This window comes from Cupriavidus sp. GW823-FHT07B10 (genome assembly GCF_058794355.1).
This window is the reverse complement of the sequence record NZ_JBXAGS010000008.1, coordinates 213,510-270,632: the sequence shown is the minus strand read 5'-3', so window position 1 is coordinate 270,632 and position 57,123 is coordinate 213,510. Positions and strand designations below refer to the sequence as shown.

The 57,123-nt window shown below is 67.6% G+C and carries 47 protein-coding genes (1 of these 47 cut by a window edge); 18 read left to right on the top strand and 29 right to left on the bottom strand.

Going from position 1 to position 57,123, the window contains the following annotated elements; all coding sequences use genetic code 11:
- From AC1Q6V_RS19170 to AC1Q6V_RS19120, 11 genes are all read right to left on the bottom strand, one after another.
- Positions 1-462 carry the 5' portion of a VOC family protein gene (locus AC1Q6V_RS19170; protein WP_011616780.1) on the bottom strand. It extends 513 nt beyond the left edge of the window, so 462 of the gene's 975 nt are visible here — the first part of the coding sequence; the start codon lies at positions 460-462; its stop codon lies beyond the left edge, outside the window.
- A 23-nt stretch (positions 463-485) separates the two neighbouring features.
- Complete coding sequence (locus tag AC1Q6V_RS19165) at positions 486-1,964, bottom strand: aldehyde dehydrogenase (protein WP_010811681.1); 1,479 nt, start codon at positions 1,962-1,964, stop codon at positions 486-488.
- Between the two features lie 41 nt (positions 1,965-2,005).
- Positions 2,006-2,806, bottom strand: a complete 801-nt coding sequence (locus AC1Q6V_RS19160; protein WP_454749278.1) for an aspartate dehydrogenase — start codon at positions 2,804-2,806, stop codon at positions 2,006-2,008.
- 12 nt (positions 2,807-2,818) lie between these two features.
- Complete coding sequence (locus AC1Q6V_RS19155) at positions 2,819-4,534, bottom strand: thiamine pyrophosphate-binding protein (protein ID WP_454749279.1); 1,716 nt, start codon at positions 4,532-4,534, stop codon at positions 2,819-2,821.
- Positions 4,527-5,330 (bottom strand): SDR family oxidoreductase, encoded by an 804-nt coding sequence (locus AC1Q6V_RS19150; RefSeq protein ID WP_454749280.1) that lies wholly within the window; start codon positions 5,328-5,330, stop codon positions 4,527-4,529. Before AC1Q6V_RS19150 ends, AC1Q6V_RS19155 begins: the two co-directional genes overlap by 8 nt.
- Before the next feature lie 5 nt (positions 5,331-5,335).
- Positions 5,336-6,190 (bottom strand): IclR family transcriptional regulator, encoded by an 855-nt coding sequence (locus AC1Q6V_RS19145; protein WP_058697875.1) that lies wholly within the window; start codon positions 6,188-6,190, stop codon positions 5,336-5,338.
- A gap of 38 nt (positions 6,191-6,228) precedes the next feature.
- Positions 6,229-6,765: a cupin domain-containing protein gene (locus AC1Q6V_RS19140; protein ID WP_454749281.1), complete on the bottom strand. Its 537-nt coding sequence runs from the start codon at positions 6,763-6,765 to the stop codon at positions 6,229-6,231.
- 34 nt (positions 6,766-6,799) lie between these two features.
- Positions 6,800-7,573 carry an SDR family oxidoreductase gene (locus tag AC1Q6V_RS19135; protein WP_454749282.1) on the bottom strand — a complete coding sequence of 258 codons (774 nt, stop codon included), beginning with the start codon at positions 7,571-7,573 and terminating at the stop codon, positions 6,800-6,802.
- On the bottom strand, positions 7,566-8,627 hold the full coding sequence (locus AC1Q6V_RS19130; protein ID WP_011616776.1) for an aromatic ring-hydroxylating dioxygenase subunit alpha: 1,062 nt from the start codon (positions 8,625-8,627) through the stop codon (positions 7,566-7,568). Before AC1Q6V_RS19130 ends, AC1Q6V_RS19135 begins: the two co-directional genes overlap by 8 nt.
- Positions 8,628-8,667: 40 nt before the next feature.
- Positions 8,668-8,973, bottom strand: coding sequence for a recombinase-like helix-turn-helix domain-containing protein (locus AC1Q6V_RS19125; protein ID WP_010811689.1), 306 nt, complete (start codon positions 8,971-8,973; stop codon positions 8,668-8,670).
- Between the two features lie 250 nt (positions 8,974-9,223).
- On the bottom strand, positions 9,224-10,108 hold the full coding sequence (locus AC1Q6V_RS19120) for an alpha/beta fold hydrolase (protein ID WP_010811690.1): 885 nt from the start codon (positions 10,106-10,108) through the stop codon (positions 9,224-9,226).
- Between the two features lie 314 nt (positions 10,109-10,422).
- On the opposite strand from AC1Q6V_RS19120, the gene AC1Q6V_RS19115 reads away from it, so the two are divergent.
- The 3 genes from AC1Q6V_RS19115 (at position 10,423) to AC1Q6V_RS19105 (ending at position 13,275) form a co-directional block, all read left to right on the top strand.
- Positions 10,423-11,517, top strand: coding sequence for a porin (locus AC1Q6V_RS19115; protein ID WP_010811691.1), 1,095 nt, complete (start codon positions 10,423-10,425; stop codon positions 11,515-11,517).
- A gap of 112 nt (positions 11,518-11,629) precedes the next feature.
- Positions 11,630-12,622 (top strand): Bug family tripartite tricarboxylate transporter substrate binding protein, encoded by a 993-nt coding sequence (locus tag AC1Q6V_RS19110; protein WP_454749283.1) that lies wholly within the window; start codon positions 11,630-11,632, stop codon positions 12,620-12,622.
- 161 nt (positions 12,623-12,783) lie between these two features.
- A complete protein-coding gene (locus tag AC1Q6V_RS19105) occupies positions 12,784-13,275 on the top strand; it encodes a DUF421 domain-containing protein (RefSeq protein WP_454749284.1) in 492 nt (163 codons plus the stop codon).
- A gap of 49 nt (positions 13,276-13,324) precedes the next feature.
- Here AC1Q6V_RS19105 and AC1Q6V_RS19100 read toward each other — a convergent pair whose 3' ends face one another.
- Positions 13,325-15,403, bottom strand: a complete 2,079-nt coding sequence (locus AC1Q6V_RS19100; RefSeq protein WP_454749285.1) for a 3-hydroxyacyl-CoA dehydrogenase NAD-binding domain-containing protein — start codon at positions 15,401-15,403, stop codon at positions 13,325-13,327.
- Positions 15,400-16,785, bottom strand: coding sequence for an MFS transporter (locus AC1Q6V_RS19095; protein ID WP_454749286.1), 1,386 nt, complete (start codon positions 16,783-16,785; stop codon positions 15,400-15,402). The genes AC1Q6V_RS19100 and AC1Q6V_RS19095 overlap by 4 nt, the downstream gene beginning before the upstream one ends.
- A gap of 533 nt (positions 16,786-17,318) precedes the next feature.
- On the opposite strand from AC1Q6V_RS19095, the gene AC1Q6V_RS19090 reads away from it, so the two are divergent.
- From AC1Q6V_RS19090 to AC1Q6V_RS19060, 7 genes are all read left to right on the top strand, one after another.
- Positions 17,319-18,503 (top strand): acyl-CoA dehydrogenase family protein, encoded by a 1,185-nt coding sequence (locus tag AC1Q6V_RS19090; protein ID WP_011616773.1) that lies wholly within the window; start codon positions 17,319-17,321, stop codon positions 18,501-18,503.
- A 54-nt stretch (positions 18,504-18,557) separates the two neighbouring features.
- Entirely contained in the window at positions 18,558-19,697 is a 1,140-nt protein-coding gene (locus AC1Q6V_RS19085; RefSeq protein WP_010811697.1) for an acyl-CoA dehydrogenase family protein, read from the top strand.
- A gap of 297 nt (positions 19,698-19,994) precedes the next feature.
- Positions 19,995-20,951 carry an ABC transporter permease gene (locus AC1Q6V_RS19080; RefSeq protein WP_011616772.1) on the top strand — a complete coding sequence of 319 codons (957 nt, stop codon included), beginning with the start codon at positions 19,995-19,997 and terminating at the stop codon, positions 20,949-20,951.
- On the top strand, positions 20,951-21,868 hold the full coding sequence (locus AC1Q6V_RS19075) for an ABC transporter permease (protein ID WP_010811699.1): 918 nt from the start codon (positions 20,951-20,953) through the stop codon (positions 21,866-21,868). The genes AC1Q6V_RS19080 and AC1Q6V_RS19075 overlap by 1 nt, the downstream gene beginning before the upstream one ends.
- Positions 21,869-21,994: 126 nt before the next feature.
- Positions 21,995-23,662: an ABC transporter substrate-binding protein gene (locus AC1Q6V_RS19070; RefSeq protein WP_454749297.1), complete on the top strand. Its 1,668-nt coding sequence runs from the start codon at positions 21,995-21,997 to the stop codon at positions 23,660-23,662.
- Positions 23,663-23,686: 24 nt separating this feature from the next.
- Positions 23,687-24,688: an ABC transporter ATP-binding protein gene (locus tag AC1Q6V_RS19065; RefSeq protein ID WP_454749287.1), complete on the top strand. Its 1,002-nt coding sequence runs from the start codon at positions 23,687-23,689 to the stop codon at positions 24,686-24,688.
- Between the two features lie 46 nt (positions 24,689-24,734).
- On the top strand, positions 24,735-25,745 hold the full coding sequence (locus AC1Q6V_RS19060; RefSeq protein WP_439670009.1) for an ABC transporter ATP-binding protein: 1,011 nt from the start codon (positions 24,735-24,737) through the stop codon (positions 25,743-25,745).
- Positions 25,746-25,759: 14 nt separating this feature from the next.
- On the opposite strand, the gene AC1Q6V_RS19055 is transcribed toward AC1Q6V_RS19060, so the two are convergent.
- The 3 genes from AC1Q6V_RS19055 to AC1Q6V_RS19045 form a co-directional block, all read right to left on the bottom strand.
- A complete protein-coding gene (locus tag AC1Q6V_RS19055; RefSeq protein ID WP_454749288.1) occupies positions 25,760-26,998 on the bottom strand; it encodes a TetR/AcrR family transcriptional regulator in 1,239 nt (412 codons plus the stop codon).
- A 147-nt stretch (positions 26,999-27,145) separates the two neighbouring features.
- Positions 27,146-28,729: a fatty acid--CoA ligase gene (locus tag AC1Q6V_RS19050; RefSeq protein WP_454749289.1), complete on the bottom strand. Its 1,584-nt coding sequence runs from the start codon at positions 28,727-28,729 to the stop codon at positions 27,146-27,148.
- Between the two features lie 76 nt (positions 28,730-28,805).
- Positions 28,806-29,588 (bottom strand): SDR family NAD(P)-dependent oxidoreductase, encoded by a 783-nt coding sequence (locus AC1Q6V_RS19045; protein ID WP_011616767.1) that lies wholly within the window; start codon positions 29,586-29,588, stop codon positions 28,806-28,808.
- Between the two features lie 264 nt (positions 29,589-29,852).
- Between AC1Q6V_RS19045 and AC1Q6V_RS19040 the strand changes: the two genes are divergently transcribed.
- Complete coding sequence (locus AC1Q6V_RS19040) at positions 29,853-32,222, top strand: mechanosensitive ion channel family protein (RefSeq protein WP_454749290.1); 2,370 nt, start codon at positions 29,853-29,855, stop codon at positions 32,220-32,222.
- Positions 32,223-32,249: 27 nt separating this feature from the next.
- Here the strand turns inward: AC1Q6V_RS19040 and AC1Q6V_RS19035 are convergent, their stop codons facing one another.
- Both AC1Q6V_RS19035 and AC1Q6V_RS19030 read right to left on the bottom strand, forming a co-directional pair.
- On the bottom strand, positions 32,250-32,678 hold the full coding sequence (locus tag AC1Q6V_RS19035; RefSeq protein ID WP_454749291.1) for a type II toxin-antitoxin system VapC family toxin: 429 nt from the start codon (positions 32,676-32,678) through the stop codon (positions 32,250-32,252).
- Entirely contained in the window at positions 32,675-32,929 is a 255-nt protein-coding gene (locus AC1Q6V_RS19030) for a FitA-like ribbon-helix-helix domain-containing protein (protein ID WP_010811708.1), read from the bottom strand. The genes AC1Q6V_RS19035 and AC1Q6V_RS19030 overlap by 4 nt, the downstream gene beginning before the upstream one ends.
- A 447-nt stretch (positions 32,930-33,376) precedes the next feature.
- Between AC1Q6V_RS19030 and AC1Q6V_RS19025 the strand changes: the two genes are divergently transcribed.
- Positions 33,377-34,573 (top strand): helix-turn-helix transcriptional regulator, encoded by a 1,197-nt coding sequence (locus tag AC1Q6V_RS19025; RefSeq protein WP_010811709.1) that lies wholly within the window; start codon positions 33,377-33,379, stop codon positions 34,571-34,573.
- 19 nt (positions 34,574-34,592) lie between these two features.
- Here the strand turns inward: AC1Q6V_RS19025 and AC1Q6V_RS19020 are convergent, their stop codons facing one another.
- Positions 34,593-35,483: a LysR family transcriptional regulator gene (locus AC1Q6V_RS19020; protein WP_454749292.1), complete on the bottom strand. Its 891-nt coding sequence runs from the start codon at positions 35,481-35,483 to the stop codon at positions 34,593-34,595.
- A 106-nt stretch (positions 35,484-35,589) separates the two neighbouring features.
- Between AC1Q6V_RS19020 and AC1Q6V_RS19015 the strand changes: the two genes are divergently transcribed.
- Genes AC1Q6V_RS19015 through AC1Q6V_RS18995 form a run of 5 tightly spaced genes read left to right on the top strand, consistent with a single transcriptional unit; the run spans position 35,590 to position 40,550 of the window.
- Positions 35,590-36,813 (top strand): CaiB/BaiF CoA transferase family protein, encoded by a 1,224-nt coding sequence (locus AC1Q6V_RS19015; protein ID WP_454749293.1) that lies wholly within the window; start codon positions 35,590-35,592, stop codon positions 36,811-36,813.
- On the top strand, positions 36,810-37,271 hold the full coding sequence (locus AC1Q6V_RS19010; protein ID WP_010811712.1) for a MaoC family dehydratase: 462 nt from the start codon (positions 36,810-36,812) through the stop codon (positions 37,269-37,271). Before AC1Q6V_RS19015 ends, AC1Q6V_RS19010 begins: the two co-directional genes overlap by 4 nt.
- A 50-nt stretch (positions 37,272-37,321) precedes the next feature.
- Positions 37,322-38,311: a tripartite tricarboxylate transporter substrate binding protein gene (locus tag AC1Q6V_RS19005; RefSeq protein ID WP_010811713.1), complete on the top strand. Its 990-nt coding sequence runs from the start codon at positions 37,322-37,324 to the stop codon at positions 38,309-38,311.
- 40 nt (positions 38,312-38,351) lie between these two features.
- Positions 38,352-39,512 (top strand): acyl-CoA dehydrogenase family protein, encoded by a 1,161-nt coding sequence (locus AC1Q6V_RS19000; protein WP_010811714.1) that lies wholly within the window; start codon positions 38,352-38,354, stop codon positions 39,510-39,512.
- Positions 39,513-39,551: 39 nt separating this feature from the next.
- Complete coding sequence (locus AC1Q6V_RS18995; protein WP_011616761.1) at positions 39,552-40,550, top strand: acyl-CoA dehydrogenase family protein; 999 nt, start codon at positions 39,552-39,554, stop codon at positions 40,548-40,550.
- Between the two features lie 31 nt (positions 40,551-40,581).
- On the opposite strand, the gene AC1Q6V_RS18990 is transcribed toward AC1Q6V_RS18995, so the two are convergent.
- The 8 genes from AC1Q6V_RS18990 to AC1Q6V_RS18955 form a co-directional block, all read right to left on the bottom strand.
- The gene (locus tag AC1Q6V_RS18990; RefSeq protein WP_010811716.1) at positions 40,582-42,135 is read right to left on the bottom strand and encodes a SpoVR family protein; all 1,554 of its coding nucleotides are present in this window, start codon (positions 42,133-42,135) and stop codon (positions 40,582-40,584) included.
- A gap of 135 nt (positions 42,136-42,270) precedes the next feature.
- A complete protein-coding gene (locus AC1Q6V_RS18985) occupies positions 42,271-43,533 on the bottom strand; it encodes a YeaH/YhbH family protein (protein WP_010811717.1) in 1,263 nt (420 codons plus the stop codon).
- Positions 43,534-43,570: 37 nt separating this feature from the next.
- Positions 43,571-45,493, bottom strand: a complete 1,923-nt coding sequence (locus tag AC1Q6V_RS18980) for a PrkA family serine protein kinase (protein WP_010811718.1) — start codon at positions 45,491-45,493, stop codon at positions 43,571-43,573.
- A gap of 426 nt (positions 45,494-45,919) precedes the next feature.
- The gene (locus tag AC1Q6V_RS18975) at positions 45,920-47,107 is read right to left on the bottom strand and encodes an acyl-CoA dehydrogenase family protein (protein ID WP_037024190.1); all 1,188 of its coding nucleotides are present in this window, start codon (positions 47,105-47,107) and stop codon (positions 45,920-45,922) included.
- A gap of 136 nt (positions 47,108-47,243) precedes the next feature.
- A complete protein-coding gene (locus AC1Q6V_RS18970; RefSeq protein WP_454749294.1) occupies positions 47,244-48,023 on the bottom strand; it encodes an enoyl-CoA hydratase/isomerase family protein in 780 nt (259 codons plus the stop codon).
- Between the two features lie 23 nt (positions 48,024-48,046).
- On the bottom strand, positions 48,047-49,030 hold the full coding sequence (locus AC1Q6V_RS18965; protein WP_011616760.1) for a Bug family tripartite tricarboxylate transporter substrate binding protein: 984 nt from the start codon (positions 49,028-49,030) through the stop codon (positions 48,047-48,049).
- A 32-nt stretch (positions 49,031-49,062) separates the two neighbouring features.
- Positions 49,063-50,775, bottom strand: coding sequence for a long-chain fatty acid--CoA ligase (locus AC1Q6V_RS18960; RefSeq protein ID WP_454749295.1), 1,713 nt, complete (start codon positions 50,773-50,775; stop codon positions 49,063-49,065).
- Positions 50,776-50,809: 34 nt separating this feature from the next.
- A complete protein-coding gene (locus AC1Q6V_RS18955; RefSeq protein ID WP_011616758.1) occupies positions 50,810-51,817 on the bottom strand; it encodes a tripartite tricarboxylate transporter substrate binding protein in 1,008 nt (335 codons plus the stop codon).
- Positions 51,818-52,138: 321 nt separating this feature from the next.
- Between AC1Q6V_RS18955 and AC1Q6V_RS18950 the strand changes: the two genes are divergently transcribed.
- Positions 52,139-53,311 carry an AraC family transcriptional regulator gene (locus tag AC1Q6V_RS18950; RefSeq protein WP_010811724.1) on the top strand — a complete coding sequence of 391 codons (1,173 nt, stop codon included), beginning with the start codon at positions 52,139-52,141 and terminating at the stop codon, positions 53,309-53,311.
- Between the two features lie 74 nt (positions 53,312-53,385).
- Here AC1Q6V_RS18950 and AC1Q6V_RS18945 read toward each other — a convergent pair whose 3' ends face one another.
- Positions 53,386-54,738: a TolC family outer membrane protein gene (locus AC1Q6V_RS18945; RefSeq protein ID WP_011616756.1), complete on the bottom strand. Its 1,353-nt coding sequence runs from the start codon at positions 54,736-54,738 to the stop codon at positions 53,386-53,388.
- A gap of 166 nt (positions 54,739-54,904) precedes the next feature.
- Positions 54,905-57,123, bottom strand: a 2,219-nt coding sequence (locus tag AC1Q6V_RS18940) for a VCBS domain-containing protein (RefSeq protein ID WP_492316328.1), incomplete at its 5' end; no start/stop codon positions are given.

Here is a 57,123-nt window from a genome sequence, read left to right as displayed (position 1 = left end):
CGGGGTGGCATGGTCGTAGATCGGGCTGCGCTGGTTCAGGCGCGGCTTGTCGTTCCACGTGTTCATCAGCGCGCATTCGACCTGCACGTCATGCTTGCGGGTGACCTGGAAACGCACGGCCAGGCCGTTCGGATCGGTGCAGCCCACGCGCAGCGTATCGCCCTCGCCTTGCTTCACGAAGCCCGGTGCATCAGCGATTGCCTTGGCGAGCTGGTCCAGCGAGGCCTGTGACTCGACGCCCCACACCACTTCGCGCAGCGTCGGGCCGGCCTCGATCGCGGGCGGCAGCGTGGCATCGTCGATGCGGCGCACCAGCACGCGGCAGCCGTTCAGCGTTTCAAAATCCAGGCCCTGCGCATCGTCGCGCTTGATGGCCAGGCCCCAGTCGGTGAAAAAGCCACGGCAGGCGTCAAAGTCATCCGCGCCGTAGACGATCTCGTCGATCCCCAATACCTTGATCATTGCTTCTCTCCAGCCTGCCGGGTTCAGTGGTTGGCCCACGGCAGCGGTTGTTCGTTCAGGCCCCAGTACACGCTCTTCTGCTCCATGTACTGCAGGATGCCAAGCCGCCCCTTCTCGCGGCCCAGGCCGCTGTCGCGCCAGCCGCCGAACGGCGTCGCGATCGAGAATTGCTTGTAGGTGTTGATCCACACATTGCCCGCCTGCACGGCGCGTGCCACGCGCCAGGCGCGCTTGTAGTCGCGCGTCCAGATGCCCGCGGCAAGCGCATAGACGCTGTCGTTGGCCTGCGCGATCAGGTCATCCTCGTCGTCGAACGGGATTGCGACCAGCACCGGCCCGAAGATCTCTTCCTGGCAGATGCGGGCGTTGTTATCCAGCCCTTCGATGATGGTCGGCGTGTAGAAATAGCCGTTGGGCAGGCCGGCCACGTCTGGGCGCAGGCCGCCGGTGCGCAGCTGGCCGCCCTCTTCCACGCCGGCGGCCACGTACGACTCGATGCTGTCGCGGTGGCGGTCGGTAATCAGCGGGCCCATCTGGGTACGCTCGTCGGCGGGGTCGCCCACGCGCAGGTGCGCGGCGCCCGCGGCCAGGCGGTCGATAAAGGCCTCGTACTGCGAGCGCGCCACGAACAGGCGCGAGCCGGCGATGCACGACTCGCCCGACGAGCTGAAGATGCCGTACAGCACGCCGTTGACCGCGTGGTCCAGGTCGGCATCGTCGAACACCATGGTCGGCGACTTGCCGCCCAGTTCCAGCGACACCGGCATCATCTTGTCGGCGGCGATATGGGCGATGTGCTTGCCGGTGGTGGTGCCGCCGGTGAACGACACGCGGCGCACCAGCGGATGCTTGGTGATGGCGTCGCCGATGACCGAACCCTTGCCGGGCAGCACGCTGAGCAGGCCCTTGGGCACGCCGGCCTCTTCGCAGATGCGCGCCAGCTCCAGCGCCATCAGCGGCGTGACCTCGGCGGGCTTGACCACCACGGCGTTGCCGGCGGCGAGCGCGGGCGCCATCTTCTGCGCCTCGCTGGCGATCGGCGAGTTCCACGGCGTGATCGCCGCAACCACGCCCATCGGCTCGTACACGCTCATGGTCAGGCAGTCGCCGCGCTGCGGCGTGATGGTTTCTTCCAGCGTCTCGCAGGCGGCGGCAAAGAACTGGAAGGTGCCGGCGGCGCTGGCCACCAGGGCGCGCGTCTCGCTGATCGGCTTGCCGTTGTCCAGGCGCTGGCGCTGGGCCAGCTGCTCGCCCTGGGCGCGGATCAGCTCGGCCACGCGGTACAGCACGGCGGCGCGCTCATGCGGCTTGCGTTGGGCCCAGCCGCTGGTGAGGAAGGCCTGATGGGCGCCCTGCACCGCTTCTTCCACGTCCGCCAGGCTGGCGGCGTTCAGTTCGGCCACCACTTCGCCGGTAGCCGGATAGCGGGTGCCATAGCGGTCGCCGGTCCCCAGGCGCCATTCGCCCGCGATGCAGATGGGGAGTACTTCTTGCGTCTTCATTGTCGTTGCCTGCTAAGTCTGTGGGACGTTGGCTGCCGGGACTAGATCGATACCGCGTGCGCCCGGTTTCCCAGTGCGCGCACCACGCTGAACACGGTCAGCGCGGAAGTCTTGGGATTGGCCGCCAGCGGCTTGCCGCGCATCGTCAGCTCGAAGCCGCCGAAGGCGCCGCGCGCTTCCACGCGGTGCACGTTCTCCACCGCATGCGGGTCGGCCAGCAGCTTGACCGAGGTGCGGTCCAGCCCCAAGCCTGCCAGCGACACCGTGGCGGCCACGTTGGCGTTCTTGGGATACAGACGCGCCGCGTCGCGGGCCGTGCCTTCGAAGATCACGGTAGCCTCGGTCAGCGCATCCAGGTCGAAGAGCTGCTCGGCCGGCGTGCCGGCCCAGGCGCGAGCCGGCTTGCGGCCGGTGTAGATGACTTCGTCCAGCCCGCCGACACGCGCCGCGGCCAGCGCATCGATCGCGCCGATCGCACCTGACAACAGCTGCACCTGGGTGCCGCCGCGGCGCGCGGCCGCTTCCAGCCGCTCGGCCATGCCGGGCTCGGACAGCGCGCCCACCGACACCACCATGCACGGGATGCCGCGTTCCAGCGCCGGCACGATGTGCTCTTCCAGCGCATGGTGGCCGGCGCACTCGACCAGCAGGTCGGGACGCTGGTCGTCCAGGTGCGTCGCCACGCGGGCGCCCGGCGCCAGCGCGGTGACCGCGTCGCGGGCCTCGTCCATCGTGTGCTCCGGCACGATCACCACGTCGAACACCACCTCGGGATCGCTCTTGAGCAATTCCATCACGCCGCGGCCGATCGCGCCGCAGCCAACCATGGACACATGCAGCATCTCCGGTCTCCCTCAGGCGGTGACAGTGGTTTGTTCGCGCGCCGGCTCTTCGTTGTCCTTGTTCACCGGAGGGCCGGCGAAGATGGTCTTGAAGGAACCGATCGACAGCATGTCGATCTCCAGCAGGAACGGGCCCGACTCGACCGTGGCCGCTTCCAGCGCGGCGCCGACCTCGGCCAGGTTGCTCACGCGCGCATGGCGCAGCGACAGCGACTTGGCCAGCGTGGCGTAGTCCGGGGTATGCAGGTCCACGTAGTGGCGGCGGCCGCCGTACTGGGCGTCCTGGATGTTCTTGATCACGCCGTAGCCCTTGTCGTTCATCAGCACGATCACCATGTCGGCGCATTCCTGCACCGCGGTGGCCAGTTCGCCCAGGTTCAGGATAAAACCGCCGTCGCCGGCCAGCGTGAAGGTCTTCTTGCCCGAAGCGGTCGCCGCAGCACCGATCGCGGCGCCGATGCCCATCGCCAGGCCCTGGCCGATGCCGCCGCCCAGCGCATGCACGCCGGCACGCGAATCGAAGATGCGCAGATGGCGATTGCCCCAGGTGCTGTTCGACACGGTCACGTCGCGCACCCAGTTGAAGCTGCGGCCGACCGCGCCCTGCAGCGCCTGCACCAGCGCCGAGTACGGGCCCAGGCCGTCGACCAGGCTGTTGACGGCGGTGTCATGGGCGCGGCGCAGGTCGGCGGCGAAGGCCGGGTCGATCTGCATGCGCTTTTCAAGCCGATCCGCCAGGGCGTCCAGCGCCAGCGCGGCGTCGCCGCTGACAAAGTAGTCGCTCAGGTAGCAGCGGCCTTCGGCGGCCGGGTCGGCGTCGATGCGCAGCAGCGGGCGCGGCAGCTTCAGTTCGTACTTCAGGGTTTCATTGCCGCGCAGGCGCGAGCCCACCACCAGCATCGCGTCGCAGGTCTGGTAGAAGGCCTCGACCGGCTTATGCAGGTTGTAGGCGCCCAGCGAACGGGGATCGTCTTCCGGCACGATGCCGCGGCCTTGCGTGCTGGTGACCACGCCGAAGCCCAGGTCCAGCAGGCGCTGCACCTGCTTGCTGGCGTGGCGCGCACCGCCGCCCAGCCACAGCAGCGGGCGCTTGGCCTTGGCCAGGCGCTCGGCCAGCGCGTCCAGCGCATGTGCCGACGGCACGTGCTGCGGCACCGTCAGCGGCTGCAGGTCGGCCGGCATCTCGACCAGCGCGGCCTGGATGTCGATGGGGATCTCCACGCTGACCGGGCCGGTCGGCGCCGTCAGCGCGGTCTGCACGGCCAGCTTGATGGTGCTGATGGCGGTGTCGGCGCTGCGGATGCGGAAGGCGGCCTTGGACACGGCCTTGAGCATGGTGAGCTGGTCCGGCGCTTCGTGGATGTAGGCGAGGCTCTGGTCCAGGTAAGGCGTTTCGATCTGGCCGGTGATATGCAGCATCGGCGTGCCGGCGGTCAGCGCTTCGACCATGGCGCCGGCGGCGTTGCCCGCGGCGGTGCCGGTGCTGGTCAGGCACACGCCCAGGCCACCGGTGGTGCGGGCATAGGCATCGGCCATATTGGTGCCGCCCGCTTCGCCGCGCGCCGGCACGAAGCGGATCTTGCCGCGCTCGCCCATGGCGTCGAGGATCGGCATATTGTGGATCGAGATCACGCCGAAGGCGGCCTTGACTCCGCACTGCTCGAGAAACGCCGTGATGGCGCAACCGACGGTGACCTGCTGTTGCTCGTACTGTTGTTGATTAGGCATGACGGGAGTGTCCTCCGGAGATATCGATATGGCTGCCCGTGGTGTACGAAGACAACGGCGAGGCAAGGAACAGGATGGCGCGGGCTGCCTCGACCGGCAGGCCCAGGCGGCCAAGGGGAATATGTTTCTGCTGGGCCAGGCGCGCGGTCCATGCGGCCCAGTCCAGGTGGCGGTCTGCTTCAGGGCGCGCCTCGAAGCGGCGGCGCCACTGGCCCGATTCGACCAGGCCGATCAGGATGCCGTTGACGCGGACGCCCTTGGGCGCAAACTCGGTGGCCATCGAGCGCACCAGGTTGAGCACGCCGGCACGCGCGGCGGAAGTCGCCACCATGTGCGGCTCCGGCTGCTGCGCCAGCAGCGAGTTGACGCAGACGATGGCGCCCTGGCCTGACTTCTCAAGCTGCGGCAGGAACGCGCGCGTCGGGTGGATCACGGAGAAGAACTTGAGCTGCAGTTCTTCCGTCCAGGCCGCGTCCTCGGTGTTGGCGAAGGTGGAGACACGGCCCTGGCCGGCGTTGTTGACCAGCATGTCGACGTTGCCCAGCGTGGCCTGCACGGCAGCGGCAAAGGCGGCGACCTGTTCAGGCTTGAGCACGTCGCAGGTGGCGGCATGGAGCCGGCACCCGGGGAATTTCTCGCGCAGCTGCGCTTCGGCGCTGCGCAGTCGGTTCTCGTCGCGGCCGCACATGGCCACGGCGGCGCCCGCTTCGAGCAGCAGCTCGACGGTCGCCAGCCCGATGCCGGAGGACCCGCCGGTGACGACGGCAACCTTGCCGCCGAGTTCAATCATGGACATTGTCCTCACTCCCGATACAGATTCACCACCTTGGCGCCGCTGCTGCGCAGCGACGGGCGGTAGTCGAGCAGGCGCGACAACTCGCCCGCGGTATCCCTGACCTTCTCCACCATCGCATCCAGTTGCGCCGGATCGATATGCGCGGCGGGGATGGTGGCGCCCAACGCCGCCACCACCTTGCCGGTGCGGTCGCGCACGGGCGCGGCGATGGTGGAAATGCTGGCTTCGAAAAAGCCTTCCTGCAGCACGTAGCCGCGCTCGCGGTCGCGCTGCACGATCTCGTGCAGCTCGTCAACGGTGCGCGGCGTGCTCTCGGAAAACACCGCAAGCTGCGTCTCCGGGTACAGCGTGCGCAGCTCCGCCAGCGACAGGTCTTCCAGCAGCACGCGCCCCAGCACCGTGGCATGCGCGGGCAGGCGCGTGCCGACGTTGACCGAGCTGGCAAACGGCCGCGGCGACACCGCCTTGGCCACGTAGACGATCGAACGCCCGTCGCGCACCACCAGGTTGCTGGGATAGCCGATCTCGTCGCGCAGCCGCTCCAGCAGCGGGCGGCCCAGCTCGGTCAGCTCCAGCGACGCCAGGTATTCAAACCCCAGGCGCAGCACGGCCATGCCCAGCCGGAAATCCCGGCCGCCATCGGCGCGCTCGACAAAGCCCAGCATTTCCAGCGTGGCCAGCAGGCGGAACACGGTCGAGCGCGGCACCTTCAGGCGGCGCGCCAGTTCCGCTGCCGACATGGTGCGGTCCTTGCTGCTGAACTCGCTCAGCAGGCGCAGGCCGCGCTCCAGGCCCGGGACGATGTACTTGTCCGGGGTTTCGCTGGCGGCGGGCGTGGCCGGGATGGGGTTGCTGCTCATGGCTTCGGTGGATGCGTGCTGACGGACGTTCGCCGGCATCAGCGCTTGATCTTCGTCAGCGGATGCTCGGGCGGGTAGGTCGGCGTGATCGGCTTCTTCGCACCCAGCATCACGCACATCAGCGCGTCTTCCTCGCCGATGTTGACTTCCTCGCGGTAGACGCCCGGCGGCACCGAGACCAGGTCGCGGTCGGTCAGGATGGTCTCGTAGCGCTCGCCGTCCTTTTCCAGGATCAGCTTGACCTTGCCGCGCAGGATGAAGAACACCTCTTCCACGTCGGTGTGGATATGCGACGGGCCTTCATGGCCGGCCGGGATGATCATGGTGGAGAAGGTGAAATGCTCGCTCGGCACGGTGTTGGTGTCGGCGGCCACGCCGGTGCCGCCGGTGCCCAGGTAGCGCATCTGCGCGCGGCGGTACTTGGGGTCGTAGTCGGCCTGGAACTTCAGCGCGTCCCAGTCGTACTTGCGCGTGGAGAAGCGCGCCACGCGGCTTTCCATCCATTGGTCGAACGAAGCGTTCTCCGGCTGGTCCCAGGAACGCTTGATGTTTTGCGGTTGAGAAAGATCGCTCATTTGGATTCCTTCTGTTTTCAGTGGATCGGTTGGATCAATGCATGACAAAGCCGCCGTTGACCGCCAGCGTCTGGCCGGTCACGAAACGGGCGAGGTCGGACAGTGCAAACAGCACCGCGCCGCAAACATCGTCGGGCAGTTGCTCGCGCGTGATCGCGCGCTGCTCGCGGTACAGGTCGTGCCGGTGCTGCGGCACGTATTCGGTGGCTTCCACCAGCGTCAGGCCCGGGGCCACGGCGTTCACCGTGATCTGGTCCTTGCCCAGTTCACGCGCCAGCGAACGGGTCATGCCGATGATGGCGCTCTTGCTCGCCACGTAGGCAAGCAGGTTGGGCGCGCCCCACAGCGGCGTGTCCGAAGCCAGGTTGACGATGGCGCCGCGGCCGCTGGCGCGCAGCGCCGGCAGGCAGGCGGTGGTCATCAGCCAGGTGCCGCGCACGTTGACGTTCATCACGCGGTCCCAGGTGGCGATGTCGATGGCGGCGGCGTCACGGCCGCCGGAATCCGTCACGGCGGCGTTGTTGACCAGGCCGTCGAGCCCGCCCAGCGCCTTGACCGCGGCCTCGGCGCAAGCCTGCACCGAGGCCGGATCGGACAGGTCCAGCGTGACCGGCACCACCTTCAGGCCGCGGGCGCGCAGGGCGTCGGCTTCCTGCTGCAGGCGCTCGGCCAGGATGTCGGCCATGGCCACGGTGGCGCCGGCTTCGGCCAGCGCCTTGGCGAAGGCCAGGCCCAGTCCGCGCGCGGCGCCGGTGACCAGCACCTTGCGCCCGGCCAGCAGCGTGTTGTTGGTGTTTGCCTCAGGCATGGCTGGCGGCTCCGGCGGGTTGCAGCATGGCGACGGGCTCGTCGGCCACTTCCTGCTCGGCGCGGCGCTTGAGCAGGCGGCGCACGCGGGTAATGCCGGCGTCGTGCTGGTACAGCATCTCGTGGTCGCGCGCGTTCGGGGCCATCATTTCCAGCACCACGCGGTCCTGCTCCAGCACGTCCCAGTGCAGCTGCTCCAGGCGGTTGCGGTACAGGAAGCGCCACACGTCGCGCTCCCAGCCCTGCACGTGGCGGGTACGCCAGAAGAACACCATGCAGTGGTCTTCATCCACCGGTGTGGCCATGCCGACGATGCCGAACGGGCCGCCGGGGCCGACGCTGGCGCGGTACGGAATCGCCAGGCGCAGCCACAGCGTGCCGGTCTCGCCAAATTCCACCCAGTCGAAATTGACGCCGCGCTGGCCGGTCTTCTCGAACACCAGGCCGTGCTCGGTCTCGCGCACCTGCATCACGGCGGACTTCTCGCCGCTGGCCATCGAGTGCGACACCGCATGCAGGTAGGCGCCGTGCATCGGGTCCATCACGTTGTCGATGGCGTAGCGGTAGTTGCAGTCCCAGTGCGCCACGCACAGGAAGTTGCTGTGTTCCTCGCTGACCAGTTCTTCCGGCAGGCGCAGTTCGTCGGGGCTGCCCTCGCCTTGCGGGGCCTGGTCCCCGAACCACAGGAAGATGGCGCCGGCCTTCTCCTGCACCGGGTAGCTGCGCACGCAGGTGCGGCCTTCCAGCGGGCAGCTTTCCACCGCCGGCACGCTCTTGACCTGGCCATCGCCGCCGACCTCGACGCCGTGGTACCAGCAGGCAACGCGGTCGCCCAGGTTCCAGCCCATCGACAGGCGCGCGCCGCGGTGCGGGCAGCGGTCTTCCAGGGCGTGGACCTGGCCTTCGCCGTCGCGCCACAGCACGATGTTCTGGCTCAGGCGGGTAATGCCGATCGGGGCATGGGACACCGCCCACGAGGCGGCGACCGGGTACCAGTAGTTGCGCAGGCCGGTGTTCAGGCGGGCTTCGGTGCGGGCTTGCTTGTTCGATTCCATGGTTTTCTCGCTTCGAGGCTGGACTTGGACTGGGGCGGGCTCAGGCACCCAGCCGGCGCATTTCGGACAGGAAGCGCTCTTCGGTCCAGGGCTGGCCGTCCACCCCCAGGAAGCCGGCGTCATTGAAGGCGCGCACGATGTCCTGCGGGTTCTGCGCGCCGCCTTCGAACGCGGCTTCGAGGGCATCGCCCAGCGCGTTCTCATAGGCGGTCGGCGCGGCGGCGCGGGTCTGCCAGACGATGTTGGCGACCTTGCCGGGCTGCTCGATATGGCCCTTGCCTGCCACGTTGTTCGGCGCCGGACGCTCCCAGGGCACCAGGTTCGGGTTGTACGAGAGGCTTTCCATTGCGCTTTGCTCCATGTCTTGCAGCGGGGGGACCGTGTTCCGCGTGCCTCGCCGACCGGTCTTGCGATCGCCTGGCTACGTTTTACTAATGAAACACTGGTTTAGATATTGAACACAGGTACGACTATAGACAACGCGGCCGCAAAAATTGACTGGGGTTAACCCGCGATCGGCATACGAAATCTGGAACGGGTGGCGCAAGCTGCGCGACACCGCTCGGGATGCGGCGGCAGGCGCCGCCGCAGTGGCTTCAGGTGGCGTCGTCCAGCACCGAGCGGATCAGCCGCGCGGTGGCGGCGGCCTGGTCGATATAGCAGGCGTGGCCGGCATCGGGGATCAGCGAGAACGGCAGGCCGAAGCGTTCGGCCAGCGTGCCGCAGGCTGGCGGCGTGGTGACGACATCGCGGCTGCCGCAGGCGATCTGCGTGGGCAAGGCATCGGGGCGCCGCGCCAGGTAGGCGTGGATGTCGTCGCCGCACAGCATCGCCACCGCCTGGCGGTAGCCGTCCGGGTTCAGCCGCTGCATGTTCCAGCGCACCCATGCCTGGGCGCCGGGGTCGGCTTCCTCGCTCAGCAGCCGGGCCGGGCCGCGTTGCGCCAGGCCATCGACGCCCAGGGATTCCAGCGCCTCCAGCCGCTGCCGCGCCACTTCCCTTGCCTGTGCCTCCCTGCCCGCGCCGCCGTAGCCTTGCGCCACGCTGAGCAACAGCAGGCGCGCGGGCAGCTGGCGCGCGTTGGCAACATAGGCCGCCGCCATCAGCGCGCCCAGCGAATGCCCGACGATCAACGCCGGCTGCACGCCCAGTGCCTGCAGCAGCCGGTCCAGCCGCTGCGCGTAGTCCGACGCCAGCGGTCGCGCCTGCGGCAGCGGCGACGAATCGCCATAGCCCGGCGCATCCCAGGCGATCACCCGCGCGTGCGCGGCCAGCAGGCTCGCGCACGGCAGCCACGACGCCGCCCCGGAACTGATGCCGTGCAGCAGCACGACCGCCGGGCCCGTGCTCCCGCCGCTGCGGTAAGCCACGCGCTCGCCGTCCGCGCCCACCTGCACCACGCGCTGGGCAAACCCGCTGTCGAGGGCTTCCAGCAACTGCCGGTCTGGCTCGGCCAGGATGTGGGGCTGATTTTGTTCCATATATAAAACTTAGGTTTGAGAATAAAACTTTTAAAGCATAGGCGTGTCGGGGCCCAGCCGGGATGAGGGTTAACGATAGAAAGATCGGAAACCTCCGCGCAGAGCCGGCGTTAGCCGTCGCGGCGTCGCCTCACTAGGGATAACCCTCCTCACATCTTGTGGAAACTCGCAGCTATATTTTGCTTGACGTTTCTTATGTTGTTTGATGTTTCATATATAAAACACAAAAGAGACCGAAACAGCATCCGCAGCCGCCATCCGCAGTGGCAGCGGACGACAAGACGACAAAACGGAAAACGGAAGGAAACTGGTAGATGAAACTTGCACGAATCGCCGCAGGCCTGGCCGCGGCTTTCCCCCTGCTGGCCTCGGCACAATCCTCGGTCACCCTGTACGGGGTCATCGACACGGGCGTCGAGTATGTGAGCAATGTCGGCGCCAACGGCGACGGCCTGGTGCGCATGCCCAACCTGACCGCGACCGTGCCCTCGCGCTGGGGCATCCGCGGCACTGAAGACCTTGGCGGCGGCCTGAAGAGCATCTTCGTGCTGGAGTCGGGCTTCTCGCCGGATTCGGGCACCTCCAACCAGGGCGGCCGCCTGTTCGGGCGCCAGGCGCTGGTCGGGCTGAGCAACCAGTACGGGCAGCTGTCGTTCGGCCGCCAGTACACCATGCTGTTCTGGGCCACGCTCGACAGCGATGTCCTGGGGCCCAACGTGTACGGCTCGGGCTCGCTCGACAGCTACCTGCCCAATACGCGCGCCGACAACGCGGTGTCGTACAAGGCCAACTTCAGCGGTTTCGTGGTGGGCGCCACCTACAGCTTCGGGCGCGATGCGGTCAACGCCGGCCCCAGCCCCTCGGGCACCAACTGCGCCGGCGAGAACGCCACCGACAAGAAGGCGTGCCGCCAGTGGTCGGCCATGCTCGGCTACGACAACAAGACCTGGGGCGTCACCGCCGCGTATGACTCGCAGCGCGGCGGCCCGGGCGCCTTCGGCGGCCTGACCAACAGCAACCTGACCGACGACCGCCTGTCGCTCGGCGGCTACATGCTGTTCCAGCGCACCAAGATCGGCGCCGGCTGGATCCGCCGCGACAACGAGGGCAGCCCCACCCCGATCAGCGACCTGTACTACGCCGGCGCGTCCTACGACATCACCCCCGCGGTCAACCTGGCCGGCCAGGTCTACTTCCTGAACTACCACGGCAGCGACAACCAGGCCATGCTGTATACGCTGCGCGCGATGTACAGCTTCAGCAAGCGCACCTCGGTGTACGCCACCGCCGGCTTCATCAACAACGGCGGCCAGCTGGCCATGTCGGTCAGCGGCGGCTCGCCTGGCTCGAACCCGCGCCCGGGCGAGAACCAGTGGGGCTCGATGATCGGCATCAAGCACGTTTTCTGATTTCCTCCGCGCCCCCCGGCGGTACCGTCCGGCGCATGCAAGGCGCCGGACGCCAACACAGCCATTGGCCCCGGCCCGTCCGGGCGCCACGTCTTACAGAGGTCTGAACATCATGAAGTCCGTACGCCGCAAAGTACTCGCCACGCTGGCCGCCGCGACCGCCCTGGTCGCTGCCACCGGCGGCACCGCCCTGGCCCAGGGTGCGTACCCGAACAAGCCCGTCACCATCGTTGTAGCCTATCCGGCCGGCGGCGACGTCGACGTGCTGGCGCGCCTGTTCGCGGAAAAGCTCGCCCCGCGCCTGAAGCAGTCGGTGGTGGTGGAAAACCGCACCGGCGCCGCCGGCACCATCGGCAGCGCCTACGTGGCGCGCGCCAACCCGGACGGCTACACCCTGCTGCTGGCCCCCAACACCGTCGCCCTCGCGCCGCTGGTGCTCAAGGCCGGCACCGGCGCCAGCTATGACGTGCAGCACGACCTCACTCCCATCAGCCAGATCGGCACGCAGTCGCTGTTCGTGGTCGTCAACAAGGGCAGCGGCATCACCAAGGTCAGCGAGCTGGTGGCGCGCGCCAAGGCCGGCAAGGTGGAAACCTATGCCACGCCCGGCAATGGCTCGCCGATGCACATCATGGGCGAAATGTTCAACAAGTCCGCCGGCATCAAGATCAGCCAGGTGCCCTACCGCGGCTTGGCGCCGGCCATCGTCGACGTGATCGGCGGGCAGGTGCCGGTGACCTACATCACCTATGGCGCAATCTCGCAGTATGTCGGCAACGGCAGCCTGGTGCCGCTGGCGGTTGCGGACCAGAAGCGCTCGCCGTTCGCGCCCAACGTGCCGACGCTGGCCGAGCTGGGCTACAAGGACGTGGAAATCGGCGCCTGGCAGGCCCTGCTCGGACCCAAGGGCATGCCGGCCGACCTGGTGCGCACGCTCAACACGCACGTCAACGAGATCCTGAAGATGCCCGACGTGGTGGCGCGCATGGCCACCATCGCGGTCACGCCTGCGGGCGGCGAGCCGGCGGTGCTGTCGAAGCTGATCGCCGCCGACACCGCCCGCTACACCAAGGTGGTCAAGGAGTTCGGCATCCAGGCGGACTAGCCTGAGGCCGGACCGCCAGGCGTCCCCGCCGCGTGCGGGACGCCTGGCTTTCAGCGCAGCAAACCGTACGCGCCAGGTGTAAGAATTACCCGCGGCGCGGCGACTCCCGCGCCACAGCCGCCATCGTTGCAAAGTGGCCCGGAAGTTGCTGGGTAGCGCGCATGGACCTGTCGTTCGACTGGCGCGAAGCCCTCCTCCTGACCCTGTCCCCGCTCGAGATCATCGTGCGCGGCACGTTGATGTACTGGGTGCTGTTCCTGCTGTTCCGCTTCGTGGTCCGGCGCGACATCGGCTCGCTGGGCATCGCCGACCTGCTGTTGGTGGTGATCGTCGCCGACGCCGCGCAGAACGGCATGGCAGGCAACGGCGAGAGCGTCGCCGATGCCGTGCTGCTGGTGGTCACGCTGATCGCCTGGAACCGGCTGATCGACCTGCTGGCCTACCACTCCCCCGCTTTCCAGCGCTTTGCCGAACCCAGGAAGGTGCTGCTGGTGCGCAATGGCACCAAGCTGCGCGAGAACATGGGGCGCGAATCCATCACCGACGAAGAGCTCGAAGCCAAGTACCGGCAGGAGGGCCTGGAATCGATCGGCGAGGTCAAGGCGCTGTACCTGGAGGCCGACGGCAAGGTCAGCGTGGTCAAGAAGAAGTAAGCGCCTGGCCGGCGCATGGCACCGGCCGGCCGAGGCAGCCCTTGCTGCCTTAGAGATCGGCGAACCTGCGCCCCTGCGCCGCCAGTTTTTCCAGCAGTGGCGCCGGCGCGAAGTCCGCGCCATACAGCGCCTCATAGCGCCGCATCGCCGCCAGCACCTGGTCCAGCCCGATGGTGTCGGCATAGAACATCGGGCCGCCGCGATACACCGGCCAGCCGTAGCCGTTCACCCAGATCACGTCGATGTCCGAGGCGCGGATCGCCTTGCCTTCCTGCAGGATCTTCGCGCCTTCGTTGATCATCGGATAGATGCAGCGCTCCAGGATCTCCTGCTCCGACACCACGCGGCTGTTCCTGCCCTGTTTCGCGGCGAAGTCGCGAATGACCTGCTCGACCACCGGCGACGGCTTCGCGTTGCGCTGTTCGTCGTAGTCGTAGTAGCCGGCGCCGGCCTTCTGCCCGCGGCGGTCCATCTCGCACAGCACCTCGCGCAGCGTCGAGCCGCTGGACTTCTCGCGCACCCAGCCAAGGTCAAGCCCGGCGAGATCGCTCATGGCGAAGGGGCCCATCGGAAAGCCGAAGTCGTACAGCACGCGGTCCACGTCCCACGGCAGCGCCCCGTCCAGCACCAGCTTCTGGGCCTCGCGCTGGCGCTGGGCCAGCATGCGGTTGCCGACAAAACCCGGGCATACCCCGACCAGCGCCGCGACCTTGCCGATCTTGCGCGCGAGTTCCATCGCGGTGCGGATCACCGGCTTTGCGGTCTTGTCGCCGCGCACCACTTCCAGCAGCTTCATCACGTTGGCGGGCGAGAAGAAATGCAGGCCGATGACCGCCTCCGGGCGCGAGCTCGCGGCCGCGATCACGTTCACGTCCAGCGCCGAGGTATTGGTGGCAAGGATGGCGCCCGCTTTGGCGATCCGGTCCAGCTTGCCGAACAGCTCCTGCTTGACCTCCATGTTCTCGAACACCGCTTCGATGATCAGGTCGGCATCGGCCAGCAGCTGCAGGTCCAGCGTGGGCGTGAGCAGCGCCATGCGGGCCTCGACATCGGCCGCGCTCAGGCGCCCCTTGCGCGCGGTGTTGTCGTAGTTGGCCCGGATCGTCTTCAGGCCGCGGTCCAGCGCCTGCTGCGAGGACTCGACGATGGTCACCGGATAGCCGGCGTTGAGGAAGTTCATGGCGATGCCGCCGCCCATGGTGCCCGCGCCGACGATGCCGATGCGCCTGACCGCAAGGGCGGGCGTGTCGGCTCCCACATCCGGCACGTTCCATACCTGGCGCGAGGCAAAGAAGTAGTAGCGCTGGGCCGCCGACTGCGTGCCGTTGAGCAGTTCGGTGAACAGCTCGCGCTCGCGCTTCAGGCCGGCTTCGAATGGCAGCTCCACCGCCGCCTCGATGCAGCGGATATTGAACTCGGGCGCATCGAAGCCGCGAAAGCGCCGCGCATTGGCCTTGCGGAAGGCAGCGAACAGTTCCGGCTTGCCGCGCGCGGCCGCCACCTTGTCATCGGATTCGCGCACCTTGCGCAGGGGCCGCTTCTCGGCCACCACCTTGCGTGCGAACGCCACCGCGTCGGCACGCAACGAAGCGTCATCGGTCAGCAGGTCGACCAGACCCATCTCCGCCGCTGCGCTGGCCGCCACGTGCGTGCCCGAGGTGACCATCTCCAGCGCCTGTTCCGGGCCCACGATACGCGGCAGCCGCTGGGTGCCGCCCGCCCCCGGCAGCAGGCCGAGATTGACTTCCGGCAGCCCGCACTTTGCCGAGCGCGTGGCAATGCGGTAGTGGCACACCAGCGCCAGCTCCAGCCCGCCGCCGAGCGCGGTGCCGTGGATGGCAGCCACCACCGGCTTGGGCGCGTCCTCGATCATGGCCTGCACCTCCGCCAGCGACGGGCCCGCCGGCGGCTTGCCAAACTCGGTGATGTCCGCGCCCGCGACAAAGGTCTTGCCGGCGCAGATCAGCACCACGGCCTTGACGGCATCGTCGGCGAGCGCGCGCGCCATGCCGTCGCGGATGCCGCTGCGCACGGCGGCGGACAGTGCATTGACGGGGGGCGAGTCGAGGCTCAGGACGGCGATGTCGGCGTCCACCGTGAGGTCGGTCACGGCGTTGATGGCGGTCATGGATCGGTTCTCCTGGATTGAATCGGTGTGGGGTGCCGGTGCAGGCCCGGCGGATGCTCAAGCGCCGCCCTGCGCCGGCGCGGGTCGACAATGCGCAGGGCCAGCACGAAGGCGGCGCACTTGACCACGATGGCGAGCGCGAACACCACCCAGAAGCGCACGCCCTGGGCCAGCAGGCCGCCGCAGACCGGGCCGATGGCCATCATCGCGTAGGTGGCGGTATCGGACACCGCCAGCAGCATGGGCCGGTCCTTGCGGCTGCCGAACTCCATCACGAGGTTGTCAGCCGAGATGAAGAAGCCGCCAAAGGCGGCCCCCAGCCCACAGAAGGCAAGCAGGAAGCCGGGCAGCGTGGAGCCGCACAACAGCAGCAGCGTTGCCGCCACCCACAGCGCGATGCTGGCCAGGAACACCAGCCGGTAGCCGTGGCGGTCGGCGATGCGGCCCCAGGCCAGGCTGCTGGTGGTCTGCGCCAGCAGGTAGCCCAGGCTCATGTAGCCCAGCACCGCACCGGACAGGTCGATATGGGTGCCGGCATAGATCGCATAGAACGGCATCGCCATCATGCCGGACGCCACCAGCGCGCGCGCCACGAAAAAGCGCACGAAATCGCGGTCCGCACGCAGCAGCGCCGGCACCTCGGCCAGGCGGCGCAGGAAGCCCGCCGGCAGGCGCACGTCGTGCAGGGTCGGCTCGCGCATCTGCGTGAGCGCTGAAATGCCGATGCTGGTCAGCACAAAGGCCGCCAGGAAGGTGGCGGCATAGCCGTTGCCCAGCACCTGGTTGCCCACCAGGTAGCGCCCGCCCAGCCACGCCACCGCGGCCGCGGTGAGCCCGCCGCAGAAATTGCGCAGCGCGGTCAGCCGGCCGCGGCGCGCCAGTGGGATGATCTTGGAGGTCAGGTAGTTGAAGCTGACGTTCTGCACGCCGTTGAGCAGCCCGAACAGCAGCAGGAAGATGCCCGCCGCGACCAGCGCCGCCCGCCCCGACAGCCACAGCGCCGACAGCGCCAGCCCCAGGATCTGCGCGCGCACCAGCCAGCCCACCAGATAGATCAGCGGCATGACGCGCGGGCGGTGCTCGATCAGCGTGGCGCCCCAGATCGACGACGCGGCCATGCCCGCATATTGCGCGGACAGCACGATGCCGACAGTCAGCTTGGAGCCGGACAGCAGGTACAGGTAGGCCGGCACGAAGGTGGGCGCGGTCACCAGCCGGAACCCGGTCATGCCCAGCATGCCGTGCGCCAGGTAGGCGCGGGCGTTGCGCGGCAGGTGCTGGTCGACATGCTGGAGATAGCACCGCTCAGCCTGTTCATGCGCGCTCAGGTCAGGCCCCTCGTCGGGGCCGGCTACCCGCTCGGGGGTCCGCTCGCCTGTCATGCGCCGAGACCTGTGCCGCCTGAATCCACCCAGCGCACGCGGTCCGGCGCCCGGGCACCGGGATACGAAACGGTTCGCTGGTCGAGCGAAGGCATGACGACGGGCACGGCTTGGTCTCCCTATGGCACCGGTCTGCGTTGGCAAGCTGCCTGTCCGGCATCGCACGCAACCGGCGCATCCCGTTTTTTAGTGATAGCAGTATGTTTTGAATGGATGCTACCACAGGAAACATCTTCAACGCCCGCCCTTCCTTTCACTGGGTGACTACGTCGAATTACCGCTTATTTCCCCGGATTTTTCGTGCTGCAGCGCAACCTCAGACATGACCCATGGCCTGCAATGCACGCACATCGGAGATCCGGCCGCTGCTCCCGCCACATCCATTTTAGGTAATTGAGTATTGACGCTGCCAGATGCGACTTGTATAACGGGATACGCCGCCTGGCCGACCAGCCAGGTGCGGGCGACCTCACCGGCAGCGCGCCAGAGAAAGAGGCGTCCAGCGAAAGGCACCTGAGCACAAGGAGACACGCGTGGACGAGTTGGAGACCTTCCGGCAGCAGGCGCGCGCCTGGCTGGAGCAGAACTGTCCGGCCGAGATGCGGCAGCCGGTGCGCAACGAAGACGACATCTGCTGGGGCGGGCGCAGGTTCCGCTTCCAGTCCGAGGCCCAGCGCCAGTGGCTTGGCCGCATGGCCGACAAGGGCTGGACCGTGCCCGAATGGCCCACGGAATACGGCGGCGCCGGCCTGGCGCGCGAGCAGGCCAAGGTGCTGCGCGAGGAAATGGCCCGGCTCGGCTGCCGCGTGCCGCTGCAGAGTTTCGGCATCTCCATGCTTGGCCCCGCCCTGCTCAGGTACGGCACCGAAGCCCAGAAGCGCGAGCACCTGCCCCGCATCGCCCGCGGCGAAATCCGCTGGTGCCAGGGCTACTCCGAGCCCAACGCCGGTTCCGACCTGGCCGCGCTGCAGACCCGCGCCGAGGACCGCGGCGATCATTTCCTGGTCAACGGCCAGAAGGTGTGGACGTCCTATGCCGACCAGGCCGACTGGATCTTCTGCCTGGTGCGCACCGATGCTGCGGCGCAAAAGCACACCGGCATCAGCTTCCTGCTGTTCGACATGGAAACGCCGGGTGTGACGACCCGGCCCATCCTGCTGATCTCCGGCAAATCCCCCTTCTGCGAGACCTTCTTCGACGACGTCGCGGTGCCGCGCGCACAGCTGGTCGGCGAGCTCAACGGCGGCTGGGAGATTGCCAAGTACCTGCTCACCCACGAGCGCGAGATGATCAGCGCCATCGGCAGCCGCGGCATGCGGCAGCCGCTTGGCGCGCATGCGGCAAAGGCCATCGGGCTGGACGCCGCCGGCCGGCTCGACGAGCCGATGCTGCGCGCACGCGTCGCGCAGTTCGAGATCGACGAAGCCGCCTTTGCCGCGGCCGGCGAGCGGGTGCGCGACCTGGCCCGCCAGGGCGAGGGCATCGCGGCGTTCTCGTCGGTGCTCAAGTACTACGGCGCGGAACTGAACAAGCGCCGCTACGAGCTGCTGATGTCGATCGGCGGCAGCGACGCGCTGGAATGGGAAAGCGAGCGCAGCCAGCAGGGCGCGCTGGCACGCGCGTGGCTGCGCAGCAAGGCGAACTCGATCGAGGGCGGCACCAGCGAGGTCCAGCTCAACATCGTCGCCAAGCGCCTGCTCGGCCTGCCGGGCGCCTGAGCCCGGCCCCGTGCGCTTCCCCCCGCTGCCCCGTACCCAGACACGAGTCCGCCCATGCCCATCGTACTGAACCAGACGCAGGAAATGCTGCGCGACAGCGCCCTGACCTTCCTGCGCGAATCCGCCCCGATCTCCGCGCTGCGCATGCTGCGCGATACCCGCGACGAGACCGGCTTCTCCCGCGCCTTGTGGCAGCAGCTCGCTGAACTCGGCTTCGCCGGCGTGCTGGTGCCCGAGCAATATGGCGGCAGCGGCCTGGGCGTAGTGGAGGCCGGCGTCATCATGGAAGCGATCGGGCGCACGCTGGCGCCCTCGCCGTTCCTGTCCACCGCCGTGCTGGGCGCGGCGCTGCTCAGCCACTACGGCAGCGATGCGCAGCGCACGGCGATGCTGCCCGCCATCGCCGCCGGCCAGCACCTGACCGCGCTGGCACTGGAAGAGAGCGCCAGGCACCGGCCCACGCGCCATGCCCTGCGCGCAAGCGCCGACGGCGACGGCTTCCGCCTCGATGGCGACAAGGTCTTTGTCGTCGATGGCCACGTCGCCGACACCCTGATCGTGGCGGCGCGCACCGCCGGCGCGCGCGACGACCGCGACGGCATCACGCTCTTCCTGGTGCCCGCCGGCAGCGCCGGCCTCTCGATCGAGCGCACGGTCATGGCCGACGCCACCAATGCGGCGCGCGTGACCCTGCGCGAGGTCCGGCTGCCGGCCGCCGCTGTGCTGGGCACCCCCGGCAATGGCGCCGCCATGCTGGAGCGCGTGCTGGACGTGGGCCGCGCCGTGCTGGCATCCGAACTGCTCGGCATCGCCGACGAAACCTTCGACCGCACGCTTGCCTACCTGAAGGAGCGCCGCCAGTTCGGCCGCATCATCGGCGAGTACCAGGCGCTGCAGCACCGCGCCGCGCACCTGTTCACCGAGATCGAGATCACCCGCGCCGCCGTGCTGCAGTGCCAGCAGCGGCTCGATGCCGGCACGGACGACGCCGCCGGCCTGGTCTGCGTGGCCAAGGCGCGCGCTGGCACCACCGCGACTCTGGCCGTGCAGGAGGGCGTGCAGATGCATGGCGGCATCGGCATGACCGATGCGCTGGAGATCGGCTTCTTCATGAAGCGGGCACGCACCGCCCAGGAACTGCTCGGCGATACCAACGTCCAGTTGCAGCGCTGGGCGACGCTGCGCGGCTACTAGCCGGCGCGTCCCGCATACCGCCGCGGGACCATGGAAAACCACTAGCTTTTCCGCGCGGCGATCGGGTTGTTTTCGTTTCGAACGATCAGTATGCTGGGATCACGGCCTCGCAAGACCACCCGCAACGGTATTTCGCCACTGGCGCAATATCAAGAAATCACCCCCCCTCAGCAGCATGATCCGGTGCTGGCGGATGCAAGGGGATCGGGAGACAGGAGACGACATGTACCAAGCATCATGCAGATTCGTGTTGCCGGTATCTTCCGTTTCGGCTAGCCGCGCCAAGGCAGGGCTGCGATGAGCGCCTACGTGCTGCGCCGGCTGCTGGCGCTGATTCCCACGCTCTTGTTTGCCAGCCTGATCGTCTTCACCATCGTGCGCATGGTGCCGGGCGATGTGGTCGACCTGATGCTGAGCCAGAACGACATCAGCGCCGATACCCGTACCCGTGAAGACCTGGTCCGCGCCCTCGGCATGGACCGCCCGATGTGGCAGCAGTATGTGCACTGGGTCGGCGGCATCGTGCTGCGCGGCGACCTGGGCCAGTCGCTGTGGCAGGGCGAGCCGGTGCTGTCGATGGTGACCGCGCGCATTCCCGCCACCTTCTCGCTGGGCGTGATCGCGCTGGTGGTGGCGCTGTCGGTGGCGCTGCCGATCGGCGTGCTGTCGGCCATCCGCCAGGACAGCGCCGCCGACTATATCGCGCGCTCGTTCTCCATCCTGATGCTGGCCATCCCCAGCTTCTGGCTAGGCACCATGGTGATGGTGTTCCCGTCGGTCTGGTGGGGCTGGTCGCCCGAGGCCCGCTACGTGCCCTTCCATGAAGACCCGGTGCAGCATGTGCGCAACATGCTGATCCCCGCCATCGTGCTGGGCATGGCGCTGTCCGCCATCACCATGCGCATGACGCGCACCATGATGCTGGAGGTGCTGCGCCAGGACTATATCCGCACGGCCTGGGCCAAGGGCCTGAGCGAGCGCCTGGTAGTGCTGCGCCACGCCTTGCGCAATGCGCTGATCCCGGTGGTGACGCTGATCGGGCTGCAGGCGCCGCTGCTGATCGGCGGCGCGGTCATCATCGAGCAGATCTTCGCGCTGCCCGGCATGGGCCTGCTGCTGCTCGACGCCGTGCACCAGCGCGACTATCCGGTCATCACCGGCGTATTCCTGGTGGTGGGTGTCGCGGTGATGCTGATCAACCTGCTCGTCGACCTGAGCTACGGGCTGTTCGATCCGAAAGTGAGGCACCGCTGATGGCCAAGCCCGCCCTGCACCCCAATCCCGCCGCCCCCGCGGCCGCTGCCGCACCGGTCCGGCGCGCCGTGCCCGGCCGCGGGCTGCTCAGGCGGCTGTTCCGCGACAAGCCGCTGGGCGCCGCCGGCGCCGTCATCTGCGCCATCTTCCTGTTCTGCGGCGTGTTCGCCGACCTGCTGGCGCCGTACGGCATGAACGAGATCAGCATGCTGCAGCGGCTGCAGGCGCCCTCCTGGGCGCATCCGTTCGGCACCGACAACCTTGGCCGCGACATGCTGTCGCGCTGCCTGTACGGCGCGCAACTGTCGGTGGTGATCGGCCTGAGCGCGGCCACGCTGGCCACGGCGATCTCGGTGCTGCTCGGCATCCTGACCGGCTACCTCGGCGGCAAGCTGGACCTGATCGTGCAGCGCATGGTCGATGCCTGGATGAGCTTCCCGGACCTCGTGATCCTGATCGTGGTGGTCTCGGTGCTGGGCCCGGGCAGCTGGCAGATCGTCTGCACGCTGGGGCTGCTGCTTGGCATCGGCGGCTCGCGCATCGTGCGCAGCGCGGTGGTCTCGGTGCGCGAGAACATGTATGTCCACGCCGCGCAGTCGATGGGCGCGTCCACCACGCGCATCCTGTGGCGCCATATCCTGCCCAATGTGCTGCCCCCGGTGATCGTGCTGTTCACCACCCGGGTTGGCACGGCAATCCTGGCGGAATCGGGCCTGTCCTTCCTGGGCCTGGGCGTGCCGCCGCCCGCGCCGACCTGGGGCGGCATGCTGTCCGGCGATGGGCGCACCTTCATGTTCCAGGGCCCCTGGCTGGCGCTGGCGCCGGGCATCTGCCTCACCATCGTGGTCTACGCGATCAACATCTACGGCGACGCCCTGCGCGACCTGCTGGACCCGCGCATGCGCGGCACACGCTAGCACCTGTCCCGAATTGCAGTCCCCTGCCGCTAGCGCGGTGGGGCACGGAATCTCCCGGCGGCGATGCCGCCGGGCCAACGGCAGTCGACCACGGAGGGCTTCGGTTTGAACACACAGGCATCCTCGATGTTGGCGGGCGTGGTGCTCGCATTGTGCGCGGCCACGGCCAACGCGCAGAGCGACGCGCCCAAATACGGCGGCACGCTGGAGATCGGCTCGGTCTACCCGACCATCTCGGCCCTGTCATGGGACCTGGCCGACTGGAACTGGAAGCAGAACTACGACACCGGCCAGGTCTACGAGCAGCTGTTCGTGGCCGACCTGTCCAAGTCCAGGCGCCTCGGCGGCAAGTACAGCTTCCAGGCCGACGCGTGGCTGCCCGAGGACGCCATCCGCGGCGAGCTGGCCGAAAGCTGGAAGTGGCTCGATCCGCAGACGCTGGAAGTCAGGCTGCGCAAGGGCGTCAGGTTCCCGGCCAAGCCCGGCGTGATGGAAGAGCGCGAACTGGTGGCGGACGACGTGGTCTTCAGCTACACGCGCCAGGCCGAAAGCGCGAAGAAGATCCCCACCTATTTCGACCACCTGGCCAAGGTGGAGGCGAAGGACAAGCATACGGTGCTGTTCCGCTTCAGCAAGTACAACGCCGAGTGGGACTACCGCTTCGGCTGGGGCTACTACTCCGGCATCATGCCGAAGGAGGTGGCCAGCGCCGGCGCCGGCAACTGGAAGCACGTCAATGGCAGCGGCCCGTTCCAGCTGACCCAGTTCGTGCAGGGCAACGCCAGCACCTATACGCGCAACGCCTTGTACTGGGATACCGAGAAGGTGGGCAGCAAGGATTTCAAGCTGCCCTTCGTCGACAAGATGGTGCTGCGCACCATCAAGGACGAAGCCACGCGCAACACCATGCTGCGCACGGGCAAGCTCGACGTCATGGAAGGCATACGCTGGACCTCGGTGGAAGAGCTGAAGAAGAGCGCGCCGCAGCTGCAGTGGTCGCGCTGGCTGTCCTTCACCGGGCAATACCTGGCCATGCGCGTGGACACCAAGCCCTTCAACGATATCCGCGTGCGCCGCGCGCTCAACATGGCGGTCAACAAGCAGGAGATCGTCAAGCAGTACTACGGCGGCAACGCGGAGCTGTTTGCCTATCCGCAGCACCCGGACTACGAGGGCTACTTCGAGCCGCTCAGCGCCATGCCTGAGAACGTGAAGGAGCTCTTCACCTACAACCCCGACAAGGCCCGCAAGCTGCTGGCCGAGGCCGGCTACCCCAAGGGCTTCAAGTTCAAGGTGCAGGTATGCGCCTGCGCGCCGGACCATATGGAGCTGCTGCCGCTGATTGCCGCGTACCTGGAACAGGTCAATGTGCGCATCGAGATCCAGCCGATGGAGTACGGCGCATTCCTGTCCGCGATGACGACGCGGACCAATGCGCCCGGCTACATGATGGCCAACGGCCATACCAATCCCACCACCACGATCCGCAAGAGCTTCGTGCCGGGACAGGTATGGAACGCCGCGCAGTGGGGCAACGACGCTTACACGAAGCGGGTCGAAGCCGCCTTTGAGCTGCGCGATCTCGGCAAGCGGCAGGAAGCGCTGCGCGGGCTGACGCGCGACATCCTGGCCGAGGCGCCTTATATCTGGCTGCCCACGCCCTACATGTACACCGCCTGGTGGCCATGGGTGCGCAACTACGGCGGCGAGCTGCGCGCGGGCGCGGTGCGGCCCGGGCCGATCTATGCACGCATGTGGATCGACCAGGACATGAAGAAGAAGCTTGGCTTCTGAGCCGCGCCACCCGAGGAGACACGCATGACGCAGCCCATCCTGCAGGTCAGGGACCTCACCACGCGCTTTCGCACCGATCGCGGCGTGGTGACCGCGGTCGACCAGGTCTCGTTCGACGTGGCCCCGGGCGAGACCCTGGCCATCGTCGGTGAATCCGGCTCGGGCAAGAGTGTGACGGCGCTGTCGATACTGGGCCTGATCCCCGCCCCGGGCGGTTCGATCGACTCCGGCGAGATCGTGTTCGAGGGCCAGGACTTGCTCAGGCTCGGCCCCCGCGGCATGCGTGCCATCCGCGGCAACCGGATCGCGATGATCTTCCAGGAGCCGATGTCATCGATGAACCCGGCGCTCACCATCGGCAAGCAGATTGCCGAGCCCATCCACCTGCATCGCGGACTGCCCTGGAAGACCGCGCTGGGGATGGCCGGCGAGCTGCTCGGCAAGGTCCAGATCCCCGAGCCCCAGAGCCGGCTTTCAGCCTATCCGCACCAGTTTTCGGGCGGCATGCGGCAGCGCGCGATGATTGCCATGGCACTGGCCTGCGAGCCGCGGCTGATCATCGCCGACGAGCCCACCACCGCGCTCGACGTCACCGTGCAGGCCCAGATCCTGGACCTGCTGAAGGACCTGGCCGAGCGCATGGGCACGGCACTGATCCTGATCACGCATGACCTGGGCGTGGTGGCGCGCTATGCCGACCGGGTTGCCGTGATGTACGGCGGCAGGCTGGTGGAAACCGCCTCCGCCGAGGCCCTGTACCGGCAGCCCGCCCACCCCTACACACGCGGGCTGATGGCCTCCGTGCCGCGCATTGGCGGCGACACCCGGGAGCCGCTGGTTCCCATCGAAGGCCAGCCGCCCGACCTGACTGCGCTGGGCCCGGGCTGCGCCTTCCTGCCGCGCTGCAAGCAGGCGATCGACCAGTGCCGCAGCGCCCGGCCGCCGTTGCTCGGCGTGCCGGACGCGGCCACGCGGCAGCTTTCCGACCAACATTTCAAGGCGTGCTTCCTCCATGAACTCCATTGAAGCGATAGCGGAGCCGGCAACGGGCAACGGCGGTGTGCAGGCGGGCATGCAGCATGACGTGCGGGCCGACGTGCAGAGTGGCGATGAGATCCTGCGCATCGACGACCTCAAGGTGCATTTCCCGGTCACGCGCGGCGTGCTGCTCAAGCGCCAGGTGGGCTCGGTCAGGGCGGTCGACGGCGTGTCGTTCACGCTGCGCCGTGGCGAGACCCTGGGCCTGGTCGGCGAAAGCGGCTGCGGCAAGTCCACCACCGGGCTTGCCATCCTCAAGATGCTGGCCGCCAGCGCCGGGCGCATCGCCTTCCGCGGCGCCGACCTGGCCAGCTTCACGCGGGCGCAGGAGCAGCAATTCCGGCGCAGCGTGCAGATGGTCTACCAGGATCCCTTCGGCTCCCTGAACCCGCGCATGAAGGTCAGCGACATCATCAGCGAACCGCTGGAGGTGCATGATTTCCCCGGCGGTCGCAGCGCCCGCCGCGCGCGCGTGGCGGAGTTGCTGGACATGGTCGGGCTGCTGCCCTATATGGCGGACCGCTACCCGCACGAGTTCTCCGGCGGGCAGCGCCAGCGCATCGGCATCGCCCGCGCGCTGGCGCTCGGGCCCAGCGTCATCGTCTGCGATGAGCCGGTGTCGGCGCTCGACGTGTCGATCCAGGCGCAGGTGGTCAACGTGCTGATGTCGCTGCAGCGGCGGCTTGGCCTGTCCTACCTGTTCATCGCGCACGACCTGGCCGTGGTGCGGCATATCAGCGACCGCATCGCGGTGATGTACCTGGGCCGCATCGTCGAGATCGCGAGCCGCGAGGCGCTCTACGCCCGCCCCCGCCATCCCTACACCCAGGCGCTGCTGTCGGCGGTGCCGGTGGCCAGCGTGGAAGGCGAGCGCAGCCGCAAGCGCATCGTGCTGCAGGGCGAGGTGCCGAGCCCGATGAATCCGCCGTCGGGATGCCGCTTCCATACCCGCTGCCCGGTGGCGATGGCGCGTTGCCGCAGCGAAGACCCGGCGCTGCAGGCGCAGCCGGATGGCCAGATGGTGGCCTGCCACCTCTACACTTGAGCGTGTGCTAGCGCTCAGGGCTCCGAGAGGATCCCCATCAGCAACGGCCGCACGAACAGGTCAGCGGCGTTGTCCGCATCGGCATCGCGCACCCAGCGGGACAACTCCACCGCGGCATTGATCATGCCGTTGACCTGCAGCGCGGCAATGGACTGGTCCAGTGCCCGGATCGAGCCATCCTGCATGCCCAGCACCAGGAAGCGCACGATCCGCGCCGACAGCCGGCTCATGGTCAGCATCTTCTCCTTGCGCATGTCCTCGGGCAGCGCGCCATAGATGGTCAGGCGCAGCAGCGGCCCCTGGCTGGAGAACTGGTATTGCACCAGCGCCCGCGACACCGCGCACAGCTTGTCCCAGCCAGTGCCCGGGCCGTTCTCCACCAGCGTCTGGGTATTGCGGATCACTGCAAACATGCGGTCGACGCAGGCCGAGATCAGGTCGTCCTTGTTCTCGTTGTGGTGATAGAACGCGCCCTTGGTCAGGTTCAGCCGCGCCGAGATGCGGTCGGCCGACGCGCCGCGATAGCCCTGCTCGTTGAGCAGCTCGGTCGCGGCGCGCAGGAACGCCTCCTGCGTGGTCTCGGGCCTGTCCGGCGCAGGCAGCAGCGCGGATACGTCCATCTGCGCATGCCAGCGGGCCGACGGCGCGGCAATGCCGTGCAGCAGCACGTCGACCACGGTCTGCGCCACCTTCGGATAGTCCTCGGGCTCATAGCGCTCCACCCACGACATCGCGCCGGTCGCCAGCGACAGCAGCAGGTGAGCGCGCGCGCTCAGCGCACTGCGCTGCGCCGGATCGGCCGGCGGGCGCTCGCGCAGCAGCTGGCGGATGCGGCGGAACATGTCGGTGTAGGCGTCGAATGCGATATCGGCATGGCTGTCCGGCAGCGCCCGGATCTCGCGAAAACTCATCAGTTCAGGCCGCTCGCCGGTGGCGGTGCGCGCCAGGCGCTCGAAGAACAGCGCGATGAAGGCCTTTACCCGTTCGCGCGGCGCCGGCTGCTGCTGGGCCGCACTGGCGATGTCCACCATCTCGCCGATGGCGCGCAGCAGGCACGCCACCACCAGGTCTTCCTTCTTGCGGTAGTAGTACGTGATGCTGTTGGTGCTCAGGCCCACGTCCTCCGCCACATCCGACAAGGTGGTGCCCCGTACGCCCTGGTGATTGAAGCGCCGCGCGGCGGCGTCCAGGATGGCCTCGCGCTTTTCGACATAGCGGCGGGTCAGGCGGGCTTGCGCGGGGTCCTTGGACATGGCTGGGGGATGTGGTCGCGCAATATTGCGAGTGGACGTGGTGAGGCGGCACAGTGCCTGCGCGGATTATAGCGGGCGCCCCGCTCCCTGCGCGCCAATGCAAAAGCCCGCCAGTGACGGCGGGCTCGTGCTTGCTGCTTGCCGGCGTCAGTTCACCCGCCGGTTCATCCCTTCCCAGAACGGCTCGCGCAGCTTGCGCCGCAGCAGCTTGCCCGATGGGTTGCGCGGCAACGCCTCGACAAACTCGATGCTCTTGGGCACCTTGAAGCCCGCCAGCCGCTGGCGCGTCCACGCGATGATGCCGGCCTGGTCCGGCGCCTGTCCCGGCTTGAGCACGACGATGGCCTTGACCGCCTCGCCCCACTTCTCGTCCGGCACACCAACCACCGCCACGTCGGCCACCTGCGGGTGGCCGTAGATCGCGCTTTCGACCTCGGCCGGATAGACGTTCTCGCCGCCGCTGATGATCATGTCCTTGACGCGGTCATGGATGTACAGGTAGCCCTCGGCATCCAAGTAGCCCGCGTCGCCGGTGCGCAGCCAGCCTTCGGCGTCGATGGTGCGCGCGGTCTCTTCGGGCTGCTTCCAGTAGCCGGCCATGTTGTGCTGCGAGCGCACCACGAGCTCGCCGACCTCGCCGGGCGCGAGCTGGCGGCCTTCATAGTCGACCACCTTGATCTCCACGCCAGGCAGCGGCTTGCCCGCGGCACGCATGCGCGGCACTTCCTCGGTGGTGTGGTCCTCGGGCGGCAGCGCCACGATGGTGCCGGTGGTCTCGGTCATGCCGTACTGCTGCACGAAGCCGCAGCCGAACACCTCGATGCCCTCGCGCAGCAGCGCCGCGGGAATCGGCGCGGCGCCGTACAGCAGGTACTTCAGGCGCGAGTAGTCCACCTGGCGCGCGCGCGGGTCGCGCAGCACGATCTGCATCGCGGCCGGCACCAGGAACAGCTTGCTGATGCGTTCCTTCTCGATAAAGTCGAGCACCGCGCGCGGATCGAACTCGCGCGCGACCACGCCCTTGGCACCGGACAGCAGGTTGCGCAGGCCCCAGCCGGAGCCGCCGATATGCGCCACCGGCATCGCCACCAGCGAAACATCGTCGGCGACCCAGTGCGACCAGAGCAGGTTCTCGCGCTCGCTCACTTCGGTGCCGATGGTCAGGTTGCGGTGCGTGAGCATCGCGCCCTTGGGCCGGCCGGTGGTGCCGGATGTGTACAGCTGCAGCAGCACGTCATGCGCGGCTGGCTGGTGCGCGGGCGGCGTGTCCGGCTGCGCGTCGCGCCAGTCGGTGTAGCACTGCCACTCGCCTTGCCCGGCGCACGGCTCCATCACCACCACCTTGCGCACCATCGGCAGCGCGGGCAGCAGGTTCCGGACCATTGCCGCCGATTCCGCCCCGACGAAGAGCACCACGGCATCGCAATGGCCGAGGATGAATTCCACCTCGGGCGGCGCCAGGCGCCAGCTGGCCGGCGTCATCACCGCGCCGATCTTGGACGCGCCAAGCAGCAGCTCGAAATAGTGGTCGCTGTTCTTGCCGATATAGCCAATGCGCTCGCCGACCCCGACGCCTTCAGCCAGCAGGGCCTGGGCCACGCGATTGGTGTTCCGCTCGAACCCGGCATAGGTGGTCTGCCGGCCTTCGAACGCATACGCCACCGCCTCGGGCCGCAGGCGCGCGAAGTGGCGTACCGCGTGGGGCAGTGTCGTCAGATAGCTGAAGTCCATCCGCGTCTCCTGATTTTGATAGTGTCCGGACCAGCGGTGCGCGGGGCCCGGACACGACGATGTGCTGGCGCTACGCTCAGCGCGGCGCCATGCGGATGGCGCCGTCGAGGCGCACCGACTCGCCGTTGAAATAGCCGTTGCGGCACATCTCGACGGCCAGCGAGGCGAACTCTTCCGGCTGCCCCAGGCGCTTGGGGAACGGCACCGAAGCCGCCAGCGCGGCCTTGACGTTCTCTGCCGCGCCCTGCAGCAGCGGGGTATTGAAGATGCCCGGCAGGATGGTGTTGACGCGGATGCCTTCGCCCGCCAGGTCGCGCGCGATCGGCAGCGTCATGCCGACCACGCCGGCCTTCGATGCCGAGTACGCGGCCTGGCCCATCTGGCCGTCCTGCGCCGCCACCGACGCGGTATTGATGATCACGCCGCGCTCGCCGCCGGCGCTGTCCAGCGTCAGCATGCCCGCGGCCGAGCGCGCGATGCAGCGGAAGGTGCCGATCAGGTTGATCTGGATGATGCGCTCGAAGGCATCGGTCGGGAAATGCTTGATCTGGTCCGGCGCTTCCTTGGAACGCGAGGCGGTCTTGATGGCGTTGCCGGTGCCGGCGCAGTTGACCAGGATGCGTTCCTGGCCGATGGCGGCGCGCGCCCTGGCAAAGCCGGCCTCGACCTCGGCCTCTGAGGTGACGTTGACCTGGCAGAACACGCCGCCCAGTTCACGCGCCAGCGCTTCGCCCTTCTCCACGTTGAGGTCGAACAGCGCCACGCGCACGCCCTGCGCTGCCAGCGCACGTGCCGTCGCCGCGCCCAGGCCCGAAGCGCCCCCCGTCACCACTGCCGATACCGATGCATTGAGTTCCATATGTCTTTCCCTTGTCTCTTGTTCCTGGCCCCGCCGGATCCAGCGCGGCCCCGCGGTCTGATAAAGCCGGCAGGCGCAAGAATCGCCTGTACCGGAGTGGGGTCGAGATTCGTGGATCGGCCGTTGCCACGCATCGTCCGAAGCGACGAATGAGGATGGCGCGGGCCTGCGGCGCGCTCCGGCACCCGGCGCGACCGATGCGCTACAGTGACGCGATCGACGGCCATTCCGGCGCCGCCCGGCACCGGCAACCGACTACGGACCATGCACAAACCCGAACACCACGCCCCCACCCCTGCGCCCCGCTGGCATGCCGCCTTGCAGCCGGTGCTGCGTGCGCTCGCCATGCTGGCCGCGCTGTTGACGCTGCTGTGCGCCATCCCGGCGCACGCCACCCCGGCCGGCTCCCTCGCGGCACTGCTGGGCAAGGCGGAGAAACCCGCGGCGCCGGCCAGCGCACCCGCCGCCAGCGTGCCGCTGGCGCAGTCGCTGGACCAGGTGATCGCCACGCTGCAGAACGACGGCGAGCGGCGCGCCCTGGTGGGCCAGCTGCAAACCATGCGCCAGGGGCTGGGTGCCTCCGGGGCCGCGCCCGCCTCCGCCGCGGCAGCCCCAGCCGGCGCCTCCGCGCCCGGCCTGATCGGTGCCGTCGCTGAAGTGCTGGACGAGGTCGATTCCCATCTGCGCGAGGATCGCGGCCCGTGGCAGTTCTGGCGCTGGCGCACGCGCTTCGCGGGCGAGGAATGGCACGCCGCGCTCAGCCACAACGGCACCCGCACGACGCTGGCCTCGCTGCGTGAATTCGCGCTGGTGCTGGCAGTCTGGGCGGTGAGCGGCGGGGCCTTGTGGGAGATCGGCCACCGCATCCGGCGCCGGCGCGCGCGCAAACCCACGCGCGCCGAGCGCGGCAAGCTGCCCGAGCTGCCGTCGTGGGTCGACGTCGGCGTCTTCATGCTGCGCCATATCGGGCCCTGGGTGGTGGCATTCGGGCTGACGTTGCTGCTGGCCCAACACGGGTATGCCCAATCGCCGGCCAGCGTCGCCGCCGTGCTGGTGGCGTACGCGATCGTGGCCGGTGCGATCGCGGCAGCGGTGTGCCAGGTCATCTTCACGCTGTTCCGCACCGCGCACCGGCAGCTCGCGGTGCGGCAGCTGCTGGCGCACTCACCGTGGCTGCTGTTCTGCACGGGGGCGCTGGCGGCACTGGGCGACGGCACCACCGACAGCCGCGTGATCGCCGTGCTCGGCACCAACCTGTGCGCGCTGGTGGCCACCGTGGCCAATATCGCCGCGGCACTGGGCATCGGCGCGTTCGCGCTGTGTTTCCGCCGGCAGATCGGCCAGCTGATCGGGCAGCGGCCGCTGGCCTTCCGCCAGGCCCGCCCGGCCGTGACCGACCTGCTGCGGCTGGCCGGCCAGGCCTGGCACCTGCCGGTGCTGGCAGTGGTGGTGGCATCGGTGGTCGGCACCATCCTGGCCACCGGCAATGCGGATGTGTTCCTGCGCCGCACGGTGGCGTCGGTGGCGCTGTTCCTCGCCGGGCTGCTGCTGACGATGGTAGTGGGGCACTCGCCCAAGGCCACCGCGCGCGCGCCGCGCATCCGCGACCGCCGCCGCTCGGCCTACCTGCAGCGCTTCGGGCGCTTTGCGCTGGCGCTGGTGCGCGTGCTGATCTGGGCGGTCTTCATCGAGATGGTGATGCGCGTCTGGGGCACGTCGCTGGTGCGCCTGGCCGAGTCGTCCGCCGCGGGCCGCCATCTCACCGAGACGGTCTTCAGCGTCACCAGCACCGTGCTGCTGGCCTGGCTGGTCTGGCTGCTGATCGACACCGCCATCATGCAATCACTGTCGCCGGCGCACGGACGCGGCGCGCAGCCCAGCCTGCGGGCCAAGACCATCCTGCCGCTGGTGCGCAACGCCTCGTTCATCGGCCTGCTGGTGATCACGGTGATCGCGGTGCTGGCCAACCTGGGCGTCAACGTGACGCCGCTGCTGGCCGGCGCGGGCGTGGTCGGCCTGGCCATCGGCTTCGGCGCGCAAAGCCTGGTGCAGGACCTGATCACGGGGCTGTTCATCGTGGTCGAGGACTCCATCGCCATCGGCGACTCGATCGAGCTGCCGGACCACGCCGGCGTGGTCGAAGCCATGACCATCCGCACGGTCAAGCTGCGCGACGGCCGCGGCGCGCTGCACACGCTGCCGTACAGCCAGATCAAGGCAGTCAAGAACCTGTCGCGCGGCTATGGCTACGCGGTGTTCAACATCGGCATCAGCTACCAGAGCGACCTGGACCAGGCGCTGGAGCTGATCCGCACCACCGGCGCCGAACTGGCGCGTGACCATCGCTACGCGCGCAACCTGATGTCGGGGCTGGACGTCCTGGGGCTGGACCGGTTCGACCCGAACGGCCCGGTGGTGATGGCACAGTTCAAGACCCGGCCGCTGATGCAGGCCGAGATCACGCGCGCCTTCAATGCGCGGCTCAAGCGCAATTTCGACGCCAACGACATCCGCATGGCATCGCCGAGCCTGACGATCCAGGTGGATGGCGGCGCGGCGCAACTGCTGGATCCGGAAACCGCCAACGAAAAAGCCACCCAACGGGCGGCTGATCCGACAATTCAGGGACAGTAGCAACGCGGTTGGCGCGGGCGTTCCCCTTCACGACGGAGGCGGCGCCTGCCACGGATTGAGCACCTGCAGCCCGGCCGCTTCAAAGGGCGACACGTCCCGTGTCGCGACCATCATGCCGTTGGCCGCGGCAATCGCGGCGATGTAGCCATCCGGCGCGGGAAGGCCGCGGCCACGGCTTCTGGCGACAACGGCGAGTTCCGCATAGTGCCGGGCCGCATTCGTGTCGAACGGCAAGATGCGCCCTTCGAACAGCGTCACCAGGCCGTCCAGCGCAGCGGCCAGCATGGCGCGGCGCCTGTCCGCCGGCAGCGCGCCGATGCCGAACAGCAGTTCGGCCAGCGTCACACTGGACAGGTACAAGGTCTCGGCGGCCTGGTCGTTGAGCCAGCCGCGCACGGCGTCGGCCGGTTCCGGCTTCATGGCCTCGGAAATAACGTTGGTATCCAGGACGATCATTCAAACCTCACCGGCTCGGCCGCTGCCTTGTCCTTGCCCTGCCCGATCGCTTCAACGTCCGCATTCGACAGGCCGATCTCGCGGCCAAGCATCGCCAGCGCATCGCCCAGGCGCACGCGCTTCTGCGGCATCACCGCGCTGGCCAGGATCTGACGCACCTCAGCCTCGGTACTGCGTCCGTTCCGGGCGGCACGGACCCGCAGCGCACGATGCACGTCGTCGGGCACATTTCTAACGGTCAGGATCGGCATGATTGCCCTCATTAATGCAGTCAATGACTGCATTATTATGCCAACGCTGTCACCCAAGCAAGTACTGTGCTCTTGCTGCGTTGAACCTGTGGCACAAGCGCCAACAGAATCGTGGCGCATGGTGGAACGTCGCGCACTATTTCAGTGCTGAAAATTCCTTTCTTTCCGGGGCGCTACCATCGCGCTGCGGCATGATCACGTCCCTGCCTGGCCTGGCGGGGAGTTACGCCGTGCAATCCGTATTTTCCCCCCCGATACGGGGGATAAAACAAACAACATTGTTTGGCATGATTGCGTTACGGCGGACATGACGGGACAATGCGCGCCGCCAGCAGCATCCGTATCGGCGCAGATGCAGAACGCTAGAACGGAACCGATAACACAAAAAGATGTAGCCACTTGCCGTGGCACAGAGCAATAGGCGTTTGCCACCGGGGGGATCTGAACATGGGCGAACACCCGACTACGGACGAGGACTTCCATCGTCTGGTCGACTCAATCTACGAGTCCGCGCTGGACGTTGCGGCCATGCCCGCCGCCCTCGACCTCTTTTCCCGATACACCTGCACAGGCAGCCCGCGTTACCTGATCTGGGACAAGCTGGCCGGCCACGCCCGCCTTGGCGTGACCCCGCACGGCTGCTTCACCAGCGGCGCCAGCATGCCCGACTGGCTGCCCGGTCCGCTCGACCTGCCCCATGCGGGCGCTTGCTGCGCCCCCAATGACGCCCCCGCGCTGGCCTGCGACGGTGCCGCCGCGCTGGTGGCCTCGCACCATGGCGGCATGGCGGATGCGGCCACGGCTGCGCTGGCCTGCAGCGGACTGGAACAAGGCATCCGCCTGATCGAGAACGCCGAGGTTTGCGTGCTGATGAGCGGCACCAGCGCGGGCAGCATCAGCGTGGGCCAGCGCGAGCGGCGCCTGGCCCACGTGATGCCGCACTGGGTGCGCGCGGCACGGATGCAGCAGCGCAACTTCGAGCTGAGCGGACTGGCCAGCCTGGGACTGGCCGGGCTGGATACGCTGGACTTCGGCGTGATGGTGCTGCAGGCCGACCTGCGCGTGCGCTATGCCAACAGCTGGGCCGAGGCGCTGGTGCAGGCCGACGGCCACCTGTCGCTGCAGGGCGGCGTGCTGCGCGCCCACAGCGAGACCCTGCAGGCGGTGCTGCGCAAGCTGCTTGACGGTGCCATGCGCGCGCGCGGCACTGAGGCGGCCTCCGGCTCGTGGATGCACATCACCTCCGGCGGACAGCCGGTGCCGATCATCGTCACGCCGCTGGTGTCGCGCCAGCCGGTGGAGGGCCCGTGGCAGCTGCCGGCCGCGATGATGCTGTTCGGCAACTCGGAATCGCGCTCGGTGCTGGATGCCGGCGTGCTGACCTCGCTGTTCGGGCTGTCGCGCAAGGAGAGCATTATCGCGGTCCGCCTGGCTGCCGGCGAAACCCTCAACGAGATTGCCGAGCGCGAATTTCTCTCTCCCCACACCGTGCGCGTGCATATCCGCGACACGCTGCGCAAGACCGGCACGCATCGCCAGTCAGAGCTGGTGCGGCTGCTGCACCTGCTGCCGGGCGTGAACCTGGAGCGCGCCAGCGTGACCCCGGCTGTGCGGCCGCGCGCGCCGCGCCCGCGCGCCGCCTGAGGCGCCGCACCACCCCGCATCAGTTCACTGCCGCCTGCGCCGCCGCCAGGAAGCGCTGCACCTGGCGGTCGCCGTCATCGGGCCGCGCCGCCAGCGCAATGCCGATGCGCCCGGCCGGCCGCGGGCTGGACAATGGCAGGAAGCGCACGCGCAGGTTGGCGTAGCGCGCCGCCACGCTCGGCACCAGGGCCACGCCAAGCCCGCTCTCGACCAGGCTGACCTGGGTCTGCACCTGCACCGCCTCCTGCGTGACACGCGGCACAAAGCCCGCCTGCTGGCACAGCAGCATTGCCACCGCGTGCAGGTTGGGCACCTGCGCCGCCGGATACATGATGAAGGGCTCGTCCGCAAGCGCGCGCAGCGGGATGGCGTCTGCGCCTGCCAGCGGACTGTCAGCCGGGACTGCCGCGACAAAGACGTCGTTTTCCAGCGGCGTCAGCGAATAGTTGCCGGTGTTCAGGATCGGAAAGCGCACCAGGCCGGCGTCGATCTGGTGCTTTTCCAGGCGGTCCAGGATCGCGGCGGTGGTGGATTCATGCAGGATCAGCTCGATGCCGGGATGCGCCGCGCGGAACGCCGGGATCAGCTTGGGCAGCAGCGCATACGTCGCCGAGCCGATAAAGCCGATGCGCAGCGCGCCGCGCTCGCCCTGCCCCGCGGCGATCGCGGCGGCACGTGCCTGCTGCGCATGGAACAGTGCACGGCGCGCATCGTGCAGCGCAGCCTCGCCCGCCTGCGTCAGCCTCACCCCGCGCGAGGTGCGCACGAACAGCGCCGTGCCAAGCTGGTCCTCGAGCTTGCGGATGGAAATGGAAAGCGGCGGCTGCGCCATGTGCAGGCGTTCAGCGGCGCGGTGGAAGTTGCCCGTCTCGGCCAGGGCGACGAACTGCTGCAGCTGGCGGAAGTCCATGGCTCGTTAATATCCTGTGAATATCGATTTCTAAAAAACTAATATTAGACCAAGCCTCGCCTGCTGATCTACCCTGTGCCCCACAGTCAACAAGATCGGAGACAACATGCTGCCGCTTGCAGGCATCCGCGTGGTCGACCTGTCCACCGTGGTGATGGGGCCCTATGCCAGCCAGTGGCTGGCCGACCTCGGCGCCGAGGTGATCAAGGTCGAGCCGCCCGAGGGCGATTCCACGCGCCGCACCGGCCCCGCCGCCGAGCCCGGCATGGCGGCCATTTTCCTGGGCGTGAACCGCAGCAAGCGCAGTGTGGTGCTGGACCTGAAGCAGCCGGCCGCCCAGGCCGCTCTGGACCGCGTGCTGGCCGGCGCCGACGTGCTGATGCACAGCATGCGCCCGCAAAAGCTGGCCGCACTGGGGCTGGCGCCCGACGACATGCGGGCGCGCCACCCGGAGCTGGTCTTTGTCAGCCTGCTCGGCTTTGCCGAGGATGGCCCTTATGGCGGGCGCCCGGCGTACGACGACATCATCCAGGGCCTGTCCGGCAATGCCGCGCTGATGGCGGCGCAAACCGGCGACAGCCGCTATTTCCCCACCATTGCCGCGGACAAGACCAGCGGGCTGGTGGCCGCGCTGTCGGTCTGCGCGGCGCTGGCCGGGCGCGCGCGGCGCAATGCCGATGGCGGCAGCGGCCACGGCACGCTGGTCGAAGTGCCGATGTTCGAATCCATGGTCGCCTTCAACCTGGTCGAGCACTTCTACGGCCGCCATTTCGAGCCGCCGCGCGGCCCCAGCGGCTATCCGCGCGTGCTGGCACCGCTGCGCCGCCCGTACCGCAGCGCCGACGGCTATGTCTGCATGATGCCGTACACCGACGCGCACTGGTGCGACTTCTTCCACGCCGCCGGGCGCCCCGAGCTGGCCGCCGATGCGCGCTTTGCCGACATCGCGGCACGCACGCGGCATATCGAGACGCTGTACGAGCTCACCGGCGAAATCGTGCACGGACAGACCACCGCGCACTGGGTTGAGCTGTGCGAACGCCTGCAGATCCCGGTGGCGCGCATCAATGAACTCGACGACCTGCCGGCCGATCCGCACCTGGCCGCCACTGGCTTCTTCGAAACCGTCGAAGACCCGGCCATGGGCACGCTGCGTTTTCCCGGCGCGCCGGTGCGTTTCGACAGCCAGCGCGCGCCGCTGGGCATCCCGCCGCGGCTGGGCGAGCACACCGCGAGCGTGCTGGCCCAGGCGGGACTGTCCGCAGAAACGATCGCGCAATTGCAACTAAGCGGTGCCGCACGCTGCGCACCCGCCAAGGAGACACCATGAAGCATGCAGAACTGCCCCGCCTCGGCCAGGGCTTCTACTGGCAGGACCTGCAGGAGGGCCAGGCCTTCCGCACCTTCGCCCGTACCGTGACCGAGACCGACCTGGTCAATTTCATCTCCGTCACCGGCATGGTCGAGGCCATCTTCATCGAAGCCGGCTATGACGGTGGCGCCATCCAGGGCCGGCCGGTGCCGGCGGCGCTGACCTACACGCTGATCGAGGGCTTCATCCTGCAGACCATGATCCAGGGCACCGGGCTGGCCATGCTGGAACTCACGCAGCAGATCCACGCCCCGGTGGTGGTGGGCGACACCATCCACGCCACCGTGACCGTGACCGGCATCCGCCCCACTTCGCGCAACGGCCGGGCGGTGGTGGATTCGCGCATCGAGGTGTTCAACCAGCGCGGGGAGCAGGTCATGACCTACACCGCGCGCCGGTTGCTGGCGGGACGCTGAACCCACGGCGGCATCCGCCGCGTGGCTGCATGGATGGAGGAGACAAGCACATGAAGGCAAAGACTTTCATCACGACACTGGCTGCCGCGGCAGCCATCGTATTGCCGGCGATGCTGGCGCAGCCGGCGGCGGCGGCCGATGCCGCCTACCCGTCGCACCCGATCCGCATGGTGGTGCCGTTCCCGCCGGGCGGCCCGACCGACCTGGTGTCGCGCGTGATCGCACGGCGCATGAGCGAGACGCTCGGCCAGCAGGTGCTGGTCGACAACCGGCCCGGCGCCAACGGCAATATCGGCGCGGAGATCGTCGCCAAGGCGCCGGCCGACGGCTATACGGTGCTGTACAACACCTCGTCGATCGCGCTGAGCCCGGCGCTCTACCGCAAGCTCAGCTACGACGTGAAACGCGATTTCGCGCCGGTGGCGCTGACGGCAATGGTGCCGCTGGTGCTGGAGGTCAACGCGCAGCTGCCGGTACAGAACGTGAAAGAGTTCATCCAGTACCTGAAGGCCAACCCCGACAAGCTCACCTACGGCTCGGCCGGCAACGGCAACGTGACGCACCTGGCGGCCTTCATGTTCCTGCAGGCCAACGGTCTGTCGGCGGTGCATGCGCCCTACAAGGGCAGCGCGCCGGCACTGACCGACCTGGCCAGCGGACAGGTGCAGTTCATGGCCGACACCATCAATTCATCGCTGCCCTTCATCCGCGACAAGCGCATGCGCGCGCTGGCCGTCACCAGCACCACGCGCAGCGCCCAGTTGCCGGACGTGCCCACCCTTGCCGAAACCGTGCAGCCGGGCTTCGAGGTCGGCGCCTGGCAGGGCATGATGGTGCCGGCCAGGACACCGGCCGAGATCGTGCGCAAGCTCAATGCCGCCGCCACCAAGGCGCTGGCCCACCCCGAGACGCGCGCAAGCCTGGCCGCGCAGGGGGCGGAGCCGCGCGGATCGACCCCGGAGGCCTACGCCGCCTACCTCAGCGCGGAAATGACGCGCTGGCAGAAGGTCGTGAAGGATTCAGGCGCGACGCTGGACTGAGACCGCTGGCACCAGCCAATACCAGACACAGGACTTCACCGTGACCGCATTGCTTTCCACTTTCGGCCTGACCTCCCTGCCGCCGCACGCCGTGGCGTTCCGCGGCGAGGTGCGGGCCTTTCTCGATGAACACCTGCCCGCGCTGCCGCCGGAAACGCGCGCGCGCTCGTGGATGGGCTTTGACGCCGCCTTCAGCCGGGCGCTGGCCGCGCGCGGCTGGGTCGGCATCACACTGCCGGCGCAGTTCGGCGGTGCGGGCCTGGACCCGTTTTCGCGTTTCGTGCTGGTGGAAGAACTGCTGGCCTGCGGCGCGCCGGTGTCGGCGCACTGGATCGCCGACCGCCAGAGCGGCCCGCTGATCCTGCGCTACGGTAACGACGCGCAGAAGGCGCGCTACCTGCCCGCGATCAGCCGCGGCGAGGCCTTCTTCTGCATCGGCATGAGCGAGCCCAACTCCGGCTCGGACCTGGCCAGCGTGGCCACGCGCGCGGTGCGCCAGGCGGACGGCAGCTGGCGCCTGAACGGCCGCAAGATCTGGACTACCAATGCCGACCGCTGCCACTTCATGATCGCGCTGGTGCGCACCTCGGGCACGCCGCAGGACCGGCAGGCCGGACTGTCGCAGTTCATCGTCGATCTGCACGCACCGGGCGTGACGGTGCGGCCGATCCACGACCTGGCGGGCGACGCGCACTTCTCCGAAGTCACCTTCGACGACGCGGCGCTGGCCCCGGACGCGCTGGTCGGCCAGGAAGGCAGCGGCTGGGAGCAGGTCAACGCCGAGCTGGCGTTCGAGCGCAGCGGCCCGGAGCGCCTCTACTCCAGCGTGGTGCTGCTCGACACCTGGCTCGACGCCATGCGCCGGCTGCCGCCGGCACGCCGCGACACGGTGACCGCGGGCCGGCTCGCCGGCCACCTGGCGGTGCTGCGCGCCATGTCGCTGGCCGTCACGTCGCGGCTGGCCGCCGGTGAAAGCCCGGTGGTGGAGGCCGCGCTGGTGAAGGACCTGGGCACGACCTTCGAGCAGTCGATCCCCGCGCTGGTGGAAGCCGCGCTCGGTGATGAACCCGCCCTGGCGGCCGATGGGGCGCTGTACCGCACCCTGGCCTATGTCACGCAGATCGCGCCGTCGTACTCGCTGCGCGGCGGCACCCGCGAAATCCTGCGCGGCATGATCGCGCGCGGGCTCGGCCTGCGCTGAATCCGCCCCCGTCGACCGCCATCCTGAACGAGATACCCCATGCATAACGCCTATTCCGACGCCCTCGACGCGCTGCTGCGCGACTGCTGCCCACCCGCCACCGTGCGCGCGCTGGAACAGCAGGCCGACCCGCAGCCGCTGTGGCAAGCGCTGCTGGAAAGCGGCTTTGCCGATTGCCTGCTGCCCGAATCAGCCGGCGGTGCCGCGCTGCCGCTGCGCGAGCTGGCGCCGGTGCTCTTTGCCACCGGCCGCCACGCCTTGCCGTTGCCGCTGGCGCAGACCATCTTTGCGCGCGCGCTGCTGCAGGCGCATGGCATCGCCCTGCCCGCCGGCCCGGTCGCACTCGCCGGCTTTGAAGACGGCGCCGGCGCGGCGCTGGTGGCCGACGCCCGCCATGCGCAGTGGTTCCTGCTGCAGGACGGCGAGCGTTGCCTGCTGCTGTCGGCGGCCGATGCCCGCGCCGAAGCGACCGGCGCCCATCACGACCTGACGCTGCGCGTGCCGCGCCCTGACGCCTCGGCGCCAGCGGCGTTTTCACTGCCCGCCGGCACCCTGCGCACGCTGGGCGCCTGCCTGCACACGGCGCAGCTGGCCGGCGCGCTGTCGCACGTGCTCGACCTGACCCTGCAGTACGCCAACGACCGCCAGCAGTTCGGGCGCGCCATCGGCAAGTTCCAGGCGATCCAGCACCAGGTCAGCGAGATGGCCGAGCATGTCGCCGCCGCACGCGTGGCCGCACAGCTGGCCTGCGACAGCGGCACCGGCACGCCCGACCGGCTGCGCGCGGCCATCGGCAAGCTGCGCGCCAGCGACGCGGTCACGCCGGTGGCCGCCATCGCTCACGCCGTGCACGGCGCCATCGGGATCACTGAGGAATACGACCTGCAACTCTATACGCGCCGGCTGCATGCGTGGCGCGTGGCGGACGGGTCAGAGCGCTGGTGGAGCCGGATGCTGGGCGAGCAGGTATGCGCCAGCGCCGGCCGCAACGCGGTGGAGCTGGTGCGCGAATGGTGCGAGCCCGCGCCCGCCGCCTGAGCGGCCGGGCCTAACCCCGGCAATCGCGGAATCAGGCGGCCAGGCTGAGGCCGCCGCCGTGCGGGCGGCGGTGGCGCCGCTCCGGCTTGCACTCATATTTCAGCTCGGTGCGGCCGTCCTCGTAGGCGACTTCGAGCCGCACGGTGAAGCCCCACAGCCGGGTCACGTGCCGGATCACCTCGTCGAAGTTGTGCGCCAGCGGCCGGCGGTCGTTCTGCAGGTGCCGCAGCGTCAGCGAGCGGTCGCCGCCCACGTCGACATTGGTGACCTGGATATTGGGCTCCATGCTGGAGAGGTCATATTGCGCCGCCATCAGCTGGCGGATCGCGCGGTAGCCTTCATCGTTGTGGATCGCGGTGACGCGCAGCTTGCCTTCGCGGTCATCGTCCAGCACCGAGAACAGCTTCAGCTCGCGGATCACGCGCGGCGACAGGAACTGCAGCAGGAAGCTCTCGTCCTTGAAGTTGCGCATGGCAAAGTCCAGCGTCTTGCGCCAGTCGCTGCCGGCAAACTCCGGGGCCCAGCGGTAGTCCTCTTCGGTCGGGTTCTCGCACATGCGGCGCAGGTCCTGGAACATCAGGAAACCGACCGTGTAGGGGTTCATGCCGCTGTAATAGGGGCTGTTGTACGGCGGTTGGTAAATCACGTTGGTATGCGCCTGCAGCAGCTCCATCATGAACGCATCGTTGACCAGCTTTTCCTCGTACAGCTGGTTGATGATGGTGTAGTGCCAGAACGTGGCCCAGCCTTCATTCATGACCTTGGTTTGGCGCTGCGGATAGAAATATTGCGCGATCTTGCGCACGATGCGCACGATCTCGCGCTGCCACGAGGCCAGCTTGGGCGCGTTCTTCTCGATGAAGTACAGCAGATTCTCCTGCGGCTCGGGCGGGAAGATGATTTCCCCCTCGGACGCCTCGTCCTCCGACGCCAGCGCATGCGGCCGGTGCTTGGGCAGGGTGCGCCACAGGTCGTTGACCTGCATCTGCAGGTAGTTCTCGCGATCGGCCTGGCGCGCCTTTTCCTCGGTGATGGACAGCTTCTTGGGCCGCTTGTAGCGGTCCACGCCATAGTTCTGCAAGGCGTGGCAAGAGTCCAGCAGCAGTTCAACCTCACGCTCGCCGTAACGCTGCTCGCACTCGGCCACGTAGTTCTTGGCAAACAGCAGGTAATCCACGATGGCGTCCGCGTTGGTCCAGGTGCGGAACAGGTAGTTGCCCTTGAAGAAGGAGTTGTGGCCGTAGCAGGCGTGCGCGATCGTCAGCGCCTGCATCGGCATGGTGTTCTCCTCCATCAGGTAGGCGATGCAGGGATTGGAGTTGATGACGATCTCGTAGGCCAGCCCCATGTGGCCGCGCTGGTAGCTGCGCTCGGACGCCAGGAAGTGCTTGCCGTAGGACCAGTGGCTGTAGCCGACCGGCAGCCCCGCCGACGCGTAGGCGTCGAGCATCTGCTCGGCGGTGATGATCTCGATCTGGTTGGGATAGGTATCCAGCCCGAATTCGCCGGCGATGCGGGCGATCTCGCGGTCATACCGTTTGATCAGCTCGAAGGTCCATTCCGAACCCGTGGAGAGATAAGCCATCTTCGCCCCTTGTTGCCCGGGCAAGGCGCCAGACCCGTCCGGCGCGCACGGCATCACCGCGCCGCGTGGTCCGCGTTGCCTCGCCATTTGCCTTCACTGTGGCCCCCCGCGAGGAAGGCCAGGATCGGCGCCAACCTATGCTGCGCGCTTCTGGAACAGGTCGTGCAGCACCGGGTAGATCTCGTCCGCACCGATGATGCGCTGCATCGCAAAGTGATCGAACTGTCCCTTGACCGTCAGATACTCTTCCCAGAGGTTCTGCGGCTCTTCCGATGCGACTTCAACATATGCATAGTACTGGACCAGTGGCAGGATCGAATCGCGCAGCAGGCGTCCGCACAACTCGGAATCACCGGCCCAGTTATCGCCGTCTGACGCCTGCGCGCAGTAGATATTCCACTGGCTGGGCGGATAGCGGTCGTGGATCACTTCCACCATCAGCTTCAGCGCACTGGATACCACGGTACCACCGGACTCGCGCGAGTGGAAGAAGTCTTCCTCATCGACTTCCTTCGCCACCGTGTGATGGCGAATGAACACCACGTCGATGCGCTCGTAGTTGCGCTTCAGGAACAGGTACAGCAGCATGAAGAAGCGCTTGGCCAGGTCCTTGCGGCTCTCGTCCATCGAGCCGGACACGTCCATCAGGCAGAACATCACCGCCTGGGCCTGGGGGCGCTTCTTCAGCACGCGGTTGTTGTAGCGCAGGTCGAGCTTCTCGATAAACGGCACGCGGTCGATGCAGGCACGCAGGTGCCGCATCTTCTCCATCAGCTCGAGCGTGCCTTCGGCGTAGGGGCCGTCCTTTTCCAGCGCCTCGCTGTAGTCCAGCTCCAGCTCGCGCAGGCGCTTCTGGTAAGGGCTGGACAAGGCGATGCGCCGCCCCAGCGAACTGCGCATGGTGCGCAGGATCGACAGGTTGGACGGCGTGCCGTCGATGGAAAAGCCGGCGCGCACCTTGCGCACCTCGGCGATCTTGGCGAGGTGGCGCTTGGCCAGGTCCGGCAGCGCCATGTCCTCGAAGAAGAAGTTCAGGAAATCCTCGCGCGACAGCGTGAAGACGAAATCGTCTTCGCCTTCGCCGCTGTCGCTGGCGCGCGAACCGGTCCCGCCACCGCCCTGCTGCTGGCGGTCGAAGGAATCACCCTTGACGAATTTCTTGTTGCCAGGGTGAATCCACTCGCGCCGCCCGCCCGGGCCGTGGTGGAAGATCGGTTCGGAGATGTCCTTGACCGGAATGGACACCTGGCCGCTCTGCTCGATGTCCATGATCTTCCGGCCGGACACCGCCTTTGCCACCGCTTGCCGGATCTGCTCGCGGTAGCGCTTGATGAAACGTTGCTGGTTGACGGCACTCTTGTTGCCGCCGTTCTCGCGCCGATCGATGACCGTAGCCATATGTTGCCCTCGTTGAGAGACCTGTTCCGCGGCGCCGTTACGATGACTTTCTTACGCGCAGATACCACTCCACCAGAAGTCTCACTTGCTTGGGCGTGTACCCCTTCTCGACCATGCGGTTGACGAAGTTCTCGTGCTTATCCTGGTCTTCGCGCGAAGACTTGGCATTGAACGAGATCACCGGCAGCAGGTCCTCCGTGGTGGAGAACATGCGCTTCTCGATCACCATCCGCAGCTTTTCATAGCTGGTCCAGACCGGATTCTTGCCACTGTTGTTGGCCCGCGCCCGCAGCACGAAGTTGACGATCTCGTTGCGGAAGTCCTTCGGGTTCGAGATACCCGCGGGCTTTTCCACTTTTTCAAGCTCGTCGTTCAGCGCGTTGCGGTCAAGGATCTCGCCGGTATTGGGATCGCGGTACTCCTGGTCCTGGATCCACAGGTCGGCGAACACCACATAGCGGTCGAAGATGTTCTGCCCATACTCCGAATACGACTCCAGGTAGGCGGTCTGGATCTCCTTGCCGATGAACTCCACGAACGGAGTGGTCAGGTACTCCTTGATGTACGACAGCAGCTTGGCTTCCTGCTCCGGCGGGAACTGCTCGCGCTCGATCTGCTGTTCGAGCACATACAGCAGGTGCACCGGGTTGGCCGCCACTTCGGTGTTGTCGAAGTTGAAGACCTTGGACAGAACCTTGAACGCAAAGCGCGTCGACAGCCCGTTCATGCCTTCGTCGATGCCGGCGTAGTCGCGGTATTCCTGGTACGACTTCGCTTTCGGATCCACGTCCTTCAGGCTTTCGCCGTCATAGACGCGCATCTTCGAGAAGACATTGGAGTTCTCGGGCTCCTTGATGCGCGTAAGCACCGCGAACTGCGCCATCATCTTCAGCGTGTTGGGCGCGCACGGCGCGGCCGACAGCGAACTGCTGCGCAAGAGCTTGTCGTAGATCTTCACCTCGTCGGACACGCGCAGCACGTACGGCACCTTGACGATATAGATCCGGTCCAGGAAAGCCTCGTTGTTCTTGTCCGACTTGAAGGTCGTCCACTCGGCCTCGTTCGAGTGCGCCAGGATGATGCCGTCGAACGGGATCGCGCCGAAGCCCTCGGTGCCCTTGTAGTTGCCTTCCTGTGTTGCCGTCAGCAGCGGGTGCAGGACCTTGATCGGCGCCTTGAACATTTCAACGAACTCGAGCAGGCCGCGGTTGGCCAGGCAGAGCCCGCCGGAATAGGAGTACGCGTCCGGATCGTCCTGCGGAAAATCTTCCAGCTTGCGGATGTCGACCTTGCCGACCAGCGAGGAAATATCCTGGTTGTTTTCGTCGCCAGGCTCGGTCTTCGAGATCGCAATCTGCGACAGCACCGAAGGGCGCAGCTTGACCACCCGGAACCTGGTGATATCGCCGTTGAACTCGTGCAGGCGCTTGACCGCCCATGGCGAGGCAATGGTGTTCAGATACCGGACCGGAATGCCGTAGTCCTCTTCCAGGATCTTGCCGTCCTCCTCTGGCGCGAACAGCCCCAGCGGCGACTCATGGATCGGCGAACCCTTGAGCGCGTAGATGGGGATCTCCTCCATCAGCGCCTTGAGCTTTTCAGCGAGCGAGGACTTGCCACCACCCGGAGGCCCGAGCAGGTAGAGGATCTGCTTGCGCTCTTCCAGGCCCTGCGCCGCGTGCTTGAAGAACGAGACGATCTGTTCGATCGTGTCCTCCATGCCATAGAAGTCGCGGAAGGCCGGATAGATGCGGATGACCTTGTTGAAGAACAGGCGGGACAGCCTGGGGTCATGGTGGGTATCCACCAGCTCAGGCTGGCCGATGGCGGCAAGCATGCGCTCTGCAGCAGTCGCGTAGGCAGTCGGATCCTTCTTGCAGATCTCCAGGTACTCCTGGATGCTGTATTCCTCTTCCTTGCGAGCTTCGAAGCGCGTAGCGTAATGGCCAAAAATGTCCATACCTCACTCCCGTCAGAGTTCACGTCCGAGGCGTGCTACCCCTAAGGCTTCGCGCAACGTTCGCGGCACACCACCCCGGCCTGGCGACCTGTCATGTTGCGAAGTCTTTACTTCATCATAGTCAAATAACGGCGATGGTGGAATCCGAGTTGACAAATCTTGCATCGATGCAACGACTGTTTCGTTGCTGCATTTTCTGCATGAATTCGCTTCAGCTTTTGGCTGCATTCCGCTCGGACCTTGCCCCCGCACGCGACGGGCCATTGACCATGCTTGTGAAACACCTTACACCTTTCCCGCCATCCGTGCACATCCGGTTTTGTAACCATACGCACGAAGGCCGGCACTGGTGTCGGCTTTCGTTTTTCCGCATTTTCTTACGCGTTTGCGCGCACTAGCACGCGCACACTGCTGATAGCAGGCGCGTCAAAGCGTGCGCGCGACCAGCTCCTTCATGATCTCGTTGGAGCCGCCGAAGATCTTGCTCACGCGTGCATTCGCATACATACGCGCGATCGGGTATTCAAGCATGTAGCCGTAGCCGCCGTGCAACTGCAGGCACTCGTCGATGACCTGGCAGTTCTGCTGCGTGCACCACCACTTGGCCATGGCGGCCGTGGCAGCGTCGAGCTTGCCGTCCATCAGGCGCAGCATGCAATCGTCGACGAAGGTCGCGGCAATGGTGGCGACCGTCTTGCACTCCGCTAGCTTGAAGCGCGTGTTCTGCAGATCGGCCAGCGGCTGGCCAAACACCTTGCGCTCGCGCACGTATTCGGTGGTCAGCTCGATGGCGCGCTGCATGGTCGCCACGGCCCCGAGCGCAATGATCATGCGCTCTTGCGGCAGCTGCTGCATAAGCTGGTAGAAACCCTGACCTTCCTGCGTGCCCAGCAGGTTGTCGCACGGCACCAGCACGTCGTCGAAGAAGAGCTCGGCGGTGTCTTGCCCTTTCTGCCCGATCTTCTCGAGAATGCGGCCACGACGGAAACCCGGCAGGTCGCGCGTCTCCACCATGACCAGCGACACGCCGCGCGAACCGGCTTCCGGATCGGTCTTGGCCACCACGCAGACCAGGTCGGCGTGATACCCGTTCGTGATGAAGGTCTTTGCACCGTTTATGCGATAGCAGTCTCCGTTTTCGGTCTGTTCGCGCACCGCGCGGGTGCGTATCGCTTTGAGGTCGGAACCGGCGCCAGGTTCCGACATGGCAATGGCCGCCACCATTTCGCCGCTGGCCATTTGCGGCAGCCATTTCTTCTTCTGCGCTTCCGTGCCGTAGTTGAGCAGGTAATGTGCCACGATGCCGCTGTGCACATTATTGCCAAGGCTGGTGCAGACGGCGCGCGACATTTCCTGGGTGATGACGGCCTCGTGGGCAAAGGTGCCGCCACCGCCGCCGTATTCCTCGGGGATGCTGGCGCACAGCAGCCCGATCTGGCCGGCGCGGCGCCAGACCTCGCGGTCGATATAGCCCTGGTCGGCCCAGCGGGCCTCGTTGGGCGCCAGTTCGCGCTCGATGAAGCGGCGCACGGTTTCCTGGAACATCCCCAGGTCTTCGGTCATCCAGGGGGTCTGGCGTACGGCGGGCGCCGTGTGCTGGTCGTGGGATCCCATATGGTGTGCTGGTATCAGGGTAAACGAGAAAATGAACAGGCGACCGGTACTGTCCGGCCAGCACCCGCCTGTATACGTAAACGACAGACTGGCGAGGCAGCCGGATGCTGCGGGGCAGCATGACCGGCGCCGCCGCTCAGTCCGGCCAGCGGTAGCGCAGCGGCTGCTTGGCCATGAAGCGGTCGGCCGCCTCGCGGCGATAGGCGGTGGAGAAGGCAATGCCCTGCCCGTCCGCTTCCATCGCCAGCATGGTGTGCAGGTCCTGGTTCAGCGAGGCGTTCAACGCCTGCTTGGTCAGGCCCACCGCCACCGGCGAGGCCTCGGTGAAGGCCTGCGCCAGCGTCCGCGCACGTTCCTGCAGGCTGTCCGCCGGCACGATTTCCATGACGATGCCAAGGTCTTGCGCGGCCTGGGCGTTCAGCTCGCGCATCGAGAACATCAGCGCCTTGGCCCGCTGCAGGCCGATCATCCGCGGCAGCGTGTAGAACACGCCACAGTCGGGGACCAGCCCCATGCGCAGGAACGGGAGCCCGAAGCGCGCGCGCGGCGTGGCCAGGATGATGTCGGCCGTCAGCGCCAGGCTGAAGCCCGCGCCATAGGCCGCGCCGTCCACCGCGGCGATGACCGGCACGTCGAGCTGGATCAGGTCTTCCAGCCAGCCGTGCACCTTGTGCAGGCGCTTGCGGCCCTGCTGGGCACTGATCTCGACCTGCATCGAGCTGATGTCGCCGCCCGACGAGAAATCGGTGCCGGCGGCGGTCAGGATCAGCGCGCGCACGCTGTCGTCGGCACGTACCCGGCGAATCACTTCGCCGATCTCGTCGCGCATCGGCAAGGACAGCGCGTTCTTGCGCGCCGGCGAGTCCAGCGTCAGCGTGGCGATGCCGTCCTCGACGGCGAAGCGGATGGTTTCCATCGGTAGGCTCCGGGAGGCGGGTTTCAGTCGAGCTGGATATTGGCGTCGCGCACGATCCTGGCCCACTTGGGTGTGTCGCCGGCGACCACGGCCGCCAGTTCCTGCGGCGTGGACCCGACCGGCTGCAGGCCCATGCCGGCCAGCTTCTGCGTCACTTCGGGCAGGCGCACGATGCGCGCGGTCTCTGCCGCCAGCTTCGCCGTCACATCCTTGGGCGCATTGGCCGGCAGGAACAGCCCGTACCAGCCGTTGGGCTCGAACCCCGGCAGGCCCAGTTCAGTGAAGGTCGCCACATTGGGCAGCGCCTTGTAGCGCTGGGTGCCGGTGATGCCGAGGATCTTGAACTTGTTGCTGCCCAGGTAGGCGTTGGCCGAGGTCACGTCGACAAAGGCGCTGTCCACCTGGCCGCCGAGCAGGTCGCTCATCAGCGGCGCCGCCCCCTTGTAAGGGATATGCGCGAGCTCGATGCCTGCCTGCTGCTTGAGCAGCTCGCCGTGCAGGTGCGACGAGGTGCCGTTGCCGTAGGAGCCATAGCTGAGCTTGCCCGCCTTGGCCAGCGCCAGGAACTCGCGCATATTGCTGGCGGGCACGCGGTTGGGCACCACGAACAGGTCGGACGACTTGGCGATCTGCGAGACCGGCGTGAAGTCCCTGGCCACGTCGTATGGCGTGCGCTTGTACAGGGCCGGCGCCTGGATCAGGGCCGTGATCGCCAGCAGGATGGTGTAGCCGTCGGCCGGCGCCTTGGCGACGGTGTCGTTGCCCAGCATGCCGCTGGCGCCGGGCTTGTTTTCGACCACCACCGGCTGGCCCAGGCTTTCGGCCAGGCGCTGGCCGATCAGGCGGCCCACGGTGTCGGTGCCGCCGCCGGCCGGGTACGGCACGATCATGCGGATCGGCTTGCTCGGATACGATTGCTGCGCGAAGGCGCTGCCCGCGCCGCCGAGGATGGCCGCGCCGGCCAGGGTGCCGGCCTGTGCCAGCCAGTTGCGTCTGCTTTGCTGCATGCTGTCTCTCTTTGCTGAATTCGCCGCTGGTGTCAGGCGCTCGGGTGGTCCGCCTGCATCTCGCGCTCCTGCAGGGCGCGCCACAGGATCTTGCCGGTGGCCGACCTGGGCAACGCGTCGACCACGTCGACGATGCGCGGCACCTTATACGCGGCCATATGCTCGCGGCACCAGGCCATGATGCGTTCGGGGTCGGCGTCGGCCGTGCCGCGTGCTTCCGGGCGCAGCGCCACCACGGCCTTGACGGTCTCGCCGCGGCGCTGGTCGCGGGCGGCGATCACGCAGGCTTCGTGGATGGCCGGGTGCCCGTACAGCAGGTTCTCCACCTCGGCCGGCCAGACCTTGTAGCCGGACGCGTTGATCATGCGCTTGAGGCGGTCGCGCATGAAGAAGTAGCCTTGCTCGTCCATGAAGCCGAGGTCGCCGGTGCGCAGGAAGCGCTTGCCGCCGATCTCGATGAAGGTGGCAGCGTTGGCTTCCGGGTTGTTCCAGTAGCCCAGCATCACCTGGCCGCCGTGGACCACGATCTCGCCGGTCTCGCCGCAAGGCAGTTCCTGCAGCGTCTCGGGATCGACCACGCGTGCGTCCACGCCGAAGGTGGCGATGCCCAGGCATTCGCGCTTGGGCTGGTTGCGCGGGTTGGACAGGATGAAGGCCGCGGTCTCGGTCATGCCGTAGGCCTCGACGTAGGGCAGGCCGAAGCGTTCCTGCAGCATATTGGCCACCGCTTCGGGCATGGCCGCGCCGCCGCCGCCGACGTAGGCCAGGCTCGACAGGTCGCGCGCGTCGATTCCCGGCTGCGAGAAGAAGTCCACCATCATCGCCGGCGGCGCCCCCCAGACCGAGACGCGGTAGCGCTCGAGCAGGTCCGCGGCCAGCGCGCGGTCCCAGCGCGGCATCAGCACCACGGTGGCGCCCAGGTAGAGCGGCGAGTTCATGCAGTTCTGCATGCCCAGCAGGTGGAACATCGGCGCCACGGCCAGCACCACGGATTCGGGCGTGGCGCCGCGCCAGATCACCGCACCGGCCGCCGCGGTCATCAGCGTGCCGTGGCTATGCATGCAGCCCTTGGGATGGCCGGTGGTGCCGGAGGTATAGGCCAGCATGCACAGCGTGTCGTAGCCGGCCTGGTGCGGCAGCGGCCGGTGCCCGGCGGCGCTGGCCGCGTCCCAGGCCACCGGCATGGCGCCGGACGGCGCAGCCTGCGGCGCGGGCGGCGCTTCGCGCAGCCAGGCCGGCACGGCCAGGCCGCCGTCGTCGCGCAGCATGCCGGCATAGTCGTGCAGGATCACATGGCGCAGCGCCGGGCCGTGCAGCGGCGCCACGCGCTGGTACAGCTCGCTGCCGGCAAAGGCGGCGACCGCGCCGCTGTCCTGCACCACATGGGCAAGTTCGGCCTCCAGCCACATCGGGTTGGCCGGGACCACCACGCCTTCGGCGCGCAGGATCGCGTAGTAGGCAATGATGAACTGCGGGCAGTTCTGGCTGAACAGCAGCACCCGGTCGCCCGGCTCGATGCCGCAGGCCTGCTGCAGGTAGCCGGCCATCCGTTCGATCTCGTCCTGCAGCTGGCCGTAGGAAATCGCGGTGCCGAAATACTGGATCGCGGTCTTGTCCGGATAGCGGTGCGCCGCCGCCTCGACGTTATAAAACAGGCTGGTGCGAGGCGTATGCAGCGTGGCCGGCAGGCCGGGCGGCCAGGCGGGGGAGCGGAACGGCTCGCGGGTACTTGTAGCAGGCTTCATATGCAGCAATCGATGCAGGTCAAACGGGAATGGCTTAATCCAGGCGGATGTTCCTGGTGCGGATCACCTTGCCCCAGCGGACATAGTCGGCCTGGATGGTCTGGGCAAACGCGTCCGGCGTGCTGCCGGTCAGGATCACGCCAAGCTCGTTCATGCGCTTGCGCACGTCGGGCTGGGCCAGCACGCGGTTGACGTCCGCCGAGAACTTCTCAACGATCGGCCGCGGCGTGGCGGCCGGCAGCAGCAGCCCGAACCAGCCCATCGCATCCATGCCTTCAATGCCGGCTTCGCGGAAAGTCGGCACATCCGGCAGTTGCGGCGCGCGCGCGGGGCCAGTCACCGCGAGGGCGCGCAGGCGGCCGGTGGCGACGTGGGGCTTGGCGCCCATCACCGAGATCACCGCCGCCGGCACCTGGCCGCCCAGCAGGTCGTTCAGCTCCGGAGCCTCGCCCTTGTATGAGACATGGAGCATGTCGATCTTGGCGGCCTCGTTGAAGACCTCGCCGTACAGGTGGCCGCTCGAGCCGGCCCCGAACGAGCCGTAGGAGAACTGCTTCGGCTTGGCGCGAACCTGCGCGATGAAGTCTTTCAGGTTGGTGGCAGGCACCGCATTGCTGTTGACGGCGAACACCAGGTTGGTCGTGCCGAGCTCGGACACCGCGGCGAAATCCTTCACCGGGTCATAGGGCGCCCGGGCATACAGGCTTGGCGCCTGCACCAGCGGCGTGATCGTCAGCAGCGCGGTGTAGCCGTCGGCCTCGGCACGGGCGACCACCTCGGCGCCGAGCATGCCGCTCGCACCCGGGCGGTTTTCCACCACCACCGGGCGCTTCCAGGCCTTGCCCAGCCCTTCGGCAATGGCGCGGGCCAGCACATCGGTGGCGCCACCTGCCGGGAAGGGCACGACCATGCGCACGGTGCGCGCCGGGAATTCGCTCTGCGCGAGCGCGGCGCCCGCCCCCAGCATCCCGGCGGCAACGCCGCTCCACGCCAGCAATCCGGCCCCAAAGCGCCACAGCGCACTACGACGATCTGCCTGCATGTGTTGTTGTCTCCATTGTTTTTCCTGAGGCGGGGAACGGGTGGTTGCCCCGTTTCTGGTCCCGTCCGGGCCGGTGCGCCGGCCTTGTATCGGTATCAGCCGGAGAGTGCGCGATGCTGCGGTGCGTGGACAATGACCAGACAAGCCAAAATGATTGGCCGAATCGCTCAGATGGAAGGCAGCCTTTGGCAAATCCCGATTGTGCGGCGCGGCCGCGGCTTGCTAAGGTGCCGGGACGATGTGGCGAAACGTCCTGGAACGCCCGCGGAGCCAGCCGTTCCGCGGTGCCGGCGCCGACGCGCCACCGTGATGAGGAGACCCATGCATACCGCTGTCCTGTCATCGCCGCGCCCGCCCGTGCCAGGCAAGCTGCACCTCGCCGGCAGCGCACTGCCGCCGGCGCCCGGGCACGGCCGTGTCCCGGGCCGCACCGAGGCCCCGGCCGGCACGGCGCCGCAGGCCTCGGCGCGCCACACCATTGCGATCCAGCATGTGGATCACATCCTGCTGGGCCCGCGCCGGCTGGGCCACGACATTGCCGCGCTGCTGCGCCGGGCCGGGATTTCGCCGGCGCTGCTGGCCTCGCCCAATGCGCGCGTCACCCAGGGCCAGTACGCGGCGCTGATCCGCACGCTGCGCCGCGTCATGCGCGATGAACTATGGGGGCTGCTGGACCGGCCCGTGACCCCGGGCGTGTTTGCGCAGGCGTGCCGCAACCTGATCCATTGCGCCACGCTGGAAGACGCCATCCGAGCCGGCTTGCGGCTGTACCGGCTCCATATCGACGCCTTCGCGCCACGCCTGCATGTCAGCGCCGACGGCAAGGCCGCCTCCGTGGTGCTGCATCCGCGTGCGCCGGCCTCGGCCTGCCGCAGCTTTGCCGAATCGACTTTCGTGTTCCATGCCTACGCGCTGCTCAGCTGGCTGGTGGCCGGCCATATCCCGCTGGCGCGGGTCGACCTGAGCGCGGCGCCGTCGCAGGGCGGCCCCGAGACCGAGCGCGTCTTCAAGGCCGCCGTGCATTACGGCCAGCCTGTCTCCGTGCTGCATTTCGATGGCGCCAGCCTGCGCATGCCGGTGATGCAGGACGCCGCCAGCCTGCGCGAGTTCCTGCGCGAGACGCCGCGCAACCTGCTGATCCGCTACCGCGACAACAGCTGCCTTGCCGAGCGCATCCGGCAGCACTTGCGCTCCCACCTGGATGACGAACTGCCGTCGCTGGAGCAGATGGCGCAGATGCTGCGGCTCACGCCCCAGACCCTGCGCCGCCGGCTGCGCGACGAGGGCAGCGGCTACCAGAGCATCAAGGACAGCCTGCGCCGCGACGTGGCCATCGGCATGATGGAGCGCCCCGGCATGACGCTGCAGGACGTGGCGCTGCGGCTTGGCTTCTCAGAACCGAGCACGTTCCACCGGGCCTTCAAGAAATGGACGGGCGTGGCGCCGGGAGAGTATCGGATGCGGGGATTGCGGGGAGAGGCTTTGCCGCGCTGATGCGGGCCGGGTCAGGATCTCCGGTGGCCGGCGGCTGAAGCATGGCTGCCGGCTTGCCCGGCACCGTCCCCCCGCTACCTCTGTCCCACCGGCGGCGCTGCCCGCTGCCCTACCTGCACCATCCCCGTCTGGGGCGGCGGCACCTGCAGGGTCGCCAATAGCAAGCCCATGCCGGCAAGGATGCGGTACTGGCTGGCCAGTTCGTTGTACTTGCCGGTCACGTAGGCCGTGCTGGCGCTGAAGTACTCGTTCTCGGCATTCAGCAGGTCAAGCAGGCTGCGCTGCCCAATCCGGAATTGCTTGCCGTAGCTGACGCGCGTGGCATCGCTGGCCTCCACGTATTGCTTGAGGCTCACCAGACGGTCCTTCGCCGTCAGGTGGGCGTTATAGGCCTGCGATACGGCCTCCTGCACCTGTCTGCGCAGACGGTCCAGATTCTGCTCTGCTTCCTGGACCTGGTAGCCGGCCTCGTTGATGCGCGCCTTGTCGGCGTTGCCGCGAAACAGGTTGTAGCGCACGCGCAGCATCACGCTGCGCTCGTCGGTGGTGCCGAGCACGCGGTCGCGGTCGCGCGCCACGCCGACCTCGAGATCCAGCCTTGGCCACAACGCGGCCTTGGCCAGCGAACGCCCGGCCTGGGCTTCGGCGATATCGGCCTGCCCGGCACCCAGCGCGGGGTGATTGGCGTTTGCCACCTGCTGCGCCTCCCGTTCGGTGGCAGGCAGCAGCGTCGACAGCGAGTCCGGCCTGGACAAGACCTCCGGCGGCGCGCCGACCACGCGTAAATAGGCTGTCATGGCGTCCTGCAAGCTGCCCTGCTCCGCCCGCAGGCTGGCCTTGGCCAGCGCCAGGCGGCTTTCGACCTGATAGAGATCGGCGCGGCGCAGCACCCCGTTGTCGGCGCCAAGCCGGATCTGGTCATAGATGTGCTGGTGCGCTTCCAGATTGGCCAGGCCGATGGCCACGGTTTCCTGACGCCGCAGGACCTCCACATAAACGCCGACCGTGCGCAGCGCGATGTCTTCGGCAGTCGCGCCGACCCGATAGGCCGCGCCGTCGATCCGTGCGCCCTGGCGCTCCACATCGCTGCTGGTGGCAAAGCCGTCGAACAGCATCTGCGAGATCGTCACGCCGGCGGCGTGGCTGGCATAGGAAGAGTCGGACAGGCCCATCAGCCGGGTGCTGTGGCTGTCCAGGCGTACGCGACCGGTGGCGGCATTGACATCGACCCGCGGCAGGTAACCGGCGCGCGCCTGCGTCAGCCCCTCGTCCGCGGCCAGCCGGCGGCTGCCCGCCGCCAGCACTTCGGGATTGGTATGCACGGCTTGCTCGACTGCCTGGCGCAGCACCTGGGCTGCCGCGTGATGCGGCACCACCATGGCGGCCCATAGCAGTACATGTGCCAGCCGGCACCATGTCGTTGTCATGCTTCCCCCGCTCGGGCGCACCCGCTGCCGCGCATCGCGCTGGCCGGCGCCTGCGCGATACGGGAAGCGGTGCGCTACCCGTTTATTATGGTTTTCAACTGCGCCGGATTCCGGCTTTACTGCCGCCCTGCATTTCCCTCTCTGAATCCGCCACCGATCGCCCGCCTCAGGCGGTGTGGAGATTGCCGTTGCTCAACAGCGTGTTGAGATCGAGCCCGACCACGCCCTGCAGCACCGCCACGTCCTGGAATGCAGCCGCCGTGCCACTGCCGTCACGATCCAGGCTGACCACGGTGTTGCCACCCACCTCCGAAAGGCGGACGAACTGCGCCGCATTGGCAGGGTTCACGCCAACACCGGAAAGCAGATCGGAAAGATCCAGCACATCGCCACCGGAAGCCACGGGAGCCGCACCGAAGTCGGTGATGGTGTCGACCGAAGCGGGGTCCGCGCGCAGAAAGCGAAAGGTGTCGCTGTCATTGCCGCCGGTCAGTGTGTCGGCGCCGGCGCCGCCGGTCAACACGTCGTTGCCGGCGCCTCCGACCAACACGTCGTTGCCCGCGCCGCCACGCAGCACGTCGTTGCCGGCAGAGCCGGTGAGGTTGTCGTTGAAGGCGGAGCCGATGACGCCTTCCATGTTGCTGTAGCTGTCGGCACCGAGGCCAGTCACGCCCGGGCCTGCCGTGGTGGGGCTGCCGCTCTGCGTCAGCGTGAACACAACCCCGCCGGTGGCATCGGAGAAATCAAGCAGGTCGATGCCGTCGCCGCCGTTGATGGTGTCATCGCCCGCGCCACCGCGAATGACGTCGTTGGCGGAGCTGCCGGTCAGCGTGTCGACAAACGCCGAGCCGATCACGCCCTCCATGTTCGCGTAGCTGTCGGTACCTAGTCCGGGCGTCGCGCCCACAAGCACCTTGACGAGGGTGCTACTTTGGATCAACGTGAAGGAGACCGCGCCGGTGGCATCGGAGAAATCCAGCATATCTATGCCCACCCCCCCGTCGATGGTGTCGTTGTCGGCGCCACCTCTCAAGACGTCGTCGCCGATCCCGCCGTTGAGGATGTCGGTACCACGTCCGCCAATGAAGATGTCACCCGCAACGGCGCCAGTCATGCTGTCGGGATTGCTGCCACCCTCCAGATAGGAAGCCTGGTAGCTGGCCTGATCAAGCGAAAAGCCGTTTTTGTCCACGACATTGACGGTCACCGTCGCCGTGCTGCTGCCACCTGCCCCGTCTTCGACGGTATAGCTGAAGGTTGCCACCCCCTTGCTGTTGGGACTGTCGAACGCGACGAAGCTGTAATTGCTTTCGGTGACAAGCCTCAGGCCGGAAAGCGTGCTTGAGGTCAGACTGAGCGGGTTTATGGACAAGGCCCGCCCGTCGATATCGACGTCGTTGCCGAGCAGCGCGCTCACCGGAATCAGGATGTTGTCGGTGTTAGTCGAAACATAGACAACGTCCTCGGCTGCCACCGGCGCGTCATTGACGGGATTGACCGTAATCGCCACCGTATCGGTATCGACCAAAGCGCCATCGCTGGTCTGGATCTGCACCGACGCGGCGCCCGCATAATCCTTCTCGCCAAGGAAGCTCATTCCATTCAGCGCAGCATTGATTGCCGCATCGCTGCCCGTGAATGTCATGGTGCTGTCCGCGGTGCCGTCGCCCGACAGGAACTGCAGCCCGGCAACGCCATTCAGCGTGATCGCGCCGTGGCTTGCGCTCAGCGTCACGGTGTGGCTCGCGTTGTCCACGTCAGAGATGCTGAGTGCATTGCCGCTGGCCGTACGGAACACCAATGGCGTATCTTCGTTGACCACCTGCGCAAGGGGAACGGCATTCACCGCAGCATCGTTGGCACCTGTGATGTTGACGGTGATCGCCTGGGTGGCACTGAGATCGGCCGACTGTACGGACAGCGAGTCGGTCACATGCTGGCCCGCGGCGAGGGACTGCGCCTTGCTGTTGTCCAGCGTGTAGGTCCAGGCGCCGGTGCCGCTATCGAAGGTGAAGGCGCCGTATTGGCCGACCAGGCTCGCTGGCGGCACGGCGGCAAAGTGCGCATCGCCGGTATCGACATCGTTGACCGTCAACGTGCCGCGGGCGGAGGGGTCGCCGGGAATGGCATTTCCTGCCCCGCCGGCTTCGGTCACTGAGGTGTCCTCGCTGGCTGAAGCCGTGATCGTAGCGTAGTCGTTTGCGCCGGTGATGTTGACGGTGATGGTCTGCTGCGCCGTGTGGTCGGCCGAAGCCACCGTCAGCGAATCACTGACCTGCTGGCCCGCGATCAGCGCATCGGCCATGGTGTTGTCCAGCGTATAGGTCCAGGCGCCGGTGTTGCTGTCGAAGGCGAAGGTGCCGTACTGCCCGACCAGGCTGTCCG

Bases quoted from the DNA above. Each gene is read 5' to 3' on its own strand.
- AC1Q6V_RS19130 (WP_011616776.1), bottom strand. From the start codon at position 8,627: ATGGAATCGAACAAGCAAGCCCGCACCGAAGCCCGCCTGAACACCGGC.
- AC1Q6V_RS19115 (WP_010811691.1), top strand. From the start codon at position 10,423: ATGAAACTTGCACGAATCGCCGCAGGCCTGGCCGCGGCTTTCCCCCTG.
- AC1Q6V_RS19040 (WP_454749290.1), top strand. From the start codon at position 29,853: ATGCACAAACCCGAACACCACGCCCCCACCCCTGCGCCCCGCTGGCAT.
- AC1Q6V_RS19080 (WP_011616772.1), top strand. From the start codon at position 19,995: ATGAGCGCCTACGTGCTGCGCCGGCTGCTGGCGCTGATTCCCACGCTC.
- AC1Q6V_RS19160 (WP_454749278.1), bottom strand. From the start codon at position 2,806: ATGCTGCATGTGTCCATGGTTGGCTGCGGCGCGATCGGCCGCGGCGTG.
- AC1Q6V_RS19155 (WP_454749279.1), bottom strand. From the start codon at position 4,534: ATGCCTAATCAACAACAGTACGAGCAACAGCAGGTCACCGTCGGTTGC.
- AC1Q6V_RS19085 (WP_010811697.1), top strand. From the start codon at position 18,558: ATGCCCATCGTACTGAACCAGACGCAGGAAATGCTGCGCGACAGCGCC.
- AC1Q6V_RS19135 (WP_454749282.1), bottom strand. From the start codon at position 7,573: ATGCCTGAGGCAAACACCAACAACACGCTGCTGGCCGGGCGCAAGGTG.
- AC1Q6V_RS19005 (WP_010811713.1), top strand. From the start codon at position 37,322: ATGAAGGCAAAGACTTTCATCACGACACTGGCTGCCGCGGCAGCCATC.
- AC1Q6V_RS19015 (WP_454749293.1), top strand. From the start codon at position 35,590: ATGCTGCCGCTTGCAGGCATCCGCGTGGTCGACCTGTCCACCGTGGTG.
- AC1Q6V_RS18995 (WP_011616761.1), top strand. From the start codon at position 39,552: ATGCATAACGCCTATTCCGACGCCCTCGACGCGCTGCTGCGCGACTGC.
- AC1Q6V_RS19050 (WP_454749289.1), bottom strand. From the start codon at position 28,729: ATGGACTTCAGCTATCTGACGACACTGCCCCACGCGGTACGCCACTTC.
- AC1Q6V_RS18980 (WP_010811718.1), bottom strand. From the start codon at position 45,493: ATGGACATTTTTGGCCATTACGCTACGCGCTTCGAAGCTCGCAAGGAA.
- AC1Q6V_RS19070 (WP_454749297.1), top strand. From the start codon at position 21,995: ATGTTGGCGGGCGTGGTGCTCGCATTGTGCGCGGCCACGGCCAACGCG.
- AC1Q6V_RS19035 (WP_454749291.1), bottom strand. From the start codon at position 32,678: ATGATCGTCCTGGATACCAACGTTATTTCCGAGGCCATGAAGCCGGAA.
- AC1Q6V_RS19100 (WP_454749285.1), bottom strand. From the start codon at position 15,403: ATGACCGCCATCAACGCCGTGACCGACCTCACGGTGGACGCCGACATC.
- AC1Q6V_RS18985 (WP_010811717.1), bottom strand. From the start codon at position 43,533: ATGGCTACGGTCATCGATCGGCGCGAGAACGGCGGCAACAAGAGTGCC.
- AC1Q6V_RS19060 (WP_439670009.1), top strand. From the start codon at position 24,735: ATGCAGCATGACGTGCGGGCCGACGTGCAGAGTGGCGATGAGATCCTG.
- AC1Q6V_RS18990 (WP_010811716.1), bottom strand. From the start codon at position 42,135: ATGGCTTATCTCTCCACGGGTTCGGAATGGACCTTCGAGCTGATCAAA.
- AC1Q6V_RS19125 (WP_010811689.1), bottom strand. From the start codon at position 8,973: ATGGAAAGCCTCTCGTACAACCCGAACCTGGTGCCCTGGGAGCGTCCG.
- AC1Q6V_RS19055 (WP_454749288.1), bottom strand. From the start codon at position 26,998: ATGTCCAAGGACCCCGCGCAAGCCCGCCTGACCCGCCGCTATGTCGAA.
- AC1Q6V_RS18960 (WP_454749295.1), bottom strand. From the start codon at position 50,775: ATGAAGCCTGCTACAAGTACCCGCGAGCCGTTCCGCTCCCCCGCCTGG.
- AC1Q6V_RS19065 (WP_454749287.1), top strand. From the start codon at position 23,687: ATGACGCAGCCCATCCTGCAGGTCAGGGACCTCACCACGCGCTTTCGC.
- AC1Q6V_RS19145 (WP_058697875.1), bottom strand. From the start codon at position 6,190: ATGAGCAGCAACCCCATCCCGGCCACGCCCGCCGCCAGCGAAACCCCG.
- AC1Q6V_RS19110 (WP_454749283.1), top strand. From the start codon at position 11,630: ATGAAGTCCGTACGCCGCAAAGTACTCGCCACGCTGGCCGCCGCGACC.
- AC1Q6V_RS19165 (WP_010811681.1), bottom strand. From the start codon at position 1,964: ATGAAGACGCAAGAAGTACTCCCCATCTGCATCGCGGGCGAATGGCGC.
- AC1Q6V_RS18945 (WP_011616756.1), bottom strand. From the start codon at position 54,738: ATGACAACGACATGGTGCCGGCTGGCACATGTACTGCTATGGGCCGCC.
- AC1Q6V_RS19020 (WP_454749292.1), bottom strand. From the start codon at position 35,483: ATGGACTTCCGCCAGCTGCAGCAGTTCGTCGCCCTGGCCGAGACGGGC.
- AC1Q6V_RS18950 (WP_010811724.1), top strand. From the start codon at position 52,139: ATGCATACCGCTGTCCTGTCATCGCCGCGCCCGCCCGTGCCAGGCAAG.
- AC1Q6V_RS19030 (WP_010811708.1), bottom strand. From the start codon at position 32,929: ATGCCGATCCTGACCGTTAGAAATGTGCCCGACGACGTGCATCGTGCG.
- AC1Q6V_RS19025 (WP_010811709.1), top strand. From the start codon at position 33,377: ATGGGCGAACACCCGACTACGGACGAGGACTTCCATCGTCTGGTCGAC.
- AC1Q6V_RS19120 (WP_010811690.1), bottom strand. From the start codon at position 10,108: ATGGAACAAAATCAGCCCCACATCCTGGCCGAGCCAGACCGGCAGTTG.
- AC1Q6V_RS18965 (WP_011616760.1), bottom strand. From the start codon at position 49,030: ATGCAGCAAAGCAGACGCAACTGGCTGGCACAGGCCGGCACCCTGGCC.
- AC1Q6V_RS18955 (WP_011616758.1), bottom strand. From the start codon at position 51,817: ATGCAGGCAGATCGTCGTAGTGCGCTGTGGCGCTTTGGGGCCGGATTG.
- AC1Q6V_RS19075 (WP_010811699.1), top strand. From the start codon at position 20,951: ATGGCCAAGCCCGCCCTGCACCCCAATCCCGCCGCCCCCGCGGCCGCT.
- AC1Q6V_RS18970 (WP_454749294.1), bottom strand. From the start codon at position 48,023: ATGGAAACCATCCGCTTCGCCGTCGAGGACGGCATCGCCACGCTGACG.
- AC1Q6V_RS19140 (WP_454749281.1), bottom strand. From the start codon at position 6,765: ATGAGCGATCTTTCTCAACCGCAAAACATCAAGCGTTCCTGGGACCAG.
- AC1Q6V_RS18975 (WP_037024190.1), bottom strand. From the start codon at position 47,107: ATGGGATCCCACGACCAGCACACGGCGCCCGCCGTACGCCAGACCCCC.
- AC1Q6V_RS19095 (WP_454749286.1), bottom strand. From the start codon at position 16,785: ATGACAGGCGAGCGGACCCCCGAGCGGGTAGCCGGCCCCGACGAGGGG.
- AC1Q6V_RS19045 (WP_011616767.1), bottom strand. From the start codon at position 29,588: ATGGAACTCAATGCATCGGTATCGGCAGTGGTGACGGGGGGCGCTTCG.
- AC1Q6V_RS19150 (WP_454749280.1), bottom strand. From the start codon at position 5,330: ATGTCCATGATTGAACTCGGCGGCAAGGTTGCCGTCGTCACCGGCGGG.
- AC1Q6V_RS19105 (WP_454749284.1), top strand. From the start codon at position 12,784: ATGGACCTGTCGTTCGACTGGCGCGAAGCCCTCCTCCTGACCCTGTCC.
- AC1Q6V_RS19010 (WP_010811712.1), top strand. From the start codon at position 36,810: ATGAAGCATGCAGAACTGCCCCGCCTCGGCCAGGGCTTCTACTGGCAG.